This window comes from bacterium, assembly GCA_040755755.1.
Taxonomy (GTDB): Bacteria; SZUA-182; SZUA-182; order DTGQ01; family DTGQ01; genus DTGQ01.
On the sequence record JBFLZW010000041.1, the window covers coordinates 1 to 57,671 of the forward strand.

The 57,671-nt window shown below is 50.2% G+C and carries 41 protein-coding genes and 1 pseudogene; 11 read left to right on the top strand and 31 right to left on the bottom strand.

Annotation, left to right across the window (positions count from 1 at the left end; genetic code table 11):
• Positions 1-274: 274 nt before the first annotated feature.
• From AB1611_13045 to AB1611_13135, 19 genes are all read right to left on the bottom strand, one after another.
• On the bottom strand, positions 275-1,414 hold the full coding sequence (locus tag AB1611_13045) for a DUF4340 domain-containing protein (GenBank protein MEW6380514.1): 1,140 nt from the start codon (positions 1,412-1,414) through the stop codon (positions 275-277).
• Between the two features lie 16 nt (positions 1,415-1,430).
• A complete protein-coding gene (locus tag AB1611_13050) occupies positions 1,431-3,038 on the bottom strand; it encodes a Gldg family protein (GenBank protein MEW6380515.1) in 1,608 nt (535 codons plus the stop codon).
• Positions 3,039-3,050: 12 nt separating this feature from the next.
• Entirely contained in the window at positions 3,051-3,767 is a 717-nt protein-coding gene (locus AB1611_13055) for an ABC transporter permease subunit (protein ID MEW6380516.1), read from the bottom strand.
• 2 nt (positions 3,768-3,769) lie between these two features.
• Positions 3,770-4,708 carry an ATP-binding cassette domain-containing protein gene (locus AB1611_13060; protein ID MEW6380517.1) on the bottom strand — a complete coding sequence of 313 codons (939 nt, stop codon included), beginning with the start codon at positions 4,706-4,708 and terminating at the stop codon, positions 3,770-3,772.
• 34 nt (positions 4,709-4,742) lie between these two features.
• Positions 4,743-5,552, bottom strand: coding sequence for a tetratricopeptide repeat protein (locus AB1611_13065; protein ID MEW6380518.1), 810 nt, complete (start codon positions 5,550-5,552; stop codon positions 4,743-4,745).
• A complete protein-coding gene (locus AB1611_13070) occupies positions 5,549-7,423 on the bottom strand; it encodes a BatD family protein (protein ID MEW6380519.1) in 1,875 nt (624 codons plus the stop codon). Before AB1611_13070 ends, AB1611_13065 begins: the two co-directional genes overlap by 4 nt.
• The gene (locus AB1611_13075; protein MEW6380520.1) at positions 7,413-8,216 is read right to left on the bottom strand and encodes a tetratricopeptide repeat protein; all 804 of its coding nucleotides are present in this window, start codon (positions 8,214-8,216) and stop codon (positions 7,413-7,415) included. The genes AB1611_13070 and AB1611_13075 overlap by 11 nt, the downstream gene beginning before the upstream one ends.
• Positions 8,217-8,328: 112 nt before the next feature.
• Complete coding sequence (locus AB1611_13080) at positions 8,329-9,360, bottom strand: VWA domain-containing protein (GenBank protein ID MEW6380521.1); 1,032 nt, start codon at positions 9,358-9,360, stop codon at positions 8,329-8,331.
• Position 9,361: 1 nt separating this feature from the next.
• A complete protein-coding gene (locus AB1611_13085) occupies positions 9,362-10,366 on the bottom strand; it encodes a VWA domain-containing protein (GenBank protein ID MEW6380522.1) in 1,005 nt (334 codons plus the stop codon).
• A gap of 1 nt (position 10,367) precedes the next feature.
• The gene (locus AB1611_13090; protein ID MEW6380523.1) at positions 10,368-11,066 is read right to left on the bottom strand and encodes a hypothetical protein; all 699 of its coding nucleotides are present in this window, start codon (positions 11,064-11,066) and stop codon (positions 10,368-10,370) included.
• Positions 11,057-11,935 carry a DUF58 domain-containing protein gene (locus AB1611_13095; GenBank protein MEW6380524.1) on the bottom strand — a complete coding sequence of 293 codons (879 nt, stop codon included), beginning with the start codon at positions 11,933-11,935 and terminating at the stop codon, positions 11,057-11,059. Before AB1611_13095 ends, AB1611_13090 begins: the two co-directional genes overlap by 10 nt.
• A 23-nt stretch (positions 11,936-11,958) precedes the next feature.
• Positions 11,959-12,945 (bottom strand): MoxR family ATPase, encoded by a 987-nt coding sequence (locus AB1611_13100; GenBank protein MEW6380525.1) that lies wholly within the window; start codon positions 12,943-12,945, stop codon positions 11,959-11,961.
• A 174-nt stretch (positions 12,946-13,119) separates the two neighbouring features.
• Positions 13,120-14,592, bottom strand: coding sequence for a DegQ family serine endoprotease (locus AB1611_13105; protein ID MEW6380526.1), 1,473 nt, complete (start codon positions 14,590-14,592; stop codon positions 13,120-13,122).
• Between the two features lie 242 nt (positions 14,593-14,834).
• Complete coding sequence (locus AB1611_13110; GenBank protein MEW6380527.1) at positions 14,835-15,848, bottom strand: sigma-70 family RNA polymerase sigma factor; 1,014 nt, start codon at positions 15,846-15,848, stop codon at positions 14,835-14,837.
• Positions 15,849-15,890: 42 nt separating this feature from the next.
• Positions 15,891-16,472, bottom strand: a complete 582-nt coding sequence (locus tag AB1611_13115) for a CDP-alcohol phosphatidyltransferase family protein (protein MEW6380528.1) — start codon at positions 16,470-16,472, stop codon at positions 15,891-15,893.
• A 657-nt stretch (positions 16,473-17,129) separates the two neighbouring features.
• Positions 17,130-18,758 carry a chaperonin GroEL gene (gene groL / locus AB1611_13120; GenBank protein MEW6380529.1) on the bottom strand — a complete coding sequence of 543 codons (1,629 nt, stop codon included), beginning with the start codon at positions 18,756-18,758 and terminating at the stop codon, positions 17,130-17,132.
• Between the two features lie 42 nt (positions 18,759-18,800).
• Entirely contained in the window at positions 18,801-19,091 is a 291-nt protein-coding gene (groES, locus tag AB1611_13125) for a co-chaperone GroES (protein MEW6380530.1), read from the bottom strand.
• A 336-nt stretch (positions 19,092-19,427) separates the two neighbouring features.
• Positions 19,428-20,447, bottom strand: coding sequence for a peptidase MA family metallohydrolase (locus tag AB1611_13130; protein ID MEW6380531.1), 1,020 nt, complete (start codon positions 20,445-20,447; stop codon positions 19,428-19,430).
• Entirely contained in the window at positions 20,399-22,927 is a 2,529-nt protein-coding gene (locus tag AB1611_13135; GenBank protein ID MEW6380532.1) for a DNA internalization-related competence protein ComEC/Rec2, read from the bottom strand. Before AB1611_13135 ends, AB1611_13130 begins: the two co-directional genes overlap by 49 nt.
• A gap of 25 nt (positions 22,928-22,952) precedes the next feature.
• Here AB1611_13135 and AB1611_13140 point away from each other — a divergent pair, with 25 nt between their 5' ends.
• The 6 genes from AB1611_13140 (at position 22,953) to AB1611_13165 (ending at position 30,027) form a co-directional block, all read left to right on the top strand.
• Positions 22,953-23,306, top strand: a complete 354-nt coding sequence (locus tag AB1611_13140) for a hypothetical protein (GenBank protein MEW6380533.1) — start codon at positions 22,953-22,955, stop codon at positions 23,304-23,306.
• Positions 23,307-23,570: 264 nt separating this feature from the next.
• Complete coding sequence (locus AB1611_13145) at positions 23,571-25,934, top strand: hypothetical protein (protein ID MEW6380534.1); 2,364 nt, start codon at positions 23,571-23,573, stop codon at positions 25,932-25,934.
• Positions 25,935-26,259: 325 nt separating this feature from the next.
• Entirely contained in the window at positions 26,260-26,874 is a 615-nt protein-coding gene (locus tag AB1611_13150; protein MEW6380535.1) for a MotA/TolQ/ExbB proton channel family protein, read from the top strand.
• Between the two features lie 30 nt (positions 26,875-26,904).
• Complete coding sequence (locus tag AB1611_13155; GenBank protein ID MEW6380536.1) at positions 26,905-29,142, top strand: FHA domain-containing protein; 2,238 nt, start codon at positions 26,905-26,907, stop codon at positions 29,140-29,142.
• Between the two features lie 164 nt (positions 29,143-29,306).
• The gene (locus tag AB1611_13160) at positions 29,307-29,624 is read left to right on the top strand and encodes a nucleotidyltransferase domain-containing protein (protein MEW6380537.1); all 318 of its coding nucleotides are present in this window, start codon (positions 29,307-29,309) and stop codon (positions 29,622-29,624) included.
• A complete protein-coding gene (locus tag AB1611_13165; GenBank protein MEW6380538.1) occupies positions 29,614-30,027 on the top strand; it encodes a HEPN domain-containing protein in 414 nt (137 codons plus the stop codon). Before AB1611_13160 ends, AB1611_13165 begins: the two co-directional genes overlap by 11 nt.
• 128 nt (positions 30,028-30,155) lie before the next feature.
• Here AB1611_13165 and AB1611_13170 read toward each other — a convergent pair whose 3' ends face one another.
• From AB1611_13170 to AB1611_13185, 4 genes are all read right to left on the bottom strand, one after another.
• Entirely contained in the window at positions 30,156-31,436 is a 1,281-nt protein-coding gene (locus tag AB1611_13170; GenBank protein MEW6380539.1) for a VCBS repeat-containing protein, read from the bottom strand.
• 1 nt (position 31,437) lies between these two features.
• Positions 31,438-31,881: a universal stress protein gene (locus tag AB1611_13175; GenBank protein ID MEW6380540.1), complete on the bottom strand. Its 444-nt coding sequence runs from the start codon at positions 31,879-31,881 to the stop codon at positions 31,438-31,440.
• Between the two features lie 24 nt (positions 31,882-31,905).
• The gene (locus AB1611_13180; GenBank protein MEW6380541.1) at positions 31,906-33,345 is read right to left on the bottom strand and encodes a DASS family sodium-coupled anion symporter; all 1,440 of its coding nucleotides are present in this window, start codon (positions 33,343-33,345) and stop codon (positions 31,906-31,908) included.
• A gap of 144 nt (positions 33,346-33,489) precedes the next feature.
• Positions 33,490-37,131 carry a cytochrome c3 family protein gene (locus AB1611_13185; protein ID MEW6380542.1) on the bottom strand — a complete coding sequence of 1,214 codons (3,642 nt, stop codon included), beginning with the start codon at positions 37,129-37,131 and terminating at the stop codon, positions 33,490-33,492.
• A 531-nt stretch (positions 37,132-37,662) separates the two neighbouring features.
• On the opposite strand from AB1611_13185, the pseudogene AB1611_13190 reads away from it, so the two are divergent.
• Positions 37,663-37,941, top strand: a pseudogene (locus tag AB1611_13190) (transposase).
• 231 nt (positions 37,942-38,172) lie between these two features.
• On the opposite strand, the gene AB1611_13195 reads toward AB1611_13190, so the two are convergent.
• Positions 38,173-38,376: a cold-shock protein gene (locus AB1611_13195; GenBank protein ID MEW6380543.1), complete on the bottom strand. Its 204-nt coding sequence runs from the start codon at positions 38,374-38,376 to the stop codon at positions 38,173-38,175.
• A 716-nt stretch (positions 38,377-39,092) separates the two neighbouring features.
• Here AB1611_13195 and lepB point away from each other — a divergent pair.
• Positions 39,093-40,019 carry a signal peptidase I gene (gene lepB / locus AB1611_13200; GenBank protein MEW6380544.1) on the top strand — a complete coding sequence of 309 codons (927 nt, stop codon included), beginning with the start codon at positions 39,093-39,095 and terminating at the stop codon, positions 40,017-40,019.
• A 152-nt stretch (positions 40,020-40,171) separates the two neighbouring features.
• Here lepB and htpX read toward each other — a convergent pair whose 3' ends face one another.
• From htpX to uppP, 6 genes are all read right to left on the bottom strand, one after another.
• Positions 40,172-41,020, bottom strand: coding sequence for a zinc metalloprotease HtpX (gene htpX, locus AB1611_13205; protein MEW6380545.1), 849 nt, complete (start codon positions 41,018-41,020; stop codon positions 40,172-40,174).
• Positions 41,021-41,240: 220 nt separating this feature from the next.
• The gene (gene fmt, locus AB1611_13210; GenBank protein ID MEW6380546.1) at positions 41,241-42,191 is read right to left on the bottom strand and encodes a methionyl-tRNA formyltransferase; all 951 of its coding nucleotides are present in this window, start codon (positions 42,189-42,191) and stop codon (positions 41,241-41,243) included.
• Between the two features lie 159 nt (positions 42,192-42,350).
• Positions 42,351-42,869, bottom strand: coding sequence for a peptide deformylase (gene def / locus AB1611_13215; protein MEW6380547.1), 519 nt, complete (start codon positions 42,867-42,869; stop codon positions 42,351-42,353).
• A gap of 80 nt (positions 42,870-42,949) precedes the next feature.
• Positions 42,950-43,717, bottom strand: a complete 768-nt coding sequence (lolA, locus tag AB1611_13220; GenBank protein ID MEW6380548.1) for an outer membrane lipoprotein chaperone LolA — start codon at positions 43,715-43,717, stop codon at positions 42,950-42,952.
• The gene (locus AB1611_13225) at positions 43,707-45,911 is read right to left on the bottom strand and encodes a DNA translocase FtsK 4TM domain-containing protein (protein MEW6380549.1); all 2,205 of its coding nucleotides are present in this window, start codon (positions 45,909-45,911) and stop codon (positions 43,707-43,709) included. Before AB1611_13225 ends, lolA begins: the two co-directional genes overlap by 11 nt.
• Positions 45,912-46,034: 123 nt before the next feature.
• Entirely contained in the window at positions 46,035-46,862 is an 828-nt protein-coding gene (uppP, locus tag AB1611_13230; GenBank protein MEW6380550.1) for an undecaprenyl-diphosphatase UppP, read from the bottom strand.
• A 237-nt stretch (positions 46,863-47,099) separates the two neighbouring features.
• On the opposite strand from uppP, the gene AB1611_13235 reads away from it, so the two are divergent.
• Positions 47,100-51,392: an acyl-CoA dehydratase activase gene (locus AB1611_13235; GenBank protein ID MEW6380551.1), complete on the top strand. Its 4,293-nt coding sequence runs from the start codon at positions 47,100-47,102 to the stop codon at positions 51,390-51,392.
• Positions 51,393-51,995: 603 nt separating this feature from the next.
• Here the strand turns inward: AB1611_13235 and AB1611_13240 are convergent.
• Positions 51,996-53,741, bottom strand: coding sequence for a transglutaminase domain-containing protein (locus AB1611_13240; protein MEW6380552.1), 1,746 nt, complete (start codon positions 53,739-53,741; stop codon positions 51,996-51,998).
• A gap of 360 nt (positions 53,742-54,101) precedes the next feature.
• Here AB1611_13240 and AB1611_13245 point away from each other — a divergent pair, with 360 nt between their 5' ends.
• Positions 54,102-55,319 (top strand): glycosyltransferase, encoded by a 1,218-nt coding sequence (locus AB1611_13245; protein MEW6380553.1) that lies wholly within the window; start codon positions 54,102-54,104, stop codon positions 55,317-55,319.
• 138 nt (positions 55,320-55,457) lie between these two features.
• The gene (gene asnB / locus AB1611_13250; GenBank protein ID MEW6380554.1) at positions 55,458-57,395 is read left to right on the top strand and encodes an asparagine synthase (glutamine-hydrolyzing); all 1,938 of its coding nucleotides are present in this window, start codon (positions 55,458-55,460) and stop codon (positions 57,393-57,395) included.
• The last annotated feature ends 276 nt before the right edge of the window (positions 57,396-57,671 follow it).

The window sequence follows — 57,671 nt, forward strand, 5'->3', positions numbered from 1 at the left end:
CCCTGATTTATCACAAAAATCCCTTCAATCAAAGCAAAATAATCCGAAAAATTTCTTGAGAATGTTTTTCTATCTCCTCAATATTGCTATGTTTTTACCCCTATTTTTCCTCACTCTGAATTGCTGAAGAGGGGAAAGGGAGGCATCAGGGAACCCCTGTGGCAGGATAGGGTGTGGGGGGATGATGAAGGTGCACAGGCTCAAGCGCCTGTGCACATTTACATTGTTTCCCCCCCCACCTAACCTCAAGAGGGAAAATTTAAGAATCTCCGGCCTACTCACCCTTCGGCGGGGCTTTTGGTACAGCAGGCGGTGTCACCGGCATGGAAGGCGGCATCTTGAGTGCAGAGGGACCCTGCGGAGTGCCAGCCTGTGATTTGCCCCCTAAGTCAGCGGGGTTCTCTCCCGCCGGCAAAGCATTTGCCCCCGCTTGCCCGCCGCTATTCGGATCAGCCTGAGCTGGTGGTGGAGGCACTTCCTTCAGTTCCTCGAAACTCTTGCTGAGCTTATCGATATGGTATTGAGCAACCAGATAAACCACATCCTTTTCTGCCTTAACGTAATACTGGTTCTGCTCGTTCTTCTTGCCGATGCTGATCTTTCTCTCGGTCCCGTCTGCCAGGAATACGGATACCTGTCTGGCAGGAGGCGTCAGGTTGTATTCGGCGAATTTATCCGGCTCTGCCTTGAGAAGATCGATAGCCCGAAGCCGGGACAGGGTATTGGCCATATCATCAGCCAGATTTTTTTTAGCCTGCGCCTGCTGCTGGTTGGGGTCGGTCAACTGCCATTTGTCCTTATCCTTTTTCAGGGATATTTTCCTGTCCGCTTCCACGATTTCGATTTTGGAGATATCCTCAGGAGTAAATTTAGAGACATTCAGGTCATACCAGTTTTTCAGCGTGCGGCTGAAAGCCGACCGCAAATGATACCCTTCGCACAGGAGCACTTCATTGGAGTCAGCCTTGCGAAGGTAGGTACTCATAAAGTCCGGGCCAGTCTTGCCGACGAAAAAATCAGCCAGGACTTTCTTTTTGCCATCACTGATCTTGACTTTAATCCCCTTATTGGGATCAACCTCATAAAGCTTCTGGTTTTCAGGATTTTTGGAAACTACATTGGCAGCTTTTTTAAGCTCGGCTATGGACTCGAGGGCCTTTTTGACCAGTTCCTCATCAGCGGGGAATCCTGCGATCTTCCATTCCTGACCTTCCTTGGCCAGGGAAACGGCCTCTTCCTTGCCGTCCTTGGCGGCATCCTTGTTCCGGACATCGATCAGGCTGGCTGCATCGATGGTAAATTCCGGAAACAGGCTCGATGGCTGGACCGTACCTTTTGGACGCTCCAGCAGATAGGCAAGCAAGACCAAAAAAACCAGAGTAATGAAAAGAACGAGAGTTTTTTTGAATTTCATGCGCTTATCTCCTTTGCTAATCCAACCAAGCGGTTTTTCGTCTGTTGCTCATATAGGCTCTGGCCAGCCCAAAAATAATGAGGACTACTGAGACCCCGAAGATATTGAGGTACCTGATGGTGGTTCGCTGATTAGGTTCGGTGGGTTTCAGCGGATGTTCGGTATTTTCACGGGAGCGGATGCCGATAAGAGCATCGCCCATGGTCAGCCAGTCGACACTGTTTAAAAAGAAGCTCGCGTTTTCGCCAGGCTGATAATACCCGTCGGTGATCAGGCGGGAATTTCCGACCACGAGAATCTGGGTTTGAGGGCTTTCAGGAATGACTTGTTCCTGTCCTGTTTCAGGTGGCGGTGGGGGTTGCATTGGATCAGCGGCTTTTGGCGGAACCGGCTTATTGGCAAAAAAGCTTTTAAACTTGCCCACGACCAGGGCTGCCAGGGGAATGCTCTTCATTTCGGCAGGCGGGTTGAACTTCTGACCGGGATCGAGGTTATAGCTTCCGCTTTCGAGCCATCCATGGGGAGATGTTTTTGCCAGGACGGTTCCTTCTGCTCCCAGGGTTTTAAGTCGGCCGGTCAGGAGTTCCAGGGAACTGGTCCAGGGAAAGGTAATGGAGCCAAGCTTATTGACGATCGGGCTTTTCTGATCCAGATTCTGGGCGATTGCCTTCGGCCAGAAGGGGTAAGGAATCCGGAAACTGAAAAATCCCCGGTTAAACCCTACGGTAGCGCTGTAGCGATCCAAAGCCAGATCGTTATTGACCTTGACTCCGTAATGGCTCAGCATATCGTCCAGGTTGTGTTTGACCTGCTGGGACTGGAGCATGTTCTTCTTATCAAGTTTTATCGTATCCACAAGAAAAATGGCTTTGCCGCCGCGCATGATGAACTGATCGATCTCATACTGGGCCCGCTCGCTGGTCTCCTCCGGCCCCATGACAATGAGGGTGGTGACTGAGGCAGGGATTTTTTCCCCCTTTTTCAGATCAAGAACATCCACCGTATACTGCTTGCTCAGATCCTCCCTGACCCTCGTAGTTTCTTCATTGAGCTCCTGCTCCGGCCTGTCCGTCAGAAAGGCCACTGTTTTCGGTTCCTTCTGGGTAACCCGGATTATGGCGCTGGTCAGATCGTACTCGAGGTTTCTGGTATCCTGAATTACCGGGATGGTTTCTTTCTTATCCTGGTAGAGGATCATCATCCCAAGATAAACATTGGTCAATTGAGCCTGGTCTTTCTGAAAGACATTCAACTGGACTTTCGGTATACCGATAAAATGCATCCTTTGCTCCAGGGTCGGGTCCGAGGCAGGATCGATGAATTCGATCTGAAGGTTGCCGCCGCTATAAGCCTTGTATTCATCCAGCATGTCCTGTACCTGGCTGTTCAAGGTGGCCAGTTGCGGAGGCAACTCCTTGGAAAAGTATACCTTGATATTAACCACATCATTTAATTTGGCCAGGGCAGTCTGGGTGGATTTCGATATGCTGTACATCTTCTCTGCCGTAAGGTCAAGACGCTTGAAATGACGGATGGAGAGGAAGTTGACGACCGCCAGAATCCCCAGCAGGATAAGAGTTACCAGAAAAAGGTTGCTGCTGTATTTTACTTTTCTCAATCCCATAATTATCTCCAATTATCTCCATTTCCGGCTTTCGACGGATCGAATGTTAAGGAATAAGAAGAAGATAATGACTGACACATAGTAGATAAGATCGCGGGAGTCGATAACCCCTCTGCCGATGCTTTCAAAATGGGACCCCAGACCGAGGAAGTTAAAGAGCGGGGCCAGCCAGCTCGGCAACGCGGTAATCACGATCTGCTCGCCGATGATAAACAGGGCAAAGCAGGTAAAGATACTGATAATGAATGCCACGATCTGATTTTCAGTCAGGCTGGAAATGAACAGGCCGATCGAGAGGTAGGCAGCCCCCATGAGGAGCGCTCCCAGATATCCCCCGATGATCGGGCCAATGTCTGGCTTGTTCAGGTAAAAAAGGGTCAGGGGAAAGGTAAAGGTCAAAAGTACGGTAATGGCCAGGAAGAGAAAGGCGGCCAGAAATTTACCCGTGACAATCTCATAGTCATTGAGCGGAAAGGTCATGAGAAGCTCGATCGTCCCCAGCTTTTTTTCCTCAGCCCACATTCTCATGGTAACAGCCGGGACGAAAAAGAGAAATTCCCAGGGGAGAATGGAGAAAAAGGGCCTCATGGTGGCTTCTCCAATCAGAAAAAATCCCCGGAAGAACAGCCATCCGCTGAAAACCAGAAAAGCGGTTATAAAGATATAAGCAATCGGAGAATTGAAGTAGCTCCGGAATTCTTTCTTGAAAATAGCGAATATATTGCTCATAGCTAATTTTCCTCAGTGGTAAGTTGTTTAAAGACATCTTCCAGGGTAATCTGGGTTCTCATGAGCTCGGTTAATGACCATTTGTTATCGACCACCAGCCGGAAAAGTGATTCCCGGATATCCATTCCCTGCCGGCTTTTGACCTCGAATCGGTGGCCTCCGTTTTCCGAAGTCAAAAGACGAAACTCCTGAACACCTTCCAGGGCACCCAGTTGCTCCTGGATTTTATCGGAAGGCCCGTTAACAGTAATATAGACAGTTTCTCCTCCCCCCTGAGCCTGAGTTGCCAGCTCCTCCGGTGTTCCGCTGCCGACGATCCGGCCATCTTTGATGATAATAATGCGGTTACAGGTGGCCTGCACTTCAGGCAGGATATGCGAGCACAGGATAACGGTTTTTTGCTGGCCGATCTCCTTGATCAGACTCCGGATTTCGATGATCTGGTTGGGATCAAGGCCGGTGGTCGGCTCATCGAGGATAAGGACATCCGGATTATGGATCAGCGTCTGCGCCAGTCCCACCCTCTGACGGTATCCTTTGGACAATTGTCCGATGTTCTTGCCCAGTTCCTTGTCCAGCCCACACAGATGGGCTATTTCCCTGATCCTGCTTTTCCGTTTGGCCTGGGGAATTTTGCGGATTTCAGCCACGAATTTCAGGTAGTCGATGACCCCCATATCGTGGTACAGGGGAGTATTCTCCGGGAGATAGCCGATCTTCTCCCTGACTTTGAGGGAATCCTCAAGAGTATCCAGCCCGTCCACAGTGGCTTTGCCTTCATCCGGAGGCATATAGCAGGTCAGGATTTTCATCGTGGTACTTTTCCCCGCGCCGTTCGGTCCCAGAAATCCCAGAATCTCACCTTTCTGGACCTCGAAAGAGATATTATCTACAGCCAGGGTCGGGCCGTATCTCTTGGTAAGATTGGTTACGGTGATCATAATTTATCTTTTCCTTTCTCATGATGTTATAAGTTTAAAATGAGATTTTTTGAATATATTCGCTCTGCACCCAACCATTCAATCCGTTTTTGATGGTAATCTGAAGCCAATCCCCCCTTTGCTGATGAATTGAAAAGGTTGTCCCTTCATGCAGGGAAAAAAGAGTGGCCAGATTTTCTTCGGGGCCGCTTTTGATTTCGACTGCTTTGGAAATAATGACTCCGAATTGGGCTGTCTTTAATTGAGAGATTCGATAGAAAAGCACCCCTGCGGCCAGAATAAATATGGCCAAAAAGAGGGTTAAAAGGTGAAACAGCCTCTTTCTGACACTCTCCTCTTTTTTCCGGATAATAAGGATTCCCAACAAAACCAGAATAAGATAGATGCCGGTATTCATCAGGGTCAGTTCGTTCAGGGTCAGAAAATTGATTGCTTTCTCTCCCAGGGAGAGCAGCGCGGAAGGGTGTGATTCAATCTTATCGACAGTCAGGGAATGAGCATAAGCAAGATTCTTCTGGATATCCTCATCCCGGGGAAGGAGCCGACTGGCTTTCTCATAATAAAGAATAGCCCTCCCCAATTCTCCGTTCTTGAAATAGGCATTTCCCAGGTTATAGTAAATAAAGGGGTCCTGGTATCCCTGTCGGATAAGGTCAAGGTAGCATTGAATAGCCTCGGAATATTTTTGTTTCCCGTAATATTCGGTAGCCTGCTTGAACCGGTCAAGGCCCGATAACTTCGCTGTGCTCTCCCCTCTCGCCGGGGAGGAAGCACCGATGATCAGGCAAAGGAGAAAAACGAGGAGCAGTGGATATCCCTGAGAGCGAGTGCTGTTTGTGGTCATATTTTCTCCCTGGTAGCTTTTTCGAGGTTGTAAATAACCTGTTCCGCTTCGGCCAGTAAGCTCTTTCGTGCCCGGCCATTACTGGATGCAGCGGCAAAGCGTGCATAATCGCATTCATCGAGGCAGTGCTGCAGCTGGGTCAATACTTCCCGCGTTACTCCAAGGGCTTGAAACTGCTCAACCATCTGTTGACTGGTGAGCCCTGCGGCCTGGACATTGAGCTTGTCAGCCGCATATTCGGTCAGAGATTTTGAGACCGCAGCATAAAACTCCTTCTCCTCTCCTTTCTTATCGTGAAGGAGTGCCTGGCCAAGTTTTTTTCTGGCCAGCCGGTGTGCCCGCTTCAGCCGGGCGTACCGCTGATCTCCCTGGAGCTTTTGTGCCCGCCGGTCCATCACAAAACAGGCAAGGAGTACAAGAAGCGGAACCAGAAGGAAACTTAAGAATACCTTATTGTCGAAGAAAAATAAATCTTTTTTTAAAAATTTCAGGTCCGTTTTAATATATTGGATATCTCTCCGGGTTAAGGTGACTTCCTGCTGATAAACCGGTGCCCTGTTTCCGCCGGAAGCGGGAGAGCCTGCCGTAACAGTACGCTGGTCCGGGGCCGCCGGAGCTATTGATACCAGGATAGGATCAGTCGTCAGGGTATGGTATTTTTCATCCTCCGGATTGAAAAAGGAAAAATGGAGCGATGGAATTTGCAGGTTTCCTGCATTGCGGGGAATCAGGAGAAAGTCAAAGCACTTTTCACCCTGCAGCTCATTCTGTTTAATCAGATTTTTGGTGCTCGTGGTATCATACTTCTGAAAGCCTTCCAGGGTGGAGAATTCAGGTTCCGGCAGGCTTTCGATGTAGCCGGCCCCCTTAATCCTGACATGCAGGGTAATGGGCTCGTTTTGAACACCGCTTTTTCGATCCACCTTGGCCGAAAGGGTAAACTTGCCAACCGCTCCGCGAAAATCCGCAGGTTTTCCCTTCTCAGGCAGGGGAAGCACCTCGATCGTAATCGGCTCTGTTTTGAGCATCCGGGGGGGTGAAAAGAACCCTGCCTGATAAGACAGGGTGGCAGGTCCGATGGTGTGCTTTCCCGGACTCATGGGAAAAAGTGCCCGTTTGATTTCCTGAACCCGGTACTGCCTTCCGTCAACAACCCTGATATCAGATGTGGCGGGTGCCTCCAGGTCCTCCACCCAGAAACCTTCCAGAGGAGCCTGCTGATAAGAGGGACTTTGCCATAAATCGATCCGCCGGTAGAAGCCAAAGGTCAGAATAATCTGCTCATTCACATAGGCTTTGGTTTTGTTGACCGTGTTGGTGATAAAAATATTCCCCCGCGCTGGCCGCTCTTCCGCATCTCCCCACGGATCGGCTGAGCGGGGTGGCAGAGGAGAAGGGGCATATGGCTGCTGAGGAGACCGGGATCGTGAAGAGTCACCTGGTGAAGCAGCCTGCGATACAGTTACCGTGATCGGCTCAGTCTGATAGGTCCTGCCTTCGTGAGACAGTTTGATGGCTCCAATGGTGAGCTTCCCGGAGGCTTCAGGCCGCAGGATATATTTTATGGTCTTTGATACGGAGACCTTTCCGTTAATCCAGGAAAAGTTTGATCCCTGGTAGGAGTTGACAACCGAAAAGCCCGGCAGATCCGGGAGCTCAGGATCGGGAAGAGAGCCGATATTTGAGCCCTCGATAACCACGGACAGGGAGAGGTGGTCATCGAGACTCAATTCGGTCTTATCAACCGAAGCCTGAATCGAAATGGATTCAGCCCGGGCTGCACCCGCCATGAGGAAGGTACAAAGGACCAGGAATATCAGCGTGGCACTATACCGCCTGGTTTTTTCAGCCGGCATGCTCCTACCAGTCATATTCGACATCTCTTCCTCCTCCTTCTCCGTGCTGCTGCTGCTGCTGCATCAGACGGAGTTGCTCCCGGACCTTTTTTTCCCGCTCATCCAGGGATTGCAGTATCCTGAGGGCATCCTCTCTGGACATCTTCTGATCTTTCTTGTCCTGGTTCCCGGAATCCGGCTTACTCATGGCCGCCTCCTGCTGCTGCCGGTTTGGGTCCTGCTGAGCAGATTTTGCCTTTTCCTGCTCGCTGTTCTTTTGATCTTTCCGGTCCTGCTGGTTTCCCTGTTTTTGCTGGCCTTGCTTATTCTGCTGATCCTGTTTGCCCTGTTGATTCTTCCGGTCTTGCTGGCCCTGCTTGTTTTGTTGGTCCTGTGGGTTTTGCTGTTGATTCCGGGCCATCTCTTTCAGTTTTCGTTTGGCCAGTTCCAGGTTGAATTTGGCATCCTGGTCATCAGGCTCAAGGCCGAGAGATTTTTCGTACTGCTTGACAGCTTCGGGAAAATCATTCTGGCGGAATTTACAATTCCCAAGGTTATAGTGGGCTTTGGCCTGCACGGTACGGTCTTTTGACTGGGCCGCCTTGTGGTATTCTTCCGCTGCCTGCTCGAACTTCTCCTGCTTGAACAAAATATCCCCAATATTGAAATGGAGCACTTCCGATTCAGGATGGTCGAGCTGGGCATCCAGATATTCTTTTAATGCCTCCTCATACTTCCCCTGAGCATAGAGCTCATTCCCTCGTCTGGTTTTATTGATGAACGGGTTAGTCCAGGCCGTGCAGCAGGGGGCTGCCATAAAAAACAACATAACCACACAAACCCAAAAGAACAGAGGTGGAAATACCCTGCTCCCCTCTGTGTCTCTGTGTCTCTGTGGTTTCTTTTCCCCAAGGTACTGGTGATTCCTCATGGCCAGTTTCTTATTCAAAACGTCCCTCCCAGGTTTTTTTAACCTTGCGGTGATCCCCGAGGAAGAATTCCAGAAGTAACAGGAGAAGGGCTGGAAATAAAAAGTATACAAACCGGTCCTCATACTGGATATATTTTTTCGATTGGAGATTTTTTTTCTCCATATTGTCTATATCCTGATATACTCTGTCGAGCTCCAGTTCGGCAGTGGCTGCATGGTAATATTCCCCGCCGGTCAGGTGGGCGATTTTTTCCAGGGTAGTCTGGTCCAGTCTGGACATGATGATCTGTCCGTGTCGGTCCTTTTGATAGCCAAGATGTGCTCCGTTCTGATCCCTTATGGGGATAGGCTCTCCCGCTTCCGAGCCCAGGCCGATAGTATAGATCCTGATCCCATCCTGCGCCGCTTCTTTGGCGGCCTCGAGAGGCTGACTGCTGTGATCTTCTCCATCTGTCAGCAGAATGAGTACCTTATATTTTTTTTCTTCCTGGATAAAAGCCTTCCGGGCCTGCTGAATAGCCTCGCCAATTGCGGTCCCCCGGATGGGGACCGTTTCCGTATCAATTATTCTCAACAGAATTTTCGCTGCTGCATGGTCCAGGGTCAGGGGACAATGGACCATGCTGGTCCCGGCAAAGCAGATGAGGCCGATGCGGTCTTGCGGTAATTTATCGATCAGTCTGGCAATCTCATGCTTGGCCCTCTCCAGCCGGTTCGGTTTGATGTCCTCGGCTAACATGCTCTTGGAGGTATCGAGAGCGATTAGAACGTCGATTCCCTTCCGGTGGATAGTCTGCATCCTGACTCCCCACTGCGGGCGGGCCAGAGCCAGAATGAGGAGCGATAAGGCCAGGAGCACAAGTACGATCTTGCGGGCGGGCCTTTTCAACCCGGAGGAAGAGGAGGAAAGCTTGTGCAGGAGCAGCGGATTTCCAAACCGCTGCACGGCTTTCTGCCTTCTCCCGTCCGCCCAGAGACAGAAGAGCACCAGAGCGGGAATGAGCACGAAAAGATAGAACCATTGTGGATCAGCGAATCTCATGTTACGGTATTGTCCTGAATCGGGTATTTTCGAGAATAATACTGATAGTGAACAAAAGGAGAGCTATAGGTATAAGATACTGAAACAATTCTCTATACTCCATGTAATGCTTGACTTCTCTCTTGGTCTTTTCGAGGCGGTCGATCTGCTGATAGATTTTTTTGAGACTGTCTCTGTCTATTGCCCGGAAATACTGTCCGCCGGTAATTTTGGCTATTTCCTTCAGGGTTTTCTCATCCATCTGAGTCAGCACCGGACGTCCGTCCGGCCCTATGATATATCTTTTGCCATAGACAGGATCATAAACCGGAATTGGCGCTCCTCCCTCCCTGCCGACTCCTACCGTATATACTTTAATGCCGAAGGACTGGGCTATCCGGGCAGCGGTGATGGGATCGATCTCCCCCCGGTTATTCTGGCCATCGGTGAGCAAAATCACGATCTTGCTTTTAGCCCTGGTATCTTTCAGCCGGTTTACACAATTGGCCAGTGCCATGCCGATTGCCGTTCCATCTTCCAGCATATCGAACTGAACATTTTCCAATAAGCTGAGCAGGACGCTGTAATCCGAGGTCAGAGGGCATTGAGTAATGGATTGTCCGGCAAAGACAACCATGCCGATCTGGTCCGAATCCCTGCCTCGGATGAATTCGGAAACCACCTGTTTGGCCACATGAAGCCGGTTGTTGGGTTTAAAATCTTCAGCCCGCATGGATCCTGAAGCATCGATGGTCAGCATGACGTCAATCCCCCGGGTGGTAATGTCCCTGTTCTTTTTTCCCGCCTGCGGCCTGGCCAAAGCCAGAATAATCAATGCTGCGGCCGTTGCCTTCAGAATAAAAACCAGATGCCGGTAGCGGAGCGACCGGGAAGGCCGTATCTGCTTCAGCAGGCTGATATCCGAAAACCGAAGAGTTGCCTTTCTTCGCCTTCTGGTCAGGTACCAGAAAACCATGACCGGAATGATGAGGAGCCACCACAACTGATATCCATACATGAATCGCATGTCACTTCAGCTCCACTGCCTGCTGTCCCTGCCGGACAGGGATGTCCTCCCGTGCCTCCCGGCTGCTGCTGTCCGCAGGCCGGGTATGGTCAATTATCTCATAGGCCATCCGGTACCTGTGTTCCGTTTCCTCCATCTGCGGGATGTACTTGGCAAACTTGACCAGATCGCATCCGCTTAAAAAATCCGAAATCAGCATCCTGTGCTGAACCTGAAGCGGCTGGTCCCGGAGATCGTGCAGCAGCTCTTCGGTTGTGGCCTCAAGAGCATTGATCTGATAGCGCCGGGCAAGGTATTGGCGGATGATCTCGGATAAGCGAAAATAGAATTCCTTGATTTTCCCATCTTGCTTGAAATCATTCCAGAGCCTTGTTAACTCCGCCAAAGCGGCCTCGTGGGCAGGCAAGGGGGTAATCTCTTCATCCGAAACCCTGGAAACCTTCTTCTTCCAATAATGGTGGATTCCCCACCAGGCCAGAAGTAAGGCGGCTGCGACCAGCCCTCCCCAGAGCAGCGCTTTCCAATAGGGAGCCCAGTTTCTTTTCATCTCGAGAGGCGGTTTGATATCCTTGATATCCTCCGGAGCCGTTTCAGCAACCCCGGGCACATATCCGGCAGGAGCAGCCACCACAGGGTGAAAAACAGAAAAACTCATGAGTACCATCAGAAAGAGAACAATCTGAATTTTCATCATCGCCATCTTTTGGCCCTCATCCGGAAAAATTTATTCAATTCATCCACATATGGACGGTCGGTTACTACCTCGATGGAGTCCAGGCTCAGGGAGCGAAAAAGCTTCTGTCTCTCTGCCCGCTGCCGGTCGCTGGCCTGAAAAAACATCTCCCGGAAAGCCCGATCGGAGGTATCGATCAGGATTGTCTCTCCGGTTTCAGCATCTTCCAGCTCAATCAATCCTGCATCCGCAAGCTGCACTTCCCGGGGATCGGCGATGGCAATGGGAATGAGATCATGCTTTTGAGCAACGATCTCAAGAGCCTTCCGGTAGTCTGAGGAAAAAAAGTCGGAAATAAGAAAAGCAACACATTTTCGCCGGCTGACCCGGTATAAAAACTCGAGGGCTGCGCTCAGGCTGGTTTGCCGGCCTTGAGGCTGGAAATACAAAAGCTCCCGGATAACCCGCAGGACATGCTTTTTCCCCTTTTTCGGGGTGATGAACTTTTCGATCCTGTCGGTAAAGATAATGAGGCCCACCCGGTCATTGTTCTTGATCGCTGAAAAGGCCAGAAGGGCACAGATTTCAGCCGCTATTTCGCCCTTCATCTGCCGGGCAGTCCCGAACTCTCCGGAAGAGCTGGCATCTACCAGGAGCATCACCGTAAGCTCCCGTTCTTCCCGGTACTGCTTGATATGCGGATGGCCAGTCCTGGCCGTTACGTTCCAGTCGATAGACCGGATATCATCACCCATCTGGTACTCGCGGACTTCTGCAAAGTCGATCCCCTGGCCCTTGAAGACGCTGTGGTATCCACCGGCCAGAAGATCGTTGACCAGACGGTTGGTGTAGATTTCGATATGCCTGATTTTCTGAATGATTTCCTTGGGGAGCATAGCCGTTTATTATGGCACTTCTCTTATGGTACTTCAATCTTATCGAAAATCCTCTGGATGATTTCTTCCGAGGTAATGTTTTCGGCCTCTGCCTCATAGGTAACAATGACACGGTGGCGCAGGATATCCACCCCAAGGGACTTGATATCTTCAGGAGTAACATACCCCCGCCTTCGCAGGAAAGCATGGGCCTTGGCCGCTCTGGTAAGGTAGATCGTGGCCCGCGGAGAGGCACCGTACTCGATCAATCCGTCAAAGTCAAGGCCGAACTTCCGGGGCTCCCGCGTGGCAAAGATAAGGTCAATGATATAATCCTTGATCTTGTCATCTATATAAATATCATTCACGATAGCCCGTGACCGGATAATATCCTGAGGTGAAACGACCTGGGAAACGGGAATCTCCTCTCCAGCCACCATCCGCTCAAGAATCTGCCGCTCTTCCTTTTTGTCGGGATAGGAAAGGCGGACCTTGAGCATGAAACGGTCCACCTGGGCCTCCGGCAGAGGATAGGTGCCTTCCTGCTCGATGGGGTTCTGGGTGGCCAGAACGAGGAACGGGTCTTCCAGAGGGTAGGTTTGATCCCCGATGGTTACCTGCCGCTCCTGCATGGCTTCAAGGAGTGCACTCTGAACCTTGGCCGGTGCGCGGTTGATCTCATCGGCCAGAACCATATTGGTAAAAATCGGTCCTCTTTTCGGAACAAAACTTCCATCTTTCTGATTATAGATCATGGTCCCGATCAGGTCAGCCGGAAGCAGGTCAGGAGTAAACTGAATTCGCTGGAACCGGGTTTTAATAATCCGGGAAAGGGTTTTGATCGACAGGGTCTTGGCCAGACCCGGCACCCCTTCCAGCAGAATGTGACCATTGCAGAGTAAGCCGATAAACATCCGCTCCAGCAGGTATCGCTGGCCGACAATTACTTTTTCCAATTCCCGAAAGATATTCTCGACGAAGGCGCTTTCCTCCCGCACCTTGTCATTGATGGCACGAATATCGTAATCCACCGTTCAATCCTCCCCGAAAGTATAGCTCAAAACAAAGCTCATGGAATAATGAAAAAGGGACTTCACGGATTAGATAAAATTCCTTATAACCCATTTGTCCCTTTTACGGTATGTCCGTACAACAGCACAAGAATCTGCGAATAGTTCAAACCAATGCAGGAAAGATTGGTATAATTATTTCTCCTTGATAGCAGTATACAGTAAATGGTCGTCCTCACGTTTAATAAGAAGGAGCAGGGTCTTTCTATTCTTTTTGGCTATCTTCTGGAATTCACTGACATCGGTAACTTTTTGCCGGTTAGCTTCCATGATAATATCACCCCTGCGGATATTTGCCCTGTCCGCTGCACTGCCGGGGGTAACATTGGTTACCAGAACGCCGGTGGTTTCGGACAGGTCGAAATGGTCAGCCAGTTCCGGGGTAATATTCTGAAGGCTCATGCCTAATTCGGTTTCCACCGGACCTTTTGCCACCTGCGCCTCGCCGGTGAAGGTTCCAATCTCGACCGTGACTTCCTTCTTCTTCATATCCCGGATAATTTCCAGCCGGACTTTGGTTCCCGGACGGGTAAGCCCTGCCATTCTGGACAGATCGGTGTATTCGCTGATCTCTTTTCCGTTAAAGGAAATGACTACATCCCCCTGTTTGAGTCCTGCCTTGTCTGCCGGGCTTCCTTCCACAACTTCTGCTACCAGGGCTCCCTTGTTTTCTTTCAGCCCGAAGGATTTGGCCAGGTCAGGAGTAACTTTTTGAATGACCAGTCCAAGCCAGCCCCTGGTGATTTTTCCCTTCTCTTTCAGCTCCGGCATGGCCTCTTTGACCATATTGATGGGAATGGCAAACCCGATTCCCTGGCCTTCAGCCGTAATAGCCGTGTTGATGCCGACCACTTCTCCCCTGATATTGAGCAGCGGGCCTCCGCTGTTGCCCGGATTGATGGAAGCATCGGTCTGGATAAACGAATCATAGGGCCCCTGCCCGATCGGCCGCCATTTGGCACTCACGATCCCGGCAGTTACGGTATGCTCCAGGCCAAAGGGATTGCCAATGGCTACAACCCATTCTCCGATTTCCAGCCGGTCAGAGTCTCCGAACCTGACGAGCGGCAGATCTTCCTTGGCCTCGATTTTCAGGAGAGCAATGTCCATGTCCTCGTCGGACCCAATGACTTTGGCTTCGTACTCGTTTTTATTGGTCAGGGTGATCTTGATATCTTCGGCATCCTTCACCACGTGATTGTTGGTAAAAATATAACCGTCTTTGCTGATGATAAAGCCCGATCCCAGGCTTTTCCTCTTCATGTCGCCTTTTGGTATCCCGAAGAATTTGTTGAAAAAGTCATCACCGAAAAAGTCCCGGAAGGGGTCGTTCATGGGAGCACGGAATTGAAAATTCTTGACCACCTGGGTGGAGCTGACATAAACGACAGCCGGATTTGCATCTTTGGCGATTTTAACGAAGATATTGCCGGGAATGAAAGTTCCTGCTGGTTCAGCAGGCGGCTCTTTCGGTCTGGTATTGGTCTCAAGCTGGACTGCGGTACTGTTTCCCGTCCAGTTGAAATGCGAGGCGATCATGATCCCGATGAACACCGAAATGAGACAGGATACAACAATTCCCGGTACAATAAGCCTTTTTTTATCCATCCTCTTTTTCTCCTCCATTCGTTAGAAATTGAATAATTATTGTACTACACTCGAATTTGTTTATCAATACGTTTGTTATGCTTTTTCTTGCCTGAAATCTTATCGTCTTCAATGAGGGAGGCAGTCGAGACAGAGAGAAAACAAAAAGCAGCCATGACAGAGCAAAAGCCCTGTCATGGCTGCTTTTTGCTGACACTCACCCGGTGCGGATTTATTGCAGCCCGCAAGCTTGTGGGTTGCAGTTACGATTTATTGATAAAATCTATCAGTGGCGAAATTCTGTTAGGCTGTTTAAGCCGCTGCAGGGCTTTCTCCTCGATCTGGCGGATTCTCTCCCGGGTAAGATGAAAGTATTTACCGATCTCTTCCAGGGTTTGCTCTTTATGGGTTCCGATGCCATATCTCATCTCGATGATCGTTTTTTCCCGTTTGGTCAGGGTCTTAAGGACCTTTTGGATCTGCTCGATGAGATTGACATCAAAGACCGTATCCATGGGAGAGGCGCTGTTTTTATCCTCGATGTAATCGACGATGTTATAATTTCCCAACTCGTCGATAGGGGTTTCAACGGAAATGGGGTTTTTGATGATCCCAACCAGTTCATGGATTTTCTGGACGGGAACTCCCATATCAATGGCGATTTCGGTTATCGTCGGTTCCTTTTTCATCTCCTGGGTCAACCTCTGATGGCTTTTCATCATATTTTTGATAGCGTCAAGGGTGTGAACCGGAATACGGATAGTTCTTCCCTTGTCAGCCAGAGCCCTGGTTATTGACTGACGAATCCACCAGATGGCATAGGTGCTGAATTTGCAGCCCTTGCGGTAGTCAAACTTTTCCACTGCCTTCATTAACCCGATGTTGCCTTCCTGTACGAGATCGAGAAACGGGAGCCCGCTGTTGATATATTTTTTCGCTATGCTTACCACCAGGCGCAGATTGGCCTTGATAAGCAGCTCTTTTGCCTTTTCATCACCGGCCACGATTCTCTTGGCGAGCTCGATTTCCTCGTCCTTGTCCAAAAGAGGAACCTTTCCGATTTCTTTAAGGTAGACGCGCACCTGATTGTCGGTCTCTTCGAGAATGCCTGCTTCTTCATTTTTAGTCTCTACCTCAATGTCCGGCTCACCGTCAGACTCCTCTGAAGTATCACTCAAAGGATCTTCACTGCTTTCGGATTCAAATTCAATGCAATCATCGTCAATGCAATCAAGGTCTTCCTTAAAAAAGAAACCGTATGAATTAAATGCTTCCATGGTAGCCTTCTCCTCTTCTACTACTACTCTCTGAACCCTCTTTTACTCCCCATACCTGATTTCATGCCAGGTGAACCAGATACGGTGGATTGCAGTCTGGTGGCACAGGATCACCAATATCCAAAGTGTTGGTTTGAGATAATTTATCAGTGATCCGGCTGAAAGAACGAGCACTCTTTCAGGTCGTTCCATAAGGCCGACATCGCATGCTTTTATGATATTCTCCGCTCTTGCCTTGGTATAACTTGTCATGATAAATCCGGCTGTGGCTATCAGGCTGAGGAGAACATATGCGGGTTGATTGATCCGGGCATAATACAGGGTGATGCCCCCCATGATACTCAGGTCGGAATACCGATCGACTGTTGAATCCCAAAACGCGCCAAATTTGCTGACTTGGCCTTTGTATCTGGAGTAAGCACCATCAAGCAGATCAAAAAAACCGGCAGCCAGAAGAAGAAACCCTGCAAGTTGAATCTTCCCTGAACCAAAAGCACAACCAGCCGCAAGGCTCATGAGGAGCCCCAGACTGGTTATTTGATTCGGGGATATCCAGGATGGAATTTTCCCGCTTATTGAAAATAATATCTTATCCGAGGAGGCTTTTACATATTTGGCCAGCATCCTGCTCTCCAACCCCTTCCCTTGCCTAACCCATCGTGATACTCTTCAAACCTTCCCCAGAGGGAGTACCATTAAAGCCGAAAACCTGCTCTTCCGTAGTCCTCCTGATGAGAATTTAGTAAATGTTCTCATTATAGCTCAAATTTCACAATTCGCAAGTTTGATTTCTCAATGATCCCGGAAAATGAATTCTTTCTTACTGGGCAAAAAAGTATGCAATAAAATTGCCAACCTTGCTAACCGATGCGCTCAGAGTGGGAAATCCCTTTGGTTTTATACCCTGCCCGGCTTCTCTATAACGCTGGAGGCTGACGTATTTTCCCTTGTTTTATCAGAGAGTTAATAAGGCAGGTCACTGATGGCGGGGAAGTTGAAAAAGGGATATTCCCACAGTGTGGAAGGAAAAGGGAATCCGTGAATCAGTATGCAAAATTTTTCTTAATGGTCATTTTATTTACAGGTGAGGGGGAACCGATTATCCGTTCAGTTCTTTCAGTGGGGCAGGGCATTTCCCGAAAAGCACAGCAGCCGGCGGTATATAAATTTTTCACACCTACATGAGTTTTATACATCGCAGGCAAAGCCCTCTTTGCAATTTGATTGCAAAGAGGGCTTTGCCATACAAACACCAGTTTTTTCGTCCGGTAGTCAGTTCAATTAATACATTCCGCCGCCCATGCCACCACCAGGAGGCATGGCCGGAGTTTTTTCCTCTTCCTTGATGTCAGTGATCAGTGCTTCGGTGGTCAGCATGAGGCCGGCAATACTGGCGGCATTCTGCAGAGCGGTTCTGGTCACCTTGGTCGGATCGATAATACCTGCTTCGATCAGGTCTTCATATTGATTTGTCTGGGCATTAAATCCGAAGGGTCCTTCAGCCTCCTTGACTTTCTGGACTACGATCGAGCCTTCCATGCCAGCATTGGAAGCGATCTGGCGAATGGGCTCCTCCAGAGCTCTTCTGACAATATTCGCTCCGATGAGCTCATCGTCTTGCAGTCCCAGTTTGTCTATGGCTGGAATGGCTCGCAGCAGAGCTACGCCGCCGCCGGGAACGATCCCTTCTTCGACCGCTGCCCGGGTGGCATTCATGGCATCCTCGACCCTGGCCTTTTTCTCTTTCATTTCCGTTTCCGTAGCCGCGCCCACATTGATCACCGCTACGCCGCCCACCAGTTTGGCCAGCCTTTCCTGAAGCTTTTCACGGTCATAATCCGAAGTGGTTTCCTCAATCTGGACCTTGATCTGCTTGATGCGTCCTTCCAGATCGGAGGGCCTGCCGGCACCTTCGACAATCGTCGTGTTGTCCTTATCGATGGTAACTCTTTTGGCCTGGCCGAGATCGTCGACTCTGATGTTTTCCAGCTTGATTCCCAGGTCCTCGGAGATGACTTTGCCGCCGGTCAGGATGGCGATATCCTCCAGCATGGCTTTTCTCCGGTCACCAAAACCGGGGGCCTTGACAGCAGCAACATTCAGGGTTCCCCGCAGTTTATTGACCACCAGGGTAGCCAGGGCCTCTCCTTCGACATCTTCGGCCACGATCAGGAGGGGCTTGCCCATCTTGGCGATCTGCTCGAGGATCGGCAAAAGGTCTTTCATATTGCTGATTTTCTTCTCGTGCAGAAGGATGGCTGGATTTTCCAGAACGGTTTCCATTCTTTCCGGATCGGTCACAAAGTAGGGAGACAGATATCCCCGGTCAAACTGCATCCCTTCGACAAACTCCAGCGATGTCTCCATCCCCTTGGCCTCTTCGACGGTAATGACGCCGTCTTTTCCGACCTTATCCATAGCTTCGGCAATCAGATCACCGATGGTCGCGTCGTTATTGGCGGAAATGGTTCCCACCTGGGATATTTCCTTCTTGCTGCGGGTTTGCTTGCTTAAAGACTTGATCGCGGCCACTGCGGCCTCGACCGACTTTTCAATTCCCCGCTTCAGGGCCATGGGATTGGCGCCGGCAGTCACGTTCTTGGCCCCCTCGCGGTAGATGGCCTGGGCCAGAACGGTAGCTGTGGTGGTGCCGTCCCCGGCTACATCGCTGGTTTTGGAGGCCACTTCCTTGACCATCTGTGCACCCATATTTTCAAAGGGGTCTTCCAGTTCAATGTCTTTTGCTACGGTAACACCATCTTTAGTTATGGTGGGAGAGCCGAATTTTTTATCGAGAACTACATTCCGGCCTTTGGGACCGAGAGTAACCTTGACCGCATCGGCCAATTTGTTTACACCTTTCAGAATTGAATTGCGTGCCTCTTCATCATAAAGCAGTTGCTTGGGCATTGATCTTCCTCCTGCCTGGTAAGCGGTTTCAAAATCTTATGGTTAACCTTCAATGATTCCTAAGATATCATCCTCGCGCATGATGAGGTATTCCTCATCCTCAATTTTGACCTCGGTACCGGCATACTTGCCAAAAAGGATTCGCTGGCCGACTCTAACATCCAGAGGAATCTTGGTTCCATCATCTTTGATCTTACCGCCGCCTACGGCGATGACTTTCCCTTCCATAGGCTTTTCCTTGGCTGTATCGGGGATAATGATGCCGCCTCGAACCTGTTCCCCCACTTCAACGCGCTTTACCAGAATCCTGTCGTGCAATGGTTTTATGTTCATAGTTTTAGGATCTCCTTTTTCGTAAGCAGTTATAATGCTTATTGCTTGGTTGCTGCAATCCTCACCCGCCTAAGCTGGCACTTCCTTACACAAATGGAAAGACAATCACCTCCTTTCGTTCAGAAACAAGCGGAAAAGCCTCATTATTGCGCACGGTTCTAAATTATTAGCACTCACCAGAAGTGAGTGCTAATACTATATTGTTCCCCCAAGTAAAAGGCAAGTTGAAAAATCTGTAATGGTGGCCAAATTTTGGCCAAAGTTGTCTATTATTGCCTTTTTTTTGAATTTTGCTTTCTCTTGTCATGATTTTCGCATAATTATTTCCAATTCAACTTAGCGTAAATCCAGATCGTCGAGCTGCTTTCTCAGCCAGTCTTCGATTTCAGCCTCCTCCCAGGCGGAGAGTGTGGCTTGGGAAATTTTCCTTTTCCGGTAATAGCCCAGGAGGAAAACCAGGCTGATGATAAACCATAAGACCGCAGAGCTCGTCAGGACAGGAACCCAGGTATAGACCAGGCGAAGGTGCTTTCTCCATTGAAGCTCCAATTCACCGGGGTCAAGACCGACAGCCGTGCGCAGGGCCTGATCAATCGAGTCCCCCCGGAGCAGGCAGTGAGTTATTGCCCGCAGGGCATCATGGCCATAAGTATCGCGGATAAAGGTAACCATGCTGATGCTTTGGGCATAGGCGGTCTGGAGATGGTCGGGATCGGTCGGAAAGGATTGATCGAGGTGGCGCAGGGGGATAAGATTGCGGGTTATGCAGATGCGGGTCATGAGAGCCTGATAGTGCCAATTCCATTCTTCGGCCTCGAGCATGCTTACCCCCTCGTTGAACCAGTGAGGGATGGATGCCGATGGTCGGCAGGATGCTCCGATAAGAATATGGGTAAGCTCATGGATAAATGTTTTCTCAAGATGAATGGAACCTGCCGGGGCAGCTCTGGGAGAAAGGAGCAGTATTCGGGACAGGCCCGGATAGGCAAGCCCTGTGACTTGTTCACTCACCGGCGACAGGGAGGGCTGGATGCGGGTGAAAAGTTCCCTGGAGTCGGCCAGGTAGATATCGATTTGGGTGGCGGGGTGAAGACCAAGGTGACCTGCCACCCGGGTATAGGACCGTTCGGCAAGGAGTGCCAGCTCTTGTGAAAAATATTTATCCTGAGCCTGGTAGCGGATGAGGAAGTGAGGAGTTTGTACCGTAAGCCAGCCGGACGGGCCATCCGGCAGCAGCGACCGGCTCAAGGCTGTGCAGTTACCCGCACGGACTATAACCCACAGGCAGAGGATGATCGATCCGATGATCAGTCCGCAATGCCGGAGTCCGGATAATCTGAAGCGGTCTTGAACCATGAGGGGTGCCTCGATTTATCTGCAAAGATATCTGCATAGGTGGAAAATTTACACTCGACTCCATCCGTCTCAGCCGTAATCGCTCCATCGAGATCGGTGCGGTAAATTCTGCACGGGAGTTTCCGGTACCGTTCCAGAGTCTTCGGATGAGGGAACTTTTGCCTGCCATAACTTCGGCCCGAAAAAACAGCCGTCTGAGGAAGCACCATACGCAGGAAGGGAATAGAGCTTGAGGAGCGGCTTCCATGATGGGGAACCTTTAAGACCGTGGATCGCAGCTTTTCCCCGAGGGATAGAAGACAACGCTCAGCTTTCGCTTCTATGTCGCCGGTAAAAAGAAAGCTTACCTGCCGGTAAGATAGCTTCAGGACCAGGGATCGATTGTTTTCTTCCTTGTAGGTTATCTTTGAACTTATCGGCAGATCCGGTAAATTACCGGCAGCCAGAACCTGAAGAAAAACACCATCCAGTTCTGCTTCCTCTCCAGCGGCCACAATGTGGAGGGGGACTTTTTTCTCCCGGATTATGTCTTCAAAAAGCCGGTATTCCCGGCTGTCGGATCGCTCTTTGGTCTTCCAGACACAGGCGGTGTCAAAGTGCTTCAGGACGAACAACAGCCCGTTGAGGTGGTCCGGGTGCGGATGGGAGAGAACGACAAGGTCCAGGCGGGGGATTCTCTTATGCCAGAGATAGGGGGCGATTAGCCGGTGTCCGAAATCGAACTCATTGTTATAGCTTCCGCCGCCGTCGATCAGAATGTATTTGCCACCCGGCGTCTGAATGACGCACGCATCCCCCCTCCCGACATCGAGGAAAGTTACGGTCAGCGTATCATTGGGAATAAACCTGGGGGGCCGGGTCATGAAAAGGAGAAGAAGGGGCATGAGAACAAATGCCAGGAGCAGAAACGCGATCAGCAGGCCGGTTTTTTTCCGGGGTGATATGCTCCTGGTCAGAAAGTGGAAAATGAAGGCCGCGATGACTAGGCTGCCATAAATGGCCATGATCGCGGCTTTCGGAGGAGACGGAAGGTAAACAAAGGCCCCTGCAATCCTGGTGATGGTCGCACTGAGGCTAATCATGAGACGGGCCAGAAAAGCCGCGATCCGGAAAAAGTGCGCGGCCAGACCAGGGTGCAGGGGAAGCGCCAGGATACCCCCCAGGCCGGCATAGAGAATCCCGCTGACGAGAGGAATGGCGGCCAGGTTGGTGACAATTCCGATCGGTGAGATCAGGTTGAACGTATAAGCGACTAACGGGCTGGTCATGAGAAATGCGGCCAGGGACAGGCAGCATGAAAGAAAAAGGCTGTCCTTGAGTCGGACCAGGATCCCCTGGAGCGAAAGGCCGGAATCAGGATTCAAATGCCGGGGGAAATCGCAGGCAAGGATAAAAACTATTCCACTGGAGGCCAGGAAGGTCAACTGGAAATCGAGCTTGAATAAAGCGTCAGGCTGCCAGAGCAGGATAGCCAGGGCGGCCAGGACAAGAGGCCGGAAAAGACTTCTTCTTCTCTCAAAGAGCAGGGCAAGAAAATATGAACTGACCATAATACAGGCCCGGATGGTGGTTGTTTTGCTTCCGGTCATGACGGTATAGAGAATGATTACCGGGATGGAGAATAGCGCGGCCAGGCTGGAAGGTCTGATGATGCAGCAGAGGATCTCGAACAGGCGGTCCGGCAAAGCCCGCAGGATGCCCCTGAAGCAGGCAAAGACGGCCAGGGCCAGAGTGGCGATATGGAAGCCGGAGATTGAAAGAAGATGAATCGCTCCTGCTTCACTGAACAAGTCTTTGATGCGGTTAGATACCTTATACCTCTCCCCCAGCAGAATCGCCTGCAGGATGCTTGAACCCGGCTGGGGAATGGTGTTTTCGATGTACTCTGAAGCACGCCATCGAAAGCCGTAGACAGCACGGAGTATGGACTTTGTCCATGGAATCGTTTTTGCTTCTTTACAGAGAGAAAGCATTCGAATGCTGCCGGTGGCGCAGATACCTTTTTGGGAAAGATACTTGGAATACGAAAATCCTCCAGGGTTTTTGTAGTCCTGGGGAGCCTCAAGATGCGCGGTTATCTGGACCGTATCATAAAATTGACACGGTATTTTGGGCTTGTACCAATTAAGCTGCGCTCTTGCGGATGTCATAATATTTTGTTCAGGGAGAATAATTTTCTGCACCTCAAGGTGCAGGCGGACCCGCTGGGAAAATTTTTCCGGCGGCTCGATAATCCTGCCCACCAGAGTGATCGGCTGGGGGATGGAATTTGGGTCCTGAGGCAAATAATGCGTAAGGTGACAGGGGGACAGGTCGTCTATCTGGTCAAAGTCGGTGTGGAGACAGGATGAGCCCGCAGCAAGGATGATGCCCGCAAGGAGAGCCAAAAGCATCGCCAGAGGGCTGAACAGGCCACGATGAAAGCGAAGTGATTTTGACCAGGGAAAAAACGCCCCACCAAAATTATTTATTTTTTTCATAGCACAGTAAGGAAATGAATTCTCGATGCGCCAATTAAATATGGAAAAGATAACAAACCTTATCCATTGGGTTGTCTCTCGTAATATAAAGAATTTTATCTCCGATGGCAAGAGAGGATATGCCTCACCAGAATATGCAATTGGATTCATAGTTATGTATTCAATTTCATTTTTATGTAATGCCTTGTTAAATAAGCTAATGCCAAAGGTGGTATTCAGGATGTATGAAAGTATTTTCATACCTTTTTTTCAAAAAGGTAACGGCCCGGATCGCGCGATGGAGGGAAAATCCTTTATCAGTAAGGCCAAGGTGAGAGGTTGGTCTGAGAAAGAGCTTGATAGAAAAAGCATTTCACTTATCCGTGATTGTATGGCATAGATGTTGCAAAACATTTTTAAGAATATCACTGGCAGTATAGATGCTGACATAATATGGCAAAAAGTATAACTGGTTTAAGGTAAGGTATTGAGGTTGATCCTCTTCTCAAAAATATTTTTGGTTATGTTAGGAGGTGATCGTATGATCGGTGAAAAAAAGATAAAAAAGGAGGTGAATACCGGGGCGGGAATTTAACTGACTGAGAATTTACAGGGTGTTGTAATTTAGGCTAAAGAGCAAGCTTTCTGAAGGAAGGAGATTTTTTTGAAAGGAGTCATGGTTATGAATAAAAAAGGGTTTTGGAAAGTATTAATGGTAAGTTTGTTTATGGCTACAGCTATCGGGTTGGTGGCCAGTGGGGCGATGGCTCAGAATGTGCCAACTCAAGTGATGCTCACAGATGAGTATGGACTACAGGTACCATCCAATGTGGGTGGGACGATAGTTCTGGATAACTTCCAGTATTGGAACAGCCCCCGGGATATGGGATGGGAGCCGATAGAGCCTGCATATCCAATCTGGGGTGCCGGCATTGGTTATGGCATGGTGGAAACAGTGGTGGATTTCCAGGAAGGCAGCAGGGTAATGGAAGTATATTGCCCTCCATCAGTCTTCATGCAAATGAATGCTCCCACTATGATGCCGTATACCATCTCCAAATTGGCTAAATACCGACCTGCTCCTAACGGCGAAGAATTACTGGGTATCCCTGGTGCTTTCAGCAATATGACCTTTAAGATCAAAGCACCGGTCAGCGTTGAATTGTTCGATACCTTCAGGGTTATTGTCAGAGTAAGAACAATAACTGACGCTAACACCGCCGCTGCCGTTAACCTCGCCAATGGGAAAACCGCTGATATGGATACCGTTACGGCAGGAGTGCAGGATGCAGATATTCCAATTGGCGCTACTCAGGTAGGTTGTCCAAATTGCTTCCCTGCAAATCCACTTGCATTTGGCATAGTTGATATCGAATTCACCCCCAGGGATTTCCCGGTAGGATGTACACCCGATAACGTGGCTGGAAGAATTTTAACTCCAGTTCCTGCTACAACCGCAATCACTCCAGAAAGTGCTATCTATACTAAAGGCGGACAGGCAACTGGTGCTCAGCCGAGCCGGATTCAGGTAGCTATGGGAAGAACCTTCCAGGATGGCTCCTGGCATTTTGAGCAGGAACCTCTGGCTACTATCGTGGGTGCTGTATATGGGCAGCAGATATTTGAAATTCTCGGTGTAACCGTAAGAGGTAATGGATATCGGTTAGACGATGTAATGTTCACTGTTCCCGGCGCTGACATCTCTAACAATAATGCGCCCTACCTGTTCCGCATTGGTCCTGTGTATGGTCAGTTATTCCTCACTGGACAGAGCAGATTCATCTTTGCTGAAGATGCTGATAACGTCTGGTTCATGACTGATGCCGCCATGTTAGCTAAAGCACAGCTTGACCCCGCCTTCGGGCAAAAACTTAACGCCATGGCAGCTTCAATACCTGCTTTGAAAGCCAGATTGCAAGCAGCTACTGCTACACCTGACTTTCCGTTCATCGAAGACAATGCCGGAAATACCCCCGGAAATAAAAGGGCTGATGGTACAGCGGGAACCGGCTTTACCCTTAGCGAGGCCCGTTTCAGAATCGGAGGAACATCGGTGGCCGGTTTGACCCAGCCAACGATCTTCCAGTTCACCGTAGGCGATACCCTTGGTCCAATATCACAGAACCTTGCTCAGCCGGTTGATCTTGCGACTGCTCTTGGTAGTGGTAATACTGATTTACTTCCTCCTTATATTCCGCTGCTCGGAGTTCCCGCTCAGAGATGGGTAATGAATACCCCTGCAGCAGGCGCTAACAATCCGATGGTTATCATGGCAATGGCTATGGCCAATACCTATGGCGAGTTTATGGGTGTCCGGGTTCTGAAACCTGCCACCGGGCAAGTTTTTGAGGATATGATTGTAACTTGTAGAGTTACTGATTCAATGGCATATGATATGGAAACCTTCCCAATCAGTGTCGTAAATTATCCGGTAACTAACCTTCCTCCAATGATTGAGCAGTTGGAAGATCAGTTCTTCCAGGTTGGATCAACCGGAGTCTATCAGATTACCGCTACTGATCCCGACATGATTGATATGGTAGGTGGCTTGACCTATAAGGCTACCTTGAACGGTCTGCCAAATTATCAGTATGGTCCCTGGATGAATCAAATCATCAGTCCGACAACTGGTACCGTTTCATTTGCCCCTCAATTCGAGGGTGCTCTGACGTGCGTAGTGACGGTTACCGATCCTCGCGGAATGCAGGCTATAGGCCATTTCACCATCTTCTGTGTCAACTCCGGAACATGGCTTAACCATCCGCCTATTGTTACGAGTATCATCGAATCTCCGCAGATTACCAAGGCCGGTCAGTTGTTCACTATCAGTGATCTGAACATTGTTGATCCGGATAATCAGCAACTGTACTACTCTTGCAATGTTGGTGCTGTTGGAAGAGGCGGCGTCTTCACCTTCCAGAGCGAGTTCCCTGGCGAGTACTTAGTCCAGATTACCGCTTACGACATCCTGGGTGGCGCTGTAACACAACAGTTCGTCCTGCAAGTAATGCCCTGGTGGTCTTTCTAAGCTGTGAGTCTCGGAAGATATTGAGACACTGTTCTCAATATCGCATCATACAAGCGGGCAGCAGAAGTTCTTGCTGCCCGCTTGATTTTTTTCTGGCGGGTATCATTCGAGGTCATCACGGGGATGGGAAGATTACAAAATTGTTCATCCTCAATTACTCTTTGGTAATGAAAGAAAAAACCGCGATACAGAATTGTAATGGCTTACATGATACTCTCCCCAACCTCCCCCAAAATCCTTGATCCTTCCTTCCTGGTACAAAATTTGCCCTAAGAGCAGGGAGAATATCCGAGTAATAAGATTCCACTCACGGGGAGGAAAACCTATGACTGCAATTTTCCAGGGGGGAAGTGTATTTACCTATAGTATTTTCGCTATCTCAATAATTGCTTTGGGCTTGTTTTGCGAGCGGATTAATTACCTGTACTTTCGCTTGAAATTAAATGCTGATGATACCCTTCAGAGAATTGTGCTCCTGCTTGAAAAAACAAATATCCGGGGCGCATTGGAAGAGTGTGTCAAGATTGAAAAGCATCCTCTTGGCCGGACCCTGAAGGCAGGGCTCCTCAGATTGAATAAAAAAGACAAGGAGATCGAAATGGCCATGGAAGAGAAAATCCTGAGAGAAATCCCGATCATCAGGGCGGGAATAAACTATATGGCTCTATTCGCAATCATATCAATTCTCCTTGGATTTTTGGGGACGATAATGGGTTTAATAACTTTCCTCAAGGGAATGGGTCAGGAAAGCGGTACGCAGATAATTATGGGGGGAATATCTCAGGCAATGCTCAATATTGCCCTGGGCTTGATTGTAGCCATACCATGCCTGATTGGGTATTTTATTCTCAATAACCGGGGAAATTACCTCATTGGTCAATTGAAGGAAAAATCACTGGGCCTTTTCAATGCTCTTTCTACCCTGAGGAGCAATGCCTGATAAGAAGGTAAAAATAAGGTTTAAATACACGTGCATCAGAACAGTGAAGAGGAAAAGATGAATCTGAAGACCGAACCGGAACAAAGCATATTGACAAATGAGTTCATCCTGAATAGTCCTCTTGTACCAGCATGGGAAGGCAAAGAACCAGGGTTGCAGCAGGAGGATGGAAAATTCCTGGAATTTTCGATTTTCGAGGGGAAGGATTTTTTCAGGAGTGAGCGGTTCTCCAAGGGAAAGATAATCGTAGGCAAAAGCGAAGAAGCAGACATCATTCTCCAGGGGCGAAATATTTTTGATATCCACGCTTTTTTTTACCGGAACGGTGATCAGGTTTTTGTATCGGATGGAGATCTTGGCAGCGGTGTTATAGTAAATGGCAGATTTGTATCCTCCCGAGCATTAAATCCTCATGATTTAGTATTCATAGGTCCATATACGATCAAAGTTCAGCTAGGCAAAGCTTACAGTCAGCCTTCAGGAGACGATTTTCCGGATACGAATACCGTGACAGTTCAGGCTCCGGAAGAAGATGATTCCCCGGTGACGGAGATGGATACGGATACGGTTACAACAGGCGAATATAGCAAAAATGAGCCTGATGGAATGCAGGGGATCATCCGATCACTGGAAAATGAACCTGACCAGGTTTTTCACGACTATGAGAAGCCGGATTTGACCATACCCCCTGATGTCATGAAAGAGCAGGTTTCACCCGGAATTGAATTATCGTGGCATGAGGAGGTAGATTTTTCCCCGACGGGTGAAGATCTGCAAATTTACTCTGATGGAGAATATCCCGATCCAGAGGTTCAAAGAATTGAAGGCAATAATGTGCCGGAAGAGGATGACCTATCGGATTTTCAATTTGAGCCGTTATTTGCTGATCCTCATCCTGATTCTCAACACGAATTGCAAGAGAAGAAAAATGAGCCGGAAGACGATTCCGGGAGCGAGAGCTATTACGATGATGCTATCTTATTAACCTTTCCTAGGGCTGAGGACAATGATCAGTCCCATTCTGAGCCGGTAGTTTTGGAAGTAGAATCGCATGAAGATCCGCGAGTGCCTCACATATTGGAATTAGATGTCAGTGCACAGGCAGAGGCTGACATCCTATCGCAGAGCAAAAGCAATGAGGTTAGACTAGATGTTCCCAATTTCCCCTTTCTGGATGAGGAGGGTGAAAATAGCCATCACCCCCACCCAACCTCCCCCCTCAAGGGGGAGGGGAAAGATGGATGTCCTCAGCAAAGATGGGGAACATCTGAGAGTGGACCGGGAACAACAATCCATTCCGAAAATCAGGAAAATCCCCAGGAGGTATTAAAGCGGATCATCGATCAAATTTCGAATTTTTCAAGTACCGCTACTGATATACCTGCTATCCCCCAAGGGGAAAGGGACCGGACATTTACTCATCAGGAAGAGAATGATAAGTATCATGAGGACACTGAGAACCATGCCCTGGAATTTTCAACCCAGAGAGTCCAGGAACCTGGAGTCAGTGCTGGATGGACAGGGATCGAGGATCGGATTCAACCTCCCGGCATAGGATCGGAAATCGACATCCCGGCTAACCAGGTGAATAGGGAGAATACGTCCCAAGGTTCAGATATCGAACAGGTAAGAACTGGAATTCGGAGCTTTTTCCCAAAGATCCTTAGTTCAATTGAAATGGTAAAAAGAAAAGTTCAGAGTTTAACTTGTGGCCACATACTTCACAAGAAACCGGATGAAGCGGGTGATGAAGATGAGGAGATGGAGATAGAGGGAAGGGAGGATTTTGATCAGCCACCGCAACTATTGGCCAGCCAGAGTGCAGGAGAAGAAGATGATGAGGAGGAGGAAATCCTCCCCAGGATCATATTTCCGATAAAAGAAAGCCTTATGCAGTATCAGCAGCAGGAAACCATTCTGGATCCTGGCGAGGTAGTGCTTGAAGTATTGAAGTGCCGGGGAGATGATGTAGTCGATATGTGCTTTTTAACCAGGAAGGAGAAATACAGCAGTTTGAATGAATTTGGCCGGTTTTATGTGGCTGAAAACAAGGATCAGGAAACCTTTTACTTTTATTTTACCGATCAATTCAAGGGCAAAATCCAGTTCAGTGACAGTTATTCTATAGACATTGAAAGATTATCCATCATTGAAGAGGTATACCGGAAAAAAGGAAGGGTTTACCGGTGTCTGCTCCCGATGAACGGAGTAGTATCCCTGTATGACGGCAGCTATGACTATTACCTGCGACTCGTCAAGCCCGCTTAAAAGCTAACAACTCACAGAATCTATTCTTTCTTCCTTGACTTTAGCTATCTCTATCTTTTAAAATTCTGTGTTGGTCTTGCAGGAGGGAAATACTTACTCAATTCCAAATTTTTCATATACTGCTATTCAGATCCAGCAGGTATTACAATATAAAAAACAGGGAAATGGCTCCAATAGAATCTGTTTTAAATGAGATAGTGCGCAGAATCGTTGAAACTGTGCATCCAAAAAGAATTATTCTTTTTGGATCTGCTGTTCGAGGAAATATGGGACCTGACAGCGATCTGGACCTGCTCATTGTTGTATCATCGGGTGAGCATCGACGTAAGACAGCGCAGAAAATTTATAGAAATCTAATCGGCGTAGGTTTTGCAACCGATATCGTTGTGGTTACAGAAGGTGATCTGGAAAATTATAAAGATTGTATCGACCTGGTAATCCAACCGGCCCTCGAAGAAGGGAGAGTGCTCTATGCTGCGTGATCCGGGTGATTACCGTAATCCACATGAATGGATCAAAAGAGCAAAAAGTAATCTTATCCGTGCCCGGCAGCCTAAAGTGGAGGGGATATTATGGGAGGACCTTTGTTTTGACACTCAGCAGGCTGTGGAAAAGGCATTGAAAGCAGTGCTCTTGTCGCGGGGCATACGGTTTCGGTTTGTTCATGATATTGCTGAGCTGCTGACGATCCTTGAAAAACATGCTATTCACTTGCCTGATGAGATACGGGCCGCCGCCGGGTTGACCGATTATGCAGTGGAAACCAGATATCCGGGCACGGCTGAACCGGTTACCGAGGAGGAATTCAAAGAAGCACTCAGGACTGCTGAAGCAGTAGTCGTCTGGGCTCAGAGTTTGATTGACGGCCCATCCTGCCAGAAGTGAATACTCGAAGCTAGCAATATCGCCTATTCCCTTCAGTAATCAATCCCCTTTTGCGGCTCGATTCCCTGTCTGAAGGCATACGGTATAGGCCCTTTGAATCATCTGGGGAGAGCATCTGTGCCTGAGAGTTATTTCGGCATCCAGCCCAGGGTGAGGCCAAAGGTTATATCATCGGGTTGAAGCGGTATCAGGTCATTCCGTACAAAGGTCTTTCCATTCCATTGATATTGGCGTAAGAAGTGCTGATCGTCCGAGGCCACGTAAATTTCGTTCTTACCATCGTGATCGAGGTCAGAAATGAGGGTGGCATGCTCAAAGCCGCTGGATTGGTCGTCGATCAGGGACTTCTCCCAATTCCCCTGCTCCTTTTGCCGTAACACCCAGATACCGGATTGCATGGTCGAAGCCACGATGTCAATAGACCCGTCTCCATCCACATCGGCAGCCGTGAGATAGCGGCAGAGCATATCCGGCAGGTCTGCAATGATCTGTCCGCTCAACTGCCCGTTCACAAACCGGTATTGCTTGATCTTGGCAGTGTCCACAAGGCCCGGCTGTCCCTGGACAGTGCCCATTTCGCCCTCGATAGCTGCAAACAGGTCAGGATACCCGGAGCCGGTGACATCGGCGGCCAGGATCTCTTTAACGTGACGGTTGGGGAATTCCTCAACAATATCGCTCAGGAATCGCTCTCCATCGAACCGGTACATGATGATCTTTCCCGGTTGGGGGCTTCCGTCAAGACGATTGGGAGCACTGGGTGTGGAAAAGAATTCCTTCTTCCCATCGTGGTTAATGTCCCCGATTTCGATTTCATGAACGAAAGTGTCCGGGGTCCGGCCAAGCTCCGTGATAACCCAGGCTCCATCTTTCCACTGAAGCACGGCCACAATACCCTGGTCATGGGTGGCGATAACAAGATCATCTCCACCGTCCCCCGTTACATCGCCAGTTTCTACATCCCTCAATCGGTTCTGTTCCCCCCCAAAAGTGGGGTTCCAGAGCAAAGTCCCTTTCCACTGGCCTGCCTCGTTCCGGTGCCACAGTTTGAGGGCGGCGGCATTGCCGGAAATAGTTAAAATTCCCGGTTGTCCTGATGGCGGATTGAACCAGAGAGCTTTATGAAAAACATTACTTTCCGGATCTTCCAAAAGAGTGCTTTTCCATCCATCCGGCGTCCTTTTGACCATCGTCAGTTTGGCGGCACCGGGGATGGACCGTGCTTCCCCGTCCGGTTGTTGTTCTGTCCGAAACTGCGCCTGAGCCAGAAAAAGTACAGCAGAGGAGGATGCGGCATGGCTCAGGCCATTTCCTGAGGGAGCATGCGCCGCCTTCAGGCATCCGGTAATACCACCCAGCAAGGCTGCCAGAAGTATGAAGAAGCAAAAATTCCTGTACCTGTATTTCATATTATTTGACTCCAGATGGGGGATTTTTGATATAAATGACCTCAAAAGGGGCTTCATGAAGAGAAGTCGAAATACGCTTCTGGGCAATGATCGTAGATACCTGCTTTTCTTTGGCCAGGCGCAGAATATTATCGATATACGGTCCCTTGATAACGATAAATTCGGTCTCCAGACCCTTCTCCCGTGCTTTTTGCTGAATGCTGTGCAGGGCTTTCAGAATGACTTCGCCCCGCTTCTCTTTAATCTCTTCCCGGAGCTGATCGAGCACCTTTCGACCGAGAAAGCTTACATCTTCCATCATCCGGCTGACTTTGCCCGACATATTGGCCTCCCGGATGTCAAGGACAATCAGCCGGGCTTTCTTCTGGAGAGCCATCTCGATAGCATAGCTTGCAATTTTATCCGAAATTTGGGTGGCTGAAAATACCACCATGATTGTTTCCATAGCAGTTTCGCTTTCCTTCTTTTTTTACAGGGATACTCCCACCAGAGGCCAATACCATTTTACCAGAATTAAAAAAATGATCCAGCAGCAAATGTGCAGAATTATTCCTGCCTTGATAATATCCCTGATGTCGTAATACCCTGATGAATAGGCAATAGCATTGGCAGGAGAACCCATGGGCAGAATAAAGGGCAAACCGGCAGGGACGGCTACACCGAAAACCATGGCCAGGGGATTGATGGCATTCGCACGACAAATGCTGAACCCGATAGGAAGAATGATGGCCACGCAGGCTACATTGCTGATCCCTTCCGTAAGCAGGAAGGAGAACAGGGAGAAGATGCCGATTGTCCAGAGAGGCGCTAAGTGGACCCTGCTCAGCAATTGATGGGCAATCCAGCGGGCCGCCCCGGTCTGATCAACAGCTTTGGCGATAACGATGGCCCCTCCGTACATCAGGATTACTCCCCAGTTAACATAGCTGTTGACATCATCCCAGGTAATGACCTTGGCTATAAACAGGGTTACAGCCGAAAAAAGTGAGACCATAGCCATCTCAAACCAGTGATTGAAAATAATCCAGATCAGGATGGTGGTAGTAAGAATGACAAGAACCTTTTTTTCCGTTAAAGTCATCGGGCCGATTTCCCGTAATTCTTCTTCCAGCTTCTTCCTGGCAGGTCTCACATCGGCTATATCGAGATTGAAGCCGAAAATCAAAATAGCATAGGCCACAATGAGCGTTATTCCGACCAGAGGAAGAGCTACCCTGGACCATCCCCAGAAGCTCAGGGATTGATGGAAAGCCTCCTGTAACATGCCGACAGCCAGAGGTGCCCGCGCTCCTCCGAGAAGGGTCCCCACTCCGCCGATTACTGATCCCCAGGACATGGCCAGAAACAGGCCGGTTCCATATTGACTCTCACGGGGCTGGGAATCCAGACTCAGGGCAATGGTTCCCACTACGGGAAACATCAGGGCGGCGACAGCATGCTCCGGTATGATCAAGGCCATGAAGCCGCAGGTAATGAGAATACCCAAAATTAAAATGCGGGGGCTGTGGCTGAAGTGGGTGAGGATGGCGAGAGCCGTACGCTTGCTCAACCCGGATTTTATGGTGGCAGAAGCCATAATAAAAGCGCCGAGAATGAAAAATACCGCACTGTTGCCAAAAAAGGAGTAAGCCTGCTCGGCTTTCATGACCCGCAAGAGAGGAATCAGCGCAATAACCAGCAAGCCGGTAACCGAAAGGGGAAGTGCATTGGTAACCCACAAAATCAAGGCCAGGGAAAAAATTCCCAGTGAGCGTTGTCCGGCAGTTGAGAGGTTGGCCGGGCTGGGGAGAACAAGGAAAATAAGAAGGGTGAAAAAGGCCAGGAAAAGAAAAGCGAGCTCTCGTCTGCTCCCTGCGACAGTATCTCTGGAGTTATTGCCTCCTGATGTATGGGTATGGTTTTTTACCATGAGAGTCTTTTATCCGAAGTCAATGCTTTGCCAGTCAGGGTTGTTATTTGGCTTTTGATCTTTTCTTTTCGGATTTTCTGCAATAAAACCTGCCAGGGCAGTATATCAGGATTCCCTGCTAAAATAAATATTGAATTTCGATCTTCAGGGGTGGCATTCCTGGCAGGACTTTTTGGACGTAGTCATAGGGCCGGTCATGTCGTGCATTCCATTTCTCTCTGGGTAGGTATATACTTTTTTGGGCAGAGAGTGGCGGTTTCGATGGCAGGCCATGCAATTTATACTCGCCTGTTTGGATACTCCCTTCTGACCATGCTGAATATCCTGGTGGCACCGGAAACATTCAATCGATTGTTTATTAACATGAACAGTGTGGATGAGAGGGGTATCTCCGGCCAGCTTGTTTTTAGAATTGATATGGCAGGTGAAGCATCGTTCTCTGGGAACCTGACCCTCTCCCTGGGTGACTTTGATGTGGCAGTCGGTGCAGAGAAGATTTTCGTTATTAGCCAGAAATTTTTCATGATTGAGCTCAACTCCTGCAAAATTTATCGAAATACCGGGTAAAGAGTGACAGGTAATGCACCTTCCAACCCCGGTATCCTTTTCCTGTCTTCCTTTAAAGTGGCAGTTAAAGCAGATCGTTTCGGTTACCCGTACATGTTTGCCCTGGACGATTTGTGAATGGCAGGTAATGCACCCAAGATGCTTGCCGCGGGGAGAAGTTTTTAAATGCTGCTCATGGCTGAATCGGATACCATGCTTGAACAGCTTTTCTTCCTGGATTTCAGCCCATTGATGACATCCCTGCTGCAAACAGGCCTGATCACTGACCCTGGATTTGGGTAAAATGGAATAGGTTCTCGCCAGAGCCCTGATGACAAGGCTGAATTTATTACGATCTTCCTGGTTCCCGGAGGTGCTGAGATGTTCATAGTGGCAGGTTACACAACTTACCGCCTGATGAGAAGAAGTCTGCCAGGACTCGGTATAGGGGCGCATATAGTGGCAGCGGTTGCAAAATCCCGGGTAATTAATGATTTTTTGGGAATAGAGGGGAATCAAAATTCCGGGGAAAAAAGCCAGTAATCCCAGGCAGGCAAGGGCTTTCTTCCAGTGGACCTTGGAGCGGGAGGATGTATCTCCTTCCATCCAACTTGCGGACGGGGAAAGGAACAGGAAAAGGCCCAGAAAACTGATCAGGTAGAGGGAGTAGGCCGACAGGTCGCTTATGCATCTTTGGTGGTTAACCGTGAAAAAATTGTAGGCCAATAGTCCAAGAGTAATGGTTGTCAGATACAGATAAAGTTCCCTGCCCAATTGAACTGCCAGGAACATATAAAGCACAGCCGAGAGAAGGAGAAGCTTCTGAGAAACTTCCAGGTTCCCGGAAAAGAAAGCCATGATGCAGCACGTCAAAGCCACGAGTGTAGCTACATCGAAGATTGGCTGTGTCCGGTCCCGCCCTTGTTTCCTTTTTATGAAATAGCCAATCAGACAAAGAAAGAAAGGATCAAAGAAAAAATACTGCAAGCGCATGGTGGGCAATAATCCAGGCACCTCTCGCAAGCCAAAATAGAAGCATATGGAGAAAAAGGCAGCGGCCAGAAAAGAGTGCTCATAGCAGGGCGATATCCAGCTCAAAGCCAGATAGAAAAACAGATAGACCAGAAGGGAAAGAAAAAGCCAGTATGTTTTTCCTGCACCCGGATTGATTAATGCCAGAAGAATAATCGCTGATACCCAAAGATGTCCGGCATTTTTAAACATACTTTTTCCCCACGGAAGAAACGGCCTAGCCCATAAGCTGCATCCATAGAAAAGCACGACCAGCGGGAGGGCGGCAGTAAGTATCATATTTCCGGGAATTCCTCCTGTCAGAAGCCCTTTATACCAGACTGCGGCTAAAACGAGGCAGGCTGCGCCGATGTGCCAGACCTTGTTCGTTTGACAGGCCATAAACAGGTGAGCGGCAAATAAGATGCAACTCAGAAATAGACCGGATGGAAGGTCTTGGGAATACAGCCAGGCGAGGACCGAAATCAGGCTTAAAAGATTCCCTGCCCAGTAAGATACTTTGCTCAATCTGGGAAACTGTTTATCGGCAAAACTATAAGCCAGATAATGGAGAAAAACACACATTGACAAGCCGTAGAGTGAGTCAGGTGAAGCATAATTCAAGGTTACCAGAAAAAATCCACTCAGAGTCAGCCATCCGAAATACCAGACTTGTGCCAGAGGATAGCCTTTCTGCTGTGATCGCATACCCAGTCCCAGCAGGAGAAAACCAGGGAGTAAAAAGAGGAGATTAGTCCCGCCGGAAGAGATAAGCTCTTTGGGAATCAAGTAATAGTATATGAATGCCACAACCAGCACGACGGGGAAAAGGAACTTCTGGTCCTCGGTGATCAGAAAGAATACCAGCATGGAAAAAAGATAGCCAAAACCCAGCATGCAGATGAAGTCCAGGGAATAGCTGGACAGTTGCAAAGGAATGAGGAAAGCGAGGAGGACCGTGAGAAATTGGACCTCATAGATTGTTTTGCTGAAAACAAGCCGCCCCATCTGCTGACCCAGGTGCCCAAGCCAGAAAAACAGCCAGATTAAAGGGATAGTGAGGATCAGATACCAACTGATTTCATAGACCGGGGAGTGAATCAATAATCCCTCGAAAAAGGCGATATTCATGAAAAGGCCAAACAGGTAGGTGGAAATGCTTTGCTCCCCTTCAGTCTCAAAGTTATTCTGCCAGCCTGCAAGAAAGTACAGAAAAGCATAAGCCAGCCCGATTACCAGGTAAAAAAGGCCCACCGGAAAGCCATTCCAGGCAAAAAGAAAAAGGTAACCCAGGGCGAAAAGGTAAGAAATTACCAGGAATTTGTTCTGCTTTCGTGGCAGGTCCTTACCTGCGGTTCGAGATAACCTTGTGTGCAAAACATGCAAGCGGTAAAAATGGAAGGAGTAAAGAAATCCGATAATCATGAGCAAATTTACCCGTGAGCAATAATACCAGAAAGCGAGTGCGAGCCCGATAAATCCGATAACAAAAGCAGGATGCCAGAATTTTTCCCCTTCCTCCCGCCTCTGCTGGTAAACGCCTGCATACATGAAGATCATGAATAGAACAATCAGATATAATCCGTAAGCCTGATGGGGAATGACCGGGATTTGATGAAGAAAAAAAACCAGAGAAAAGGAAAGACATCCCAGAGAGAGGTATAACCAGCCAGCCAGCCCCTGCTGTTTCAGTTTCGTCCGCCGAGTGAGCTGCCAGTAGTAAAAAAAGCTGTAAAAGCCAAGTGTACAGGCAGCAATACACGGATGCTTCTCCAGATATTCTCGGCATTGGATCAGCACAGTGCCGATAAAAAAAAAGCCCATCAGACAGGCGGCATTATCCAGCGGATGGAGAGCCTCTTCAGCAAAGACTTTCAATCTCGTAAGCCCGAGCGATATTCCTGACAGCAGCAGAGCGAGGGGAACAGAAAGCAGGGGCATAACCAGAGAGAAAGACGGCACCAGCCGGAACGCGGAGAGAAAGCAGGAGAAAATCAGTAACAAAGCAGCAGGATACATAAATATCCTGCCCAGTAACCGGGCAAAGGCAAAGCTCAGCACAGAAAAAAGCATGAGGATACCACTGCCGAGCAGGGGATTGTCAATCAGAAACCCACGGCTGGCAACCAGCAGGCAAACGCCCGCCAGCAGGATCAAACCGTGGCTGAGCTGCCTCCATCCTCCCTTTTCCATCAATCCGATAGTGACTCGTTCTTCTCTACTTTCCATAACCGCCCAGACTTCACCAAAGGTACCAGGGTGCGCACATAAGACAATTTCCGCATAATTCATGCCGAAAAAGCGGGCTGAATGTTGAATTGGTGGAAGGAGCGGGGCGCAATGAGTAATTAGTTGATTTGTTGAGGCTTGCTTAATAGAAAGGCAAAAATGTGAGGAAATGTCCTGAAAAAGGAAAAGGGAAAGGGCAGGTACCCATTTTTCATACTCCCGGCTCTCTTGAGCAAGGATAATCAAGTGGTACCAAAATTGGCAGGTGTAAGTCATACTATGCATTTTGTTGCATAGTAGATATGTTTATGGAAAGGGAGAGAGATTGTTACTGTGATCCATGGGGAACATAAGCGCCATAGATCCCCACGCCCGTGGGGAACATTTTCAGGATACCGTGCAAAAGATCTAGGCTGTGTATCAGATGTTCCCCATCTTGTATGAGAGGCTGTCTGAAAAATAAGTGGGGGTATCTTTGAGGTGATTTATAAGTAGGACTGCTCCGAAATAAGGTGTAAGAGTAGTACATCGATAAACCTTACGTGGAGCAGCCCCAAGATGGCAAGAAAAGCATATCCTCCAGACCTTACGAGCATTGAATTGGTTGATACTATGGGATTAGTTCTGATGGTGGTTGTGCCCGCTGCCAATATTCAAGATCGGGATGGAGCAAAGTTAGTGCTCGAAAAGGTTCTTGGACGATTCCCTCGGCTAAAACTGATCTGGGCCGATGGTGGTTATTCTGGAAAGTTGATTGATTGGGTCAGGGAACAATGCCAGTGGGTCTTGGAAATAGTCAAACGATCTGATCAGTCCAAAGCGGCTGCCGCCGTACAGGATGATAATTGGCCGTGTAGTTAGGTAAGAGCCTACGGCTTCGGTAAGTGCCATTCGGATTAGGAAGGGATAAGGCTATCAACACTGCCTGTGAGCACAGGCGTGTAAGAAGTATGCCGGATAAATAAAACATGCCAAAATATAAAAAAAGAGCGGCACTTTGAAAAGCGCCGCTCTCGGTAATTCAGGGAACAATCAGCCCAGTTAGCAGGGGCGTACGTTCACAGCCTGGGGTCCTTTGGGACCTTGCTGAATATCGAATTCTACCAGTTGGTTTTCCTGAATACTCTTGAAGCCTGATCCCGAGATTGCTGAATAATGTACAAAAACGTCTTTGTTTTCACCTGAAACCGTGATGAAGCCAAAGCCTTTCTGATCATTAAACCACTTTACTCGTCCTTGAGCCATACGAAATATCCCTCCTTTCATAACTGTTTCTTAAGTTGGGATGTTTCTGTAAAGCTCAGGAAAAGCTATAGGCTCCCATAGTTTCAGATAACCTATCCACAACTTAATGCGCCCCCCCAAGAGAAAACTTACCTTATTTAGATAATCTCCATCCCAGAGGCAACTGTTTCTAAGAATTTAAGAATACACTAATGAGATTTTATTGTCAAGGAATTTTTATTTCTCTTATTTGATGTCCAAAATTTTTGTAAGATTTTATGATACATTTTTTGCTTTCTGTCACTTATATTTCGCTATTTCATTGAAAATGAGTAGAAACCAGGCTTGACCGTAACTACTCAGATACAAAACTTGACAGCAATAAACCAGGCTTCCTCTGTGACAGGTGAGGGGCCAGCATGTTTGCCTTATCATACACCCCCTCACCCCGACCCTCTCCCCAAAGGGGCGAGGGAGAAAAACACTACTCCTCAGCTTGCCAATATGAATTCCACCTCTGCGCCTCTGCGTCTCTGCGGGAGATCATTCTTCCATGTCTCATTGTACTAACCGGCCATGATTACAAAATGCCACTTTGAAATGAGCAGGATTTATTCATATTATACGATAAATAGATGTCAGATTGAGGTAGGGAGTTCCCGCCACAGGGGCTCCCTGAAGGTAACAGGGGATGTCGGGTGGGGGTGATTTTTGTCGAGAGGAAGGTTATCGGAAAAATGGGAATTACTGAAACAGACGAAGGGAAAAAGGAATCTCTTGAGATACTCGACTCTGGAGACGGTTTTTCAGAATCGGGGGATTTGATTCAGAAAGCGCGCCTGCCCTGGGTCGCCGGTCTTTTAACCCTGTTTGTAATCGGGCTGGGGCAGGTCTATAACGGTGAGTTAATGCAGGGGATCCGATATTACCTGGGGTCATTCGGGTTGAGCCTGCTGGCAGCCTTTTTGATCCTTTTCCTCCCCTTTCCCCTGAATCTTATGACCCTCACCCTGGGCTTTATTTACTTTATCTATATCTTTCGGATAAGCTGGAAGACAGCGAAAAGCAAAGGGAGCAATTACTGTCTGAAGCCATACAACAAGTCTTCTGTCTATATCATCTTTATTTTCCTCAGCTGGTACGTTATCAATCCCCTGTTCTCTCAAATCACCAAGGATAATATCGTTCATGCCTATCGGGTAGTGGCCACTTCCATGCTGCCCACCATTCTGGATGGTGACCATATTCTGGTAAATGAGCTGGTTTACAAGTTTGCTCATCCGCAAAGGCTTGATGTGGTCGTGTTTAAATATCCCAAGAACGAGAGCCAGTATTTCATCAAGCGGATTATCGGTCTTCCGGGAGAAACAATCTGGATCCACCGTAAACAGTGCTACATCAACGGACGGCGAGTTCAGGAAAAGTACATAATTCACGCAGGGAATCAGGTGGCAAATTATCCTGAGCTGGATAATTTCGGACCCTTGACCGTCCCGCCTGATTCTTTTTTTGTCATGGGCGATAACCGGGACTGGAGCATGGACAGCAGAACATTCGGACCGGTCAAAAGATCAAAAATCCTCGGCAAGGCATTTATGATCTATTGGCCCGGTGCCCTTCACGGGCAGACAATCTGGCACCGGATCGGAAAAAAGATCCGTTAAATGCCTCCTTCTGGAAAGCAGGAAGGTTTTTTCAGTTGGCCACTGGTTTTAGCATGAGATAGTGGTGGGGCAAAAAAGTGCCCCACCCTCCGGTTCATTCTATTCCTCTCTGGTCACGGTCGATGAACGCGCCGTGAGATCCGGCCGCGATCTCAAGCCATTCTCTCCAACCGGGCAATTCTGTCTTGAAGCGGCGGATGGGTACTGAAGAGCGCCTGAAGTCCTCCGCCGTGCAGCGGGTTAATGATAAACATATGAGCAGTGGAGGGGTTGGCCTGCATTGGAACAACCCGGTTTCCCCGTTCGAGTTTGCGCAGGGCATTGGCCAGCCAGAGCGGGTGGCCGCTTATCTTTGCCCCCTCTTCATCAGCCATATATTCACGGGACCGTGAGATAGCCATCTGAATCATCGCGGCGGCAATCGGAGCAAGGATCATCATCACCAGGGCGGCAAGAGCGTTTCCTCCTCCCCTGCGGTCGCGGTCACCGCCTCCCATTCCTCCGAAGATGAATGCCCATCTGGCCATTGAGGCCAGCATGGTAATAGCCCCGGCTATGACAGCGGCAATAGTGCTGATCAGGATATCCCGGTGTTTGACATGCGACAGCTCATGGGCCAGCACCCCGGCCAGCTCATCGCGGTCGAGAATCCTGAGAATACCCGAAGTGACCGCCACGGCGGCATGCCTCGGATTTCTTCCCGTAGCAAAAGCATTGGGAGTATCCTGGGGGGTGATGTATATCCGCGGCATGGGAAGGCCGGCCTTTCTGGTCAGTGTTTCCACGATATCGTACAGCTCCGGTGCCTGCTCCCTGCCGACCTCCTGAGCCCGGTACATTGCCAATACAATCTTGTCACTGAACCAGTATGTGCCGACATTCATGACGAGCGCCAACACGAAAGCCATAATCAATCCCTGTTCGCCACCTATGGCATTACCTGCAAGAACCAGCAGTACTGTCAGTAAAACCATCAAAAACGTTGTCTTGATTGAATTCATAGAGGTTCAACCTCCTTTCCTCAATGACCTCATTATATTTTATATTCAAGGGGATGCGGTTGTCTAAAGATGTTCCCCATCTTCCTTATTCTTAACGAGGATGGTAAAAATAACCATCACCCCCACCCAGCCTCCCCTGCCACAGGGGCTCCCTGCCTCAAGGGGGAGGAGTGGAAGGGATGTTCCCATCAAAGAAGGGGAACATCTGAAGTTGCTGCCTCTAGGCTGTGCCTGACCATCGCTGGCCTTCCAGTTCCTGATCGCGAACTCCCTGGAGGTATTCCCAGGCAGACATTGCCTGTTTCCCTTCATGCTGAAGCCGGGTAATAGCCAGCATGCTGTTTTCTCCTGCCTCGACAACCAGTCCTTCCCTTCGATCAGCATGTACGATTCTACCGGGACAATCACCTCCCTGCTGCTTGACGATTTGTGCCTGCAATAATTTTATCCGTCGTCCGTTCAAATAGGAAAATGCTCCTGGCCAGGGATTCAAACCGCGAATCAACCTGCAGATTTTTTCGGCCGGCTGAGTCCAGTCGATTGCACCGTCCTCCTTTTTTAACAGCCGGGTATAGGTAGCCAGATCATTGCGCTGCTTATGGCGAATTACCTTCCCCTCCTCATACATGGCCAGTGTTTCCATCAAAACCTCCGCTCCCAGCCGGGCCAGTCGAGGAGAGAGTGTTCCTGCCGTATCATCGGGCAGGATGGCAATTTCTTTCTGCAGCAGGATATCGCCCGTATCCATGCCCGCATCCATCTGGATGGTGGTCACTCCCGTGATTTCATCTCCCTCGATGATTGCCCACTGGATCGGAGATGCTCCCCGGTGCCGGGGCAGGAGTGAGCCGTGGACATTAACGCAGCCGTGGACGGGGATCGATAACAGACTTTGTGACAGTATCTGCCCGTAGGCAACCACCACCACCAGTTCCGGCCCGGCCTGCTGAACAAGCTCCCTGCCCTGCGGACTCGATGCTTTTTCCGGCTGCTCGACGCGAAGCCCTGTTTGCTGCGCCAGGACCTTGACCGGCGAGGGATACGGCCGCTGCCCCCGTCCCTTTGGACGGTCGGGCTGGGTAATCACCATTTCGACCTGATGGCGGCTGTGAACGAGGGCCTCAAGGGATGGGCAGGAAAAATCAGCGGACCCGAAAAAGACGATCCTCATCGTATTGGTTCCTCCTTATTCTCCCTTCCCCCTCCCCTGCCTGTCGCTTCTTCCATATCAGGAACTCCCCGCTCCACTCTTCTGCTTTTCTCTGTGTACCTCTGTGCCTCTGTGTCTCTGTGGTGTCCTTTGTCTTTGTCTCTGTTTTTGCCTTTGTCTTTACTCCCTGGCTGCCAGTTTGGCTTTTTTGCGCAGTTTCATTTTGAGCAGGTCCCGTTTGATCTTGCTCATCCGGTCGATAAACAGGACCCCGTCCAGGTGGTCCACTTCATGCTGGATCACCCGGGCTAAAAGGTTTTCTGCGGTCAGCTCATGCTCGATCCCGGCCAAATCGAAGAATTTCAGCCTGACACGCTGAAACCGGCTTACATCGCCCCATACTTCAGGAATACTCAGACAGCCTTCTTCCCCGGTTATCATCTCTCCATCGGAATGGATGATTTCGGGGTTGATGAGTATCAGCGGATCCTTGCCCTTGTCTTCAGTAGCGACGTCAATAACTACAATCCTTTGTAAAACTCCCACCTGCGGGGCCGCCAGGCCTACGCCCGGTGCACCATACATTGTTTCCAGCATGTCCGCGACCAGCTTTCTGACCGACAGGTCAGACTGATTGACCACAGCAGCCTTTTCCCGCAAAACGGAAGCCGGATATTTGAAAATTTCCAAGATGGCCATACGATATTATCTCTTCGTTTTTCGATAGTTACTGTTAAAGTCCTTTCTTTTCATAAGAATAAGACAAAATCCCCTGCTTGTCAATGGGTAACAGGACTTACCGGCTTTCCCGTATCCGGCACATCCTCATCGATCACCTCCACGCCCCTGGGAGGAACGAAATGAAATATCGTATCCGCTAACCCCTGGTTGCGCTGAAGGTGGAGAAAATCGATATCATTGGTATTTCCGTAGGGATCAACCAGAATGATCCCGGTAATGCCCAGTTCCCTGGCCTCCAGTTTCAATTGCATCTTTTTTATATTGGCCTGTGCCCGGCGGGGCACCAGGTTGAGCAGAACGACTCCGGAGTCATCCGGCTGCGATCCTCCATCTGCCAGGCTGATGATAAAGCTCTGCTGCAAATTCCCGAGGCCGGAAAGAAAGGACAGGGGTGTCGTGTCCTGCAGGACCGTGCTGGCCTTTCGTTTCACTACCTGGGCATCCTCCGGTACATACCACCAGAAGTCTTTTTGATTGATGACATATATTTGCTTTTCGGGAGATTCGTAATCCCATTTCATCAGGTTCGGCTTTTTAAAATAGATTTTCCCTCTGGCCTCGGTGGTTGTGTTCAGGGTTTGACTGAAGCTCTTTTGCCGGAAATCCGCCTGAAGATCGGTGAGCTTATCATACCACTCCTGGACCCGCCGGACAACCGGCTCGGCTTTGACCGCCTGCGGCCCTCCCTCTAATTTCTTCCCCTGCGATTCTCCCCCCCATGAAGGATGAGGGCTGATCACCTGAAACAGTGCCGCCGATACCAGAAAAAAAGCCGCCATGCCATAATAAACGATCTTATTTTTCATAATCCCTGCCAATTAACACCTCCCTTGGTTTGCTTCCCTGGGGTTTACTTACCACTCCGTCACGCTCCATAAGCTCGATCATCCGTGCCGCCCGGTTGTATCCGATTCTCAGGCGGCGCTGAATCATGGAAATCGAGGCCTGCCTGGTTTTGATCACCAGGTCCACGGCCTTGTCATACAGGTCATCGTACTCCTCCTCGTCCTGCTTGCTTCCGGGCTTGGCATCATCCCCGCAGAAGGACAGGATGGTATCGTCATATTCCGGCTTCCCCTGTGAAGCCAGGTATTTTACCAGCCGCTTGATCTCCCCTTCGGTAATGGAAGAGCCGTGAAGCCGGACCAGGTCGGAGCTTCCGGGCGGCAGAAACAGCATATCTCCCAGTCCCAGCAGTTTTTCCGCTCCATTGGCATCCAGAATGGTTCGGGAGTCGGTTTTCGAGGAGACCCGGAAGGATATCCGGCTGGGAAAGTTGGCTTTGATCAGGCCGGTCACTACGTCAACCGACGGGCGCTGGGTGGCGATAATCAGATGGATGCCTACAGCTCTGGCCATCTGGGCGAGGCGGATAAGCAGGGTCTCCACTTCGCGGGCCGACATGATCATCAGATCGGCGAATTCGTCGATAACAATGACGATGTAGGGCAGAGGGCTGTGGTGCAGTATCCCTGCCGGGGACTCTTCCGGCGATCCTTCAGGCGCGGGCGGGGAGGGCTTTTTATCCTCGGAGAGGACCTGGTGATTATACTGGCCGATGTTCCTGACTCCCCGGTCGGCCAGGATCCGGTAGCGGTTTTCCATCTCCTGGGTAGCCCACCGAAGAGCGCTGGCCGCCTCCTTCGGCTCCACCACCACCGGGGTCAAAAGGTGGGGAATGTCATTATAGACTCCCAGCTCGAGCATCTTGGGGTCGATCATGATAAACTTCACCTCGTCAGGGGTGGCATTGAAAAGAATGCTGCAAATCAGGGCGTTGATGGCCACGCTCTTGCCTGATCCTGTTGCTCCGGCAATCAGAAGATGAGGCATCCTGGCCAGGTCGGTGACATAGGGGGTACCGGCAATGTCCTTGCCAAGGGCCAGGGTCAGCCGGGAATTTGCCTTGGTAAACTGCTCCGATTCCAGGATTTCCCGAAGGTACACCACCTCCCGCTGCTGGTTGGGGATTTCCAGGCCGACCACGCTTTTGCCGGGAACCGGGGCCACGATCCGCACCGACAGGGCTTTCATGGCCAGAGCCAGATCATCGGACAGATTGGCGATTTTGGAAATCTTGACCCCCGGTGCAGGCTCGAACTCATACCGGGTTACGACCGGGCCGGGAAGCACCTGAACGACCTTGCCCTGAACCGCAAAGTTCAGGAGCTTTTCTTCCAGCTTCCGGCAACTGTCCTGAATCCACTGTTTGCTCTCGGCAGTCTCCGTTTTCTGGGTCTGTTCGAGCAAAGACAGGGGAGGAAGAGCCCCTTTAGGTCCGGACAGGATTTCCTCGAATGCATCTTCTTCATCAGCCTGAGACTGCTTTTCCTTGCGCTTTCCCTTGCCGGGTGATTTTTTCGATTGTTTTTTATCCTTCTTCCCGTGCGATGAGGGCTTATCCTCGCTCCCCCGGCTGCCCCTGACCCGGTCCCAGAGGAAAGTCACAGCCTGGACCACGAGGGAGGGGAGGGGGAGAATGAGGTCGAGTACTGAAACCTGCGTCAGGAGGATCAGGGAAATCGAAAACATGGTCAGCAGGATGATAAAGGTGCCCAGGGTGCCGAACGAGGAAACCATTTGCAGGGAATTGATGACCAGATAGCCGGTCAGCCCGCCGTGACGGAACCCGGCGAAGGTCTCGCCGTTTAAACCGCCCAGGATCAGCGACAGCAGGCCGCAGGTCGAAGGCAGCAGAAGAAGAATCCCCAGCCATTGAGAGAACGAGTGATTCCAGCCGCGTAGGGTAATCATACGCCAGCCCCAAAAAATGAGAACGAGAGGGATCAGGAAAGCGACGCCGCCAATAATGATCACGAGATGATCGGCCAGCCATGCGCCGAAGCTGCCCATGAGATTATGAACAGCATACGATCCGACGCTGCTGAAGGAGGGGTCCTGGGGATGGTAGCTCAACAGGCTCAGGAGAATGAAAAGGGCCAGGGCAAAAAAAACCACTCCGAGAATTTCCTGAACCAGCCGCTGCTTTAATGAATCCATTGGGGTTGTCCACAAATAAATAAAATACAAATACCAATACCAACGACACCACAGAGGCACAGAGACACAGAGATACCCGGAGAAAAGACAGGGAGTAATGTATTCATAGACAGCTCCATAACCTCAGACTTTTTTCAGATAGAGAAGCAGCCCGCTGCCGATCGCCACCAGCCAGCAGTACCAGGCAAACAGGGACAGCCGCTGTCGGGAGAGGAGCTTGAGGAGGTATTTGATGGCCAAATAGCCGACAACGGCGGCTGCCAGGGTGCCCGCCAGGATGGCCGGTAAGTTGATACCCGGCTGCCAAAGAAGATGCATGCTGTCCTTTGCCTCCAGAACTGTGGCCCCCAGTATGGCCGGAATGGACAGCAGGAAGGAATACTCGACACAGGCCGAAGGCTCCAGGCCGCAAAAAAGACCCATGGCAATGGTCGCCCCGGAGCGGGATATGCCCGGAGTTATGGCAATCCCCTGGAAAAGGCCGATGAGCAGTGCATCCTGGATAGTCATCTTTTCCAGCTTCCGGGTGGCATTCATGCGCCTGCTGGCAAGCATTAACAGCCCGCCGGTAATACAGAGGGCCAAAAGTACGAGATAAGTGTTTGAAAAGATTTGCTCGAAGAAATCCTTGGAGGCAAATCCGATTATGGCCGTTGGCACGGACCCGATCACCATCATGAGAAAAACCTTCCGCCCGCGCTGAAGAGCCCCGGCCCCCGGATCGGGCTTCCATCTCAGGAGCCCCTCGATAATCCGGGCAATTTCCTTGCGGTAATAGGCGAAAACAGACAAAAGTGTGCCCAAATGGAGGAAAATTTCGAATAATAATCCTGGACGGTCAAAATTTTTTAGAAAAGATTCGATAATTACCAGATGACCTGAACTGCTTACCGGGAAAAACTCGGTCAGGCCCTGAATAATTCCCAGGAGTATGGAGTGAAAGAAGCTCATTGGACTTTTTCCCTTACGGTGCCGGCTGCTCGACGATGATGCAGGCAGGGTTCTTGGTTACAGTTACTTGAATAGGTAAGTATATATCGTTCTTAATCTTGTGTAAAGACCAAAATGAGGAAACAGAAAGTACCTTGATAAATCATCGGGAATATACTATTATTTTAGCTTTCATTTCTGGTTATAGTGAAAGAGGAGAGGTTAGAATTACATTTGGTTGGAAGGGAGTGACGAAAAATGCGCGAAAAATCTGAGGGCAGGAAAAAGATATTGTGTCTTGGGATTGACATCGGATCGATCAGCGTCGACTTTGCCCTCGTTAACCAGGATCGTGAGATTATCAGGACTTCCTATCACCGGGTCAAAGGACAGCCTATTCTCAAGACCCTTGAAGTGCTGGAGAAAGAGTTTGCCGATTTTCTGGCCGAAGATTCCATCAGCCTGTCGTTTACCGGGACCGGCGGACTGATCCTGAGCCATCTGCTGGATACGTTCTTTATCAATGAAATCATCGCCCAGATGAAAGCGGTCATCCTGCTTCATCCCGAGGCCAGAACCATTATCGAAATCGGCGGCGAGGATTCCAAACTCATTCTGCTCGACTACCAGCAGTCCTCACAATCTCTGGTCCTGAAGGATTTTGCCATGAATACCATGTGCGCTGCGGGTACCGGCTCTTTTCTCGACCAGCAGGCTTCGCGGCTCGGCATCTCGATCGAGGAAGAGTTCGGCGAACTGGCCATGAAGTCGAAAAACCCGGCCCGTATTGCCGGGCGGTGCAGCGTTTTTGCCAAATCGGATATGATCCACCTCCAGCAGGAGGCCACCCCGGACTATGACATCATTGCCGGGCTGTGCATGGCTATGGCCCGAAACTTCAGGGGAAGCATCGGCAAGGGGAAGGAGTTCCAGAAGCCCATTCTCTTTCAGGGAGGAGTTGCCGCCAATAAGGGCATGGTGAGGGCGTTTGAGACGCTTTTCAAGCTCGCTCCGGGAGAGTTGATCATCCCGAAGTACTATAACTGCATGGGCGCTATCGGAGCTGCCCTGGTCGCGCTCGAAACCCCGAAATTCATCAGGGGAAGGAATGTCCTGAAAACGATAGCCGATTATTTGAACCAGGACCGCTATCAGGAATCCCACCTGCCGCCGCTGCACGCTGGCAAGCCCCCGTCTTCGGGAAAACGCCCTGCGGATGCGGGAAAACCATCCGGGGCAGGGAACGGCCAGAGCGGGAGAGACGCAAAGCCGATTCCGGCCTTTCTGGGAATCGACGTCGGCTCGATCAGTACCAATGTGGTAGTGATCGACAGCAACAAAAAGGTCCTGGCAAAAAGATACCTGATGACTGCCGGACGCCCGATCGAAGCGGTCCGCACGGGGCTTGATGAAGTCGGGCGGGAGCTCCAGGACCGGGTCAGAATCTGCGGAGTGGGCACCACCGGATCGGGAAGATACCTGATCGGGGATTTCGTGGGGGCCGATATCATCAAAAACGAGATCACCGCCCAGGCCAAGGCCGCGGCAGCCATTGACCGGCAGGTCGATACTATCTTCGAAATCGGCGGCCAGGATTCCAAGTACATCAGCCTCGATCAGGGTGCGGTCGTGGATTTCGAGATGAATAAGGTGTGCGCTGCCGGAACCGGCTCTTTCCTGGAAGAGCAGGCGGAAAAGATCGGCATCAATATCAAGGAGGAGTTCGGAAACCTGGCCCTCTGTGCTTCCGCTCCCGTAAGGATGGGGGAGCGCTGTACCGTATTCATGGAGTCTGACCTTGTCCACCATCAGCAGAGCGGTGCCGCCAAGGAGAACCTGGTGGCCGGTCTCAGCTATTCGATCGTTCATAACTACCTGAACCGCGTGGTGGCCGGACGCAGGGTTGGAAACCGGATATTCTTCCAGGGCGGAGTGGCAGCCAATAAAGGCGTGGTCGCTGCCTTCGGGCAGGTCCTGCAAAAGCCGGTGATCGTTCCCGAACACCACGAAGTTACCGGGGCCATCGGCGTGGCCCTGATCGCCCAGGAGGAGCAGACCTGGACCCAGAGCAAATTCCGGGGATTTGATCTGAGCCACCGCCGCTATGAAATCGAGAGCTTTGAATGCGCAGGATGCGCCAATCACTGCCAGATTAAAAAGGTCGTGCTCGATCAGGACCGGCCGCTTTTCTACGGCAGCCGGTGTGACCGCTACGATGAAAAAAAAGGAGAAAAACTCTCCGCCCATCCCCTCGATCTGTTTGCCTTCCGGTCACAGGAGCTTCACCGGCAGTACCTGACTCCAGCCGGGGATTCATCTTCTTCCAGCGCGCCTCGCACAAAGATAGGTATCCCCTTATGCCTGTTCTTTCACGAGTGGCTTCCCTTCTGGCGGACCTTCTTTACGGCCCTGGGGCTTGAAGTCATCCTCTCTCAGGCAACGAACAAGGAGATCATCAACCAGGGGGTACAGGCGGCTGTGGACGATACCTGCTTTCCCATCAAGGTGGCCTATGGACATATCCATAACCTCCTCCGGCAAAAGGTCGATTATCTCTTTTTGCCCAGCATCATCAACATGCCAACCGAGCAGAACGGTATCCATGACAGTTTCAACTGTCCCTACGTCCAGACGATTCCCTACACCGCCGCCGCGGCTATCAATATCGAACAGAGCGGGACAAAGCTTCTGCGGCCTGTGGTATACCTGCGAAGAGGACTGAAATCTATCCGCAAAAGCCTCATCCCCCTTGGCCGAAGCCTGGGAAAATCCGCGGCGGACACCGGAAAAGCCATTGACCGGGCTTACGCTGCCCAAAGCTCCTTCCATGCCGCCCTCCAAAAAAAGGGAGAAGAGATTATCAGCACACTCCCGGAACAGGAGAAGGCAATGGTCCTGATCAGCCGGCCCTACAATGGCTGCGATTTCGGGCTGAATCTGGAGATTCCCAGAATTTTTCGCGAAATGGGCTTTCTGATCATTCCGATGGACTTTCTGCCGCTCCACCAGAACCAGATCGCCGAAAACTGGCCCAATATGTACTGGCGCTACGGGCAAAGAATCCTGAGCGCTGCCCGGTTTATCCGAACACGGGCAAACTTGTATGCCATCTACCTGACGAATTTCAGCTGCGGCCCTGATTCGTTCATCACCCAGTTTTTCCAGCACACGATGAGTGGAAAGCCCTACCTGCAGATCGAGGTTGACGAGCACAGCGCCGGTGCCGGAATAATCACCCGCTGTGAAGCCTTTGTCGATAGTCTGCGAAGCCGGCAGCGGCAGCAGGCTGTGGCCGGTGATATGCCTGAAACCGTGATGTGCCGGACGGTCTCTTCAAATTCATGCCGGAAGGATACCTATTCTCACCGCAAGCTCTACATTCCCCCCATGGCCGGACATGCCCATGCCCTGTGTGCCGCCTTCAGATCCCAGGGAATAATGGCCGAGGTCATACCGGAGTCCGACGAGCAGACCCTGCAGTATGGCCGGATGTACACCTCCGGCAAGGAGTGCTTTCCCTGCCTGGTAACAACCGGCGACATGGTAAAAATCACCCGTTCATCCCAGTTCGATCCTGAAAAGAGCGCCTTTCTCATGCCTTCCGGCGATGGTCCCTGCCGGTTCGGGCAGTACTATCAGCTGCACCGGCTGGTCCTCGACCGCCTGGGTCTTCCCGAAGTGCCAATCTATTCTCCGAGTCAGGGGGAAACTTTTTACCGTGAGCTGGGGATCATGGGGAGAAAGTTTATTCGTCTTGCCTGGCAGGGGATCGTTATTACCGACTACCTCGAAAAGTGGCTTCTGCAAAACCGGCCCTATGAAAGCTCTCCCGGGGAGGCAGACCGGATTTATAACCAATGCCTGTCCCTGCTCTGCCAGACTATCGAAACTCAAGGGGCTGCCTTTCCGGTTATCGGGCAGATCCTGCGGATCCTCGGCGAATTTCGCCGGGAGCCGAAAACACAGCGGCCAATCATCGGTATTGTGGGCGAGATTTTTGTCAGGTCCAACCGCTTCAGTAACAACGACCTGATCCGCAGAATCGAAGCCCTCGGCGGGGAGGTCTGGATGCCGCCAATTACCGAGTGGTTCCATTATATCAATTACACCAGCAAGATTCACAGCCTGGTCAATCAGAATCTGAAAAACCTGCTTTCGACCATGATCCGGGATATTCTGCAAAAGAAGGACGAGCGCAAAATTCACCGCCTGCTCTGCCCGGCCATTCTCGACGGAAAAGACCCTTCGATCGAGCAGCTCCTCGATAACAGCCGCCCCTACCTGCATTCCTCCTTCGAGGGTGAGGCCATCCTGAGCATTGGCAAGGCCATAGATTATGCCGCTAAAAACATGGACGGATTGATCAATGTCATGCCCTTCACCTGCATGCCGGGAACCATCGCTTCCACGATCATGAAACGAGTGCGGATGGACTACCGCGATTTTCCTTTCCTGAACCTGGCGTATGACGGCCTCGAGCAAACCTCCATCAAGACCCGGCTGGAGGCATTCCTGTACCAGGCCCGGCAATTCCAGGAAAAGGCGCGGTAATAGGCAACCGGATTTTTCGGGGGGTGTTGGGTTTACCGTGAAAACATACGGCTTCCCTTAATCGTTCGCCTCCACCACCGACAGAGAAAGTCCTTGTGAAAGCAAAGTGATGCAGTATATCCGGTGTGGCGCTTTTGTGCTTGATAGGATTTAAGAATCCATGCCGGTGAAGCATTTGGGCACAGGAGGGGATGAGGGGACAGGCATGATAAGAAAAGGGATGAGGCAGATTCCTTCCGACTCACGCAGGCTGAGCTTGGCGCACTCAGGATATGACACCATCTTCACTTCACGAACTTTACCTTAAAAGCCCCAAGGCAATCTCCAACCTGCGATTTATTTCATCCATTAAATCCTTATCCATTTTTTCTCAGAGACGGAGTATCAACGAGTTATGGAGAACTGTTAATTTATGCACTCTCAGCACTGAGCGTTGCTTCAAAACTGCCACGCATCACTATTTGTCGGGCCATTGGATTGGCTCACCATCTTCAGGCGAGTGAATATCCTCTTGGATCGATCAAGCATTGGATAGGCTGGTATTTGGTCTCCGGGTCTACTTTGGTCCGACCCGGACACCACGGACCCCAACGGCTCAGTATATCACCACAGGAACCCACTCAACCCGGTATAGCCGAAGATGCTGCCTGTCCCAAAACCGAAACCATACGCCGGACTGGAGGAGTAACCATACGTGCCGGAGAATTGGCCATAAGTTATGGGCGAACTGACCACACTCGTGAAGCCGAAGCTGCCCACGGGGCTGTACCAGCCGGAGGACATGCTGCCAAAGCCGCTTCCACCTCCCCCCCCACTTCCCCCATAGCCGAAGCCAGCCGCTGGACTGTATGCTGCGGGGCTATAGTTATACGCAGCGCCATAGTTGTACGCCGTGCCGCTGTACAGGCGGGGGGACTGGCTGTATGCAGCAGACTGGCCATAGGAAAAGGATGAGGGGCTGAGCGGACTGGCGGGATTAAAACTGACCACAGGGGTAACGCCACCGCTGGAGACAAAGCTCCCTGCCGGGCTATAGCCGGAGAATGAACTGCCAAAGCCGCCAGTGATTCCCCCTCCAAACCCAGGAGTATATCCGGACGCAGGAGGAGTATAGCTGCTTGCCTGTCTGCCGGGTGTTGATTGACCGGCGGTGCTGGATGTATGGGCAGGGTTGGCGGAAGAAGCGGGGTTGTTTCCGGTTGGACTATTCGAGGCCACAGGACCGGCCGGGGCAACCGATTGACTGACGGCACCGGGAGTAACCTCGAGGGAAAGAGCATAGTCACCGGCTGTGATATCATCTGTCTTTCTCAGGCAATTGATGTGAACTACATCGTTTTTGATCTCAAACACCAGGCCAGTCTCTGCCTGAGTAACCGAAGGGGCGGCATGATAGTAAGACCATGAGATTGCTGACAGATCGGAATTATCTCTTCCATGAGCCTCCTTGAGGCGAAAGATATCGACGTGGTGAATATCGCGCTGGGCATCATACGGAATCCAGCCAAGTTCAGGATAGTAAACCTCGACCCAGGAATGAGGGCCGGTAAGCCAGCTCGTATAGTAGGTCGAATAGCCGATCGACCAGTCATACATTCTGGCCAGACTGATTCCCGAAACGAAGCGGGCGGGGATTCCTCCGGCCCGCAGCAGGGCACAGGCAAGATGAGCAAAATTGGTGCAGACCCCTTTTCTGAGCATCAGGGTAGAGCGGGCATCAGAAGCTGGATTTGCATCGTACTCGATGTTGTTCAATATCCACTTGACGATATTTTCAACCGCCTGGAATTGATGGGTACAGCCGGCTACCAGCTCATCAGCCTTGGCTTTGATCGCCTGATCGGTGGATTGAACCATACCGGTACCTGTGAGATATTGCTGTACATCAAGTGGCAGAGTCCCTTGATTGACCGGGAAAGGATCACTGCTCACCAGGGGGTCGAGTATCGCCCTGACAGTTGCCTGCTGGGTTATGGTAATGTCCAGAGCAGTATTCCCGATGCCCTTCCAGATCAGATCGGTATACGAATTCCCATACTTATCGGTCCCCGGCCGCTGAATGTCCGGCTCTGATGAGAAGGAAAGGGAAAAGGCGCTGTCTTCCTGAACATTCGTGCGGTAGGTATACTGAGCAGGGTGAAAGTAGCGGTAGGAGAATTCGCTGACCGCTCCCGTGATCTGGAAGGTAAGTGTCTGCTCGGTAACGATATCCGCTGACATGTTGCCGGTAATATAAAAGTATTCTGCCCTCAAGATGCCTGCCTTCATGAATTGCTGAAAAAAGAGCGAGATACACAGCAAAAAGATCAACTTCGATTTGAGCAACAAAATTTTATCTATTTTCTTCATACCGTTTCCTCCGTTTGACCAGGCTGAATCCTGCCTGCCGACAGCTTCATCCGGTTTGGCTTGGGAGCAATTATGGAAAGTAAATGAGAATAGAACTGGATATTAGATAGTATACAAAATTACGTCTGATTTTGAAAGAGAAAGTTTCCAGCAGGATGGATGATACCTGCAGGGTTTTTTTCCGATAAGTACGATAGCAAAGTTTTTGAAAAATGATCTCTCTGAATTTAACTCGACCGGACAGGAACTTCCATTCTATCTCTGGAGAGTTTCAGCACCAGCGCAGGATAACGCCGTGCGCCACTGGCCACTGACCACTTACTACTTACCTTAAACCTGGTACGGAGGATACAACTGACGATGGAGGATAAGAAGGGTGTACTCAGGGAGCTTCCGGTGAATATTTTACACATCCTGGACCATTCTCTCCCGTACGTTACCGGATACAGCCTGAGAAGCCATACCATGATAAAACTGCAACGGGATTTGGGGTTCAATCCTCTGATCATCACTTCTTCCCGGCATGCCCTTGTCTCTAATCCCGTGGAGTTGATCGATGGGATTTATCACTACCGGACCTTTTTTCCGGAAGAAGGGGAAAATTTCGGGAAACACTGCCTTTTGGGGAAAGAAAAGCTCCTGATTTCTCTCCTGAATCGGGCTGTTTCGAAGATAGCGGCCCAGCAGAGGGTAGATTTGATCCATGCCCATTCTCCCTGTACCAATGGACTGGCCGCTCTGGAAGTCTGCCGGAGAAAGAGAATACCCCTGCTGTATGAGATTGATGATGTTCAGGACACCTTAACTGCCGGCCGCAAGGAGGAAACTCCGCTGTCGAGCCCTGTTTTGAGGAGAAATCTGGAAGCTTTTTTATGGCAGCAGGCCGGGGCTGTGGTGGTCAGGGAAGAAAGACAGCGGGAGGAAATCATCCGTTCGGGAATTCCCGGAGAAAATGTTTACGTAGTTCCCCGGGAAGATGGCTGCACCAGAGAGACAAATTTGCAGGAGGATAATCAGACAGCAGGTTTCATCTGCTCTCTGTATCATCTGCAAGGGGTCAGTTCCCTGCTCGGAGTATTTTTGAAAGAAAGAAATTCAACCGGCGGCTCCCTCGCTGTTCCCGGCACGGAAGGAGACAGGAGGAAGAAAAAATCAGGAGTCAAATCCCAAGGTTCTGATACTTCAGGGCATATTATTTATATCGGTCAGGTCAAGCCCCGGAATTCCCGACGCCTGCATCCGCTCATCAATGTTCTGGTTTATCCGTGGTTAGCGGCGGGTCCAATCGGGGAGAAAGTTCTTTCTTCAGATCCGATCGATGCCCTGCTTATCGATGGAGGTGCTGCGGCTGGTGAAGCAGCCGATTTATGGGAGATGAAAGCGGATAAGCAGGCGCAGTCAACTTTAGGGGCTGAAGATATTTCCGAATTAACCGGCAGGTGTCTCAAGCTTCTCATAAACAGGCAAATCAGGCACATTTGTGAGGAAAGATGCAGGCAGCAGGCCGGGAAGAATCCCTCCCGGCTTGAAGTAATGGAGCAGTATCTCAAAATTTATAAAACGCTGCTCTCTCTCTAGTTCCCTTCCCGAAGGGGAAATTACCTGGTGAGCATCCATAAAGTTCCGATAAGAACACTGATGGGTTTTCAACTGGCAGAGGGAACCTTGTGATCTCGATTTGTCATTCTTCCCCGGAATTTCAGCGGAGCGCGAATCATGGGCGGAATTGTCGGAGCTTACGGATATTACAATCAGCAGCCGGTTCAGGAAGGGTTGATTCGGAAAATGACCAATACCTTAAAGCACCGGGGGCCGGACGAGAGGGGTGAATATCATGACCGGGAGCTTGCCCTGGGACATCGGCGGCTGTGCATTATTGATAGGGAAGAAGGACAGCAGCCGCTGTTCAATGAAGACCGTTCAAAAGTGCTGGTCCTCGATGGAGAGATTTATAATTATCGAGAGCTGCAGCAGTATCTGAGGGGCAGGGGGCATTATTTCCAGACCGACTCCGATGCGGAAGTTGCTCTCCACCTCTATGAGGAAAAAGGAGTACAATTTCTTGGCGATCTGCAGGGCATGTTCTCCCTGGCACTGTGGGACAAGAAGGCCAGGCAACTGGTGCTGGCCCGCGACCAACTGGGCATCAAGCCGCTGTATTACTGTTCTGACGGATACCGGCTGCTGTTTGCCTCCCAGATCAGAGCGCTTTTCCAGGACCGGACTGTGGACCGGGAGCTTAATCCCCGCAGCCTGGCCGACTACTTGACTTACCTGTATGTTCCGGCACCCAAAAGCATTTTCCTGGGGATTTATAAAATCCCTCCGGGCTATTATCTGCTCTGTTCTCCGGAAGGGTATGTGGTGCGAAAGTACTGGGATCTTGAATTACCTTCCCAGGAAGAGGAGGGGTCGTCTTGGGAGGAGTATCAGCACACCCTGCTCGATCTGCTTTCGGAGTCGATCAGCAGTCATTTGCCTGCCGGCATGCCGGCAGAGGTGTTCCTGAGTGGAGGGCTCGATTCGGCGACCCTGCTGGCTGTGGGGCATCGGCTGGGGGCAGACCTGCGGGCTTATACTCTCGGATTTGATGGGTCAGACATGGATGAGCGGCCCTTTTCACGCCTTCTGGCCCATTATTTCGACATTCCATACCGGGAATGGGTCGGGAACCCGAAGATGATGCTGAAACGGTTGGACCAGGTGGTCCAGTCATATGATGAACCCCTGGGCGATGCCGCAACTGTTTTGACCTATGAAATGGCCCGGCAGGCAGCAGGACAGCATACCAGAGTAGCCCTGTCCGGAGAAGGAGGGGGAATGATCTTTACCCCCTGCTGCCGGTATGGCCTGAACCGGGAGGATAATTGCATCCAGCGCTTGTGGTCAGACGGCATGGTGAATACTTATTCTCCGGGAGCGGGGAGCTGTTTGGGAGTTGGATGGATAGGTCGATTACTTCAGAGGCAACCCGGCCAGTCCGGGGCATCTTTGGCCCGTACGTACTTTAACTCCCTGGCCTGTTTTTCGGCCGAAGAGATCCATCGGCTTTTGAGCAGGGATTTCTTTTCCGAACTTCGCGGGTATGATCCATTTGTTCTGTTCCATGATCTCTACCAGAAGGCAGCCAGTCCCGACCCCTGCTCACGGCTGCACTATGTGGAGATGAAGAGCTATTTACCGGATAATGTACTGGCCAAAGTCGATCGAGCCGGTATGGCCAATTCCCTGGAAATCCGGCTGCCGCTTCTGAATCACCGGCTGGTGGAATTTCTCGTCCGGGTGCCGGTCCGGTTCAGGCTGAAGGGAACAGAAGAAAGATATCTTTTAAGAAAAACCCTGGAAGGGATTCTTCCGTCGGTAATTGTCTGGCGCAGGGAACAGAAAGCCGATCTCCTGTTCCGAAACCTGCTTTTGGATGACAGTTGCCTGACAGAGGAGGATTTGGGGCAGAGCAGTCACTGTTCTCTTTTATCTGAAATCCTGAACTTTGACGAAATAACTTCCATCCGTCAGCACCATCGGCGGGGAAACCGGGATTACTCCAGGCAGATGTGGGCTGTACTTTTTTTGTGCAAATGGTACCGCCAGTACATGTCCAGAACCACCAGCAATGCCCGTGAAGAGGCTGAGCCATCGCTGGTGGTGTGCTAAGTTGAGTTTGGCATGCCATTTGCATTAATGAACGTGGTAACGAAATAAATGCCCAGACCGGGGAGCTTCAACATGGCGGTGAATTGTGGGGGATGTTCGAAAACATATTGGAGCCCTTCCGGCCACGACAACTGAAGCGGAAAATCTGATTATTGCGAATTGTGAACGGTAATTTTCTCTGGTGACTGCGAACAAACTACTTGCGGAGCTTCGACTACACACGACAAATCCTATGACTGCTGGGTGAATGCTGCTGCTCACGAGGTATGGGAACTT

Coding starts and splice junctions, on each gene's coding strand:
- AB1611_13050 (MEW6380515.1), bottom strand. CDS start 3,038: ATGGGATTGAGAAAAGTAAAATACAGCAGCAACCTTTTTCTGGTAACT.
- AB1611_13140 (MEW6380533.1), top strand. CDS start 22,953: ATGCGCCAATTAAATATGGAAAAGATAACAAACCTTATCCATTGGGTT.
- AB1611_13225 (MEW6380549.1), bottom strand. CDS start 45,911: ATGGATTCATTAAAGCAGCGGCTGGTTCAGGAAATTCTCGGAGTGGTT.
- AB1611_13170 (MEW6380539.1), bottom strand. CDS start 31,436: ATGAAATACAGGTACAGGAATTTTTGCTTCTTCATACTTCTGGCAGCC.
- groL (MEW6380529.1), bottom strand. CDS start 18,758: ATGCCCAAGCAACTGCTTTATGATGAAGAGGCACGCAATTCAATTCTG.
- AB1611_13110 (MEW6380527.1), bottom strand. CDS start 15,848: ATGGAAGCATTTAATTCATACGGTTTCTTTTTTAAGGAAGACCTTGAT.
- AB1611_13090 (MEW6380523.1), bottom strand. CDS start 11,066: ATGGCGATGATGAAAATTCAGATTGTTCTCTTTCTGATGGTACTCATG.
- AB1611_13070 (MEW6380519.1), bottom strand. CDS start 7,423: ATGACTGGTAGGAGCATGCCGGCTGAAAAAACCAGGCGGTATAGTGCC.
- AB1611_13245 (MEW6380553.1), top strand. CDS start 54,102: ATGGAGGATAAGAAGGGTGTACTCAGGGAGCTTCCGGTGAATATTTTA.
- AB1611_13055 (MEW6380516.1), bottom strand. CDS start 3,767: ATGAGCAATATATTCGCTATTTTCAAGAAAGAATTCCGGAGCTACTTC.
- AB1611_13095 (MEW6380524.1), bottom strand. CDS start 11,935: ATGCTCCCCAAGGAAATCATTCAGAAAATCAGGCATATCGAAATCTAC.
- AB1611_13085 (MEW6380522.1), bottom strand. CDS start 10,366: ATGCGATTCATGTATGGATATCAGTTGTGGTGGCTCCTCATCATTCCG.
- AB1611_13135 (MEW6380532.1), bottom strand. CDS start 22,927: ATGAAAAAAATAAATAATTTTGGTGGGGCGTTTTTTCCCTGGTCAAAA.
- uppP (MEW6380550.1), bottom strand. CDS start 46,862: ATGAGCTTCTTTCACTCCATACTCCTGGGAATTATTCAGGGCCTGACC.
- AB1611_13165 (MEW6380538.1), top strand. CDS start 29,614: ATGCTGCGTGATCCGGGTGATTACCGTAATCCACATGAATGGATCAAA.
- AB1611_13195 (MEW6380543.1), bottom strand. CDS start 38,376: ATGGCTCAAGGACGAGTAAAGTGGTTTAATGATCAGAAAGGCTTTGGC.
- fmt (MEW6380546.1), bottom strand. CDS start 42,191: ATGAGGATCGTCTTTTTCGGGTCCGCTGATTTTTCCTGCCCATCCCTT.
- def (MEW6380547.1), bottom strand. CDS start 42,869: ATGGCCATCTTGGAAATTTTCAAATATCCGGCTTCCGTTTTGCGGGAA.
- AB1611_13240 (MEW6380552.1), bottom strand. CDS start 53,741: ATGAAGAAAATAGATAAAATTTTGTTGCTCAAATCGAAGTTGATCTTT.
- AB1611_13235 (MEW6380551.1), top strand. CDS start 47,100: ATGCGCGAAAAATCTGAGGGCAGGAAAAAGATATTGTGTCTTGGGATT.
- lepB (MEW6380544.1), top strand. CDS start 39,093: ATGGGAATTACTGAAACAGACGAAGGGAAAAAGGAATCTCTTGAGATA.
- AB1611_13075 (MEW6380520.1), bottom strand. CDS start 8,216: ATGTTGTTTTTTATGGCAGCCCCCTGCTGCACGGCCTGGACTAACCCG.
- lolA (MEW6380548.1), bottom strand. CDS start 43,717: ATGAAAAATAAGATCGTTTATTATGGCATGGCGGCTTTTTTTCTGGTA.
- groES (MEW6380530.1), bottom strand. CDS start 19,091: ATGAACATAAAACCATTGCACGACAGGATTCTGGTAAAGCGCGTTGAA.
- AB1611_13115 (MEW6380528.1), bottom strand. CDS start 16,472: ATGCTGGCCAAATATGTAAAAGCCTCCTCGGATAAGATATTATTTTCA.
- AB1611_13185 (MEW6380542.1), bottom strand. CDS start 37,131: ATGGAAAGTAGAGAAGAACGAGTCACTATCGGATTGATGGAAAAGGGA.
- AB1611_13065 (MEW6380518.1), bottom strand. CDS start 5,552: ATGACCACAAACAGCACTCGCTCTCAGGGATATCCACTGCTCCTCGTT.
- AB1611_13105 (MEW6380526.1), bottom strand. CDS start 14,592: ATGGATAAAAAAAGGCTTATTGTACCGGGAATTGTTGTATCCTGTCTC.
- AB1611_13160 (MEW6380537.1), top strand. CDS start 29,307: ATGGCTCCAATAGAATCTGTTTTAAATGAGATAGTGCGCAGAATCGTT.
- asnB (MEW6380554.1), top strand. CDS start 55,458: ATGGGCGGAATTGTCGGAGCTTACGGATATTACAATCAGCAGCCGGTT.
- AB1611_13175 (MEW6380540.1), bottom strand. CDS start 31,881: ATGGAAACAATCATGGTGGTATTTTCAGCCACCCAAATTTCGGATAAA.
- AB1611_13060 (MEW6380517.1), bottom strand. CDS start 4,708: ATGATCACCGTAACCAATCTTACCAAGAGATACGGCCCGACCCTGGCT.
- htpX (MEW6380545.1), bottom strand. CDS start 41,020: ATGAATTCAATCAAGACAACGTTTTTGATGGTTTTACTGACAGTACTG.
- AB1611_13180 (MEW6380541.1), bottom strand. CDS start 33,345: ATGGTAAAAAACCATACCCATACATCAGGAGGCAATAACTCCAGAGAT.
- AB1611_13130 (MEW6380531.1), bottom strand. CDS start 20,447: ATGGTTCAAGACCGCTTCAGATTATCCGGACTCCGGCATTGCGGACTG.
- AB1611_13150 (MEW6380535.1), top strand. CDS start 26,260: ATGACTGCAATTTTCCAGGGGGGAAGTGTATTTACCTATAGTATTTTC.
- AB1611_13045 (MEW6380514.1), bottom strand. CDS start 1,414: ATGAAATTCAAAAAAACTCTCGTTCTTTTCATTACTCTGGTTTTTTTG.
- AB1611_13080 (MEW6380521.1), bottom strand. CDS start 9,360: ATGAGATTCGCTGATCCACAATGGTTCTATCTTTTCGTGCTCATTCCC.